General features: G+C 40.1%; 57 protein-coding genes (2 of these 57 only partly in view). 24 read left to right on the top strand and 33 right to left on the bottom strand.

Annotation, left to right across the window (positions count from 1 at the left end):
* The 6 genes from phnA to QWZ08_RS27070 all read left to right on the top strand — a co-directional run.
* Positions 1–81, top strand: the 3' portion of a protein-coding gene (gene phnA, locus QWZ08_RS27095; RefSeq protein WP_290340890.1) for a phosphonoacetate hydrolase. It extends 1158 nt beyond the left edge of the window; 81 of the gene's 1239 nt are visible here — the last part of the coding sequence; its start codon lies beyond the left edge, outside the window; the stop codon is at positions 79–81.
* An 11-nt stretch (positions 82–92) separates the two neighbouring features.
* The gene (gene phnY / locus QWZ08_RS27090; protein ID WP_290340888.1) at positions 93–1571 is read left to right on the top strand and encodes a phosphonoacetaldehyde dehydrogenase; all 1479 of its coding nucleotides are present in this window, start codon (positions 93–95) and stop codon (positions 1569–1571) included.
* A 63-nt stretch (positions 1572–1634) separates the two neighbouring features.
* Positions 1635–2720 carry a 2-aminoethylphosphonate--pyruvate transaminase gene (locus QWZ08_RS27085; protein ID WP_290340884.1) on the top strand — a complete coding sequence of 362 codons (1086 nt, stop codon included), beginning with the start codon at positions 1635–1637 and terminating at the stop codon, positions 2718–2720.
* 28 nt (positions 2721–2748) lie between these two features.
* Positions 2749–3984 (top strand): NAD(P)/FAD-dependent oxidoreductase, encoded by a 1236-nt coding sequence (locus tag QWZ08_RS27080; protein WP_290340882.1) that lies wholly within the window; start codon positions 2749–2751, stop codon positions 3982–3984.
* Positions 3985–4146: 162 nt separating this feature from the next.
* A complete protein-coding gene (locus tag QWZ08_RS27075; protein WP_290340881.1) occupies positions 4147–5472 on the top strand; it encodes a DUF5690 family protein in 1326 nt (441 codons plus the stop codon).
* 217 nt (positions 5473–5689) lie between these two features.
* The gene (locus tag QWZ08_RS27070; RefSeq protein ID WP_290340880.1) at positions 5690–7006 is read left to right on the top strand and encodes a DUF5690 family protein; all 1317 of its coding nucleotides are present in this window, start codon (positions 5690–5692) and stop codon (positions 7004–7006) included.
* A 9-nt stretch (positions 7007–7015) separates the two neighbouring features.
* Here the strand turns inward: QWZ08_RS27070 and QWZ08_RS27065 are convergent, their stop codons facing one another.
* The 4 genes from QWZ08_RS27065 to trmB are packed head-to-tail and all read right to left on the bottom strand — an operon-like array spanning position 7016 to position 9126.
* Positions 7016–7744, bottom strand: a complete 729-nt coding sequence (locus QWZ08_RS27065) for a hypothetical protein (RefSeq protein ID WP_290340879.1) — start codon at positions 7742–7744, stop codon at positions 7016–7018.
* A gap of 57 nt (positions 7745–7801) precedes the next feature.
* Complete coding sequence (locus QWZ08_RS27060) at positions 7802–8194, bottom strand: MGMT family protein (RefSeq protein WP_290340878.1); 393 nt, start codon at positions 8192–8194, stop codon at positions 7802–7804.
* 19 nt (positions 8195–8213) lie between these two features.
* Positions 8214–8420 (bottom strand): C1orf53 family protein, encoded by a 207-nt coding sequence (locus QWZ08_RS27055; RefSeq protein WP_290340877.1) that lies wholly within the window; start codon positions 8418–8420, stop codon positions 8214–8216.
* A gap of 7 nt (positions 8421–8427) precedes the next feature.
* Complete coding sequence (trmB, locus tag QWZ08_RS27050; RefSeq protein ID WP_290340876.1) at positions 8428–9126, bottom strand: tRNA (guanosine(46)-N7)-methyltransferase TrmB; 699 nt, start codon at positions 9124–9126, stop codon at positions 8428–8430.
* 196 nt (positions 9127–9322) lie between these two features.
* Between trmB and QWZ08_RS27045 the strand changes: the two genes are divergently transcribed.
* From QWZ08_RS27045 to QWZ08_RS27035, 3 genes are all read left to right on the top strand, one after another.
* Positions 9323–9793: a hypothetical protein gene (locus QWZ08_RS27045; RefSeq protein ID WP_290340874.1), complete on the top strand. Its 471-nt coding sequence runs from the start codon at positions 9323–9325 to the stop codon at positions 9791–9793.
* A gap of 133 nt (positions 9794–9926) precedes the next feature.
* Positions 9927–10382, top strand: a complete 456-nt coding sequence (locus QWZ08_RS27040) for a protein kinase family protein (protein WP_290340873.1) — start codon at positions 9927–9929, stop codon at positions 10380–10382.
* A 170-nt stretch (positions 10383–10552) separates the two neighbouring features.
* A complete protein-coding gene (locus QWZ08_RS27035; protein ID WP_290340872.1) occupies positions 10553–10789 on the top strand; it encodes a hypothetical protein in 237 nt (78 codons plus the stop codon).
* 39 nt (positions 10790–10828) lie between these two features.
* Here the strand turns inward: QWZ08_RS27035 and meaB are convergent, their stop codons facing one another.
* Positions 10829–11719 carry a methylmalonyl Co-A mutase-associated GTPase MeaB gene (meaB, locus tag QWZ08_RS27030; RefSeq protein WP_290340871.1) on the bottom strand — a complete coding sequence of 297 codons (891 nt, stop codon included), beginning with the start codon at positions 11717–11719 and terminating at the stop codon, positions 10829–10831.
* Positions 11720–11887: 168 nt separating this feature from the next.
* Here meaB and QWZ08_RS27025 point away from each other — a divergent pair, with 168 nt between their 5' ends.
* The 6 genes from QWZ08_RS27025 (at position 11888) to QWZ08_RS27000 (ending at position 16250) form a co-directional block, all read left to right on the top strand.
* Positions 11888–12523 (top strand): LON peptidase substrate-binding domain-containing protein, encoded by a 636-nt coding sequence (locus QWZ08_RS27025; protein WP_290340870.1) that lies wholly within the window; start codon positions 11888–11890, stop codon positions 12521–12523.
* 141 nt (positions 12524–12664) lie between these two features.
* Positions 12665–13396 carry a type III pantothenate kinase gene (locus QWZ08_RS27020; protein WP_290340869.1) on the top strand — a complete coding sequence of 244 codons (732 nt, stop codon included), beginning with the start codon at positions 12665–12667 and terminating at the stop codon, positions 13394–13396.
* On the top strand, positions 13396–14748 hold the full coding sequence (bamG, locus tag QWZ08_RS27015; RefSeq protein WP_290340868.1) for a BamG family beta-barrel-assembly machinery protein: 1353 nt from the start codon (positions 13396–13398) through the stop codon (positions 14746–14748). Before QWZ08_RS27020 ends, bamG begins: the two co-directional genes overlap by 1 nt.
* Positions 14749–14762: 14 nt before the next feature.
* Positions 14763–15335, top strand: a complete 573-nt coding sequence (gene lptC, locus QWZ08_RS27010; protein ID WP_290340867.1) for an LPS export ABC transporter periplasmic protein LptC — start codon at positions 14763–14765, stop codon at positions 15333–15335.
* A 140-nt stretch (positions 15336–15475) separates the two neighbouring features.
* The gene (locus tag QWZ08_RS27005; RefSeq protein WP_290340866.1) at positions 15476–15823 is read left to right on the top strand and encodes a Spx/MgsR family RNA polymerase-binding regulatory protein; all 348 of its coding nucleotides are present in this window, start codon (positions 15476–15478) and stop codon (positions 15821–15823) included.
* Positions 15824–15833: 10 nt separating this feature from the next.
* Positions 15834–16250 (top strand): OsmC family protein, encoded by a 417-nt coding sequence (locus QWZ08_RS27000; RefSeq protein ID WP_290340865.1) that lies wholly within the window; start codon positions 15834–15836, stop codon positions 16248–16250.
* A 167-nt stretch (positions 16251–16417) separates the two neighbouring features.
* Here the strand turns inward: QWZ08_RS27000 and QWZ08_RS26995 are convergent, their stop codons facing one another.
* From QWZ08_RS26995 to QWZ08_RS26980, 4 genes are all read right to left on the bottom strand, one after another.
* On the bottom strand, positions 16418–18001 hold the full coding sequence (locus QWZ08_RS26995; protein WP_290340864.1) for a DHA2 family efflux MFS transporter permease subunit: 1584 nt from the start codon (positions 17999–18001) through the stop codon (positions 16418–16420).
* 227 nt (positions 18002–18228) lie between these two features.
* Entirely contained in the window at positions 18229–19323 is a 1095-nt protein-coding gene (locus QWZ08_RS26990) for an HlyD family secretion protein (RefSeq protein WP_290340863.1), read from the bottom strand.
* Positions 19324–19353: 30 nt separating this feature from the next.
* Positions 19354–20673, bottom strand: coding sequence for a TolC family protein (locus QWZ08_RS26985; protein ID WP_290340862.1), 1320 nt, complete (start codon positions 20671–20673; stop codon positions 19354–19356).
* A complete protein-coding gene (locus QWZ08_RS26980; protein WP_290340861.1) occupies positions 20663–21343 on the bottom strand; it encodes a TetR/AcrR family transcriptional regulator in 681 nt (226 codons plus the stop codon). The genes QWZ08_RS26985 and QWZ08_RS26980 overlap by 11 nt, the downstream gene beginning before the upstream one ends.
* A 59-nt stretch (positions 21344–21402) precedes the next feature.
* Here QWZ08_RS26980 and QWZ08_RS26975 point away from each other — a divergent pair, with 59 nt between their 5' ends.
* Both QWZ08_RS26975 and QWZ08_RS26970 read left to right on the top strand, forming a co-directional pair.
* The gene (locus QWZ08_RS26975; protein ID WP_290340860.1) at positions 21403–22281 is read left to right on the top strand and encodes an SDR family oxidoreductase; all 879 of its coding nucleotides are present in this window, start codon (positions 21403–21405) and stop codon (positions 22279–22281) included.
* A gap of 223 nt (positions 22282–22504) precedes the next feature.
* Positions 22505–25003, top strand: a complete 2499-nt coding sequence (locus tag QWZ08_RS26970; RefSeq protein WP_290340859.1) for a DUF5916 domain-containing protein — start codon at positions 22505–22507, stop codon at positions 25001–25003.
* 39 nt (positions 25004–25042) lie between these two features.
* Here the strand turns inward: QWZ08_RS26970 and QWZ08_RS26965 are convergent, their stop codons facing one another.
* Both QWZ08_RS26965 and lysS read right to left on the bottom strand, forming a co-directional pair.
* Positions 25043–27190, bottom strand: coding sequence for a S9 family peptidase (locus tag QWZ08_RS26965; RefSeq protein ID WP_290340858.1), 2148 nt, complete (start codon positions 27188–27190; stop codon positions 25043–25045).
* A gap of 161 nt (positions 27191–27351) precedes the next feature.
* A complete protein-coding gene (lysS, locus tag QWZ08_RS26960; RefSeq protein WP_290340857.1) occupies positions 27352–28878 on the bottom strand; it encodes a lysine--tRNA ligase in 1527 nt (508 codons plus the stop codon).
* Between the two features lie 149 nt (positions 28879–29027).
* Between lysS and QWZ08_RS26955 the strand changes: the two genes are divergently transcribed.
* Entirely contained in the window at positions 29028–29735 is a 708-nt protein-coding gene (locus QWZ08_RS26955; protein ID WP_290340856.1) for a DUF4197 domain-containing protein, read from the top strand.
* Positions 29736–29805: 70 nt separating this feature from the next.
* Here the strand turns inward: QWZ08_RS26955 and QWZ08_RS26950 are convergent, their stop codons facing one another.
* A complete protein-coding gene (locus QWZ08_RS26950; protein WP_290340855.1) occupies positions 29806–30300 on the bottom strand; it encodes a hypothetical protein in 495 nt (164 codons plus the stop codon).
* A 199-nt stretch (positions 30301–30499) separates the two neighbouring features.
* Between QWZ08_RS26950 and QWZ08_RS26945 the strand changes: the two genes are divergently transcribed.
* Complete coding sequence (locus QWZ08_RS26945) at positions 30500–30697, top strand: hypothetical protein (RefSeq protein ID WP_290340854.1); 198 nt, start codon at positions 30500–30502, stop codon at positions 30695–30697.
* Positions 30698–30736: 39 nt separating this feature from the next.
* Here QWZ08_RS26945 and QWZ08_RS26940 read toward each other — a convergent pair whose 3' ends face one another.
* The 5 genes from QWZ08_RS26940 to QWZ08_RS26920 all read right to left on the bottom strand — a co-directional run bounded on the left by QWZ08_RS26940 (position 30737) and on the right by QWZ08_RS26920 (position 36583).
* Positions 30737–31963: a radical SAM protein gene (locus QWZ08_RS26940; protein WP_290340853.1), complete on the bottom strand. Its 1227-nt coding sequence runs from the start codon at positions 31961–31963 to the stop codon at positions 30737–30739.
* Between the two features lie 53 nt (positions 31964–32016).
* Positions 32017–33603 (bottom strand): hypothetical protein, encoded by a 1587-nt coding sequence (locus QWZ08_RS26935; protein ID WP_290340852.1) that lies wholly within the window; start codon positions 33601–33603, stop codon positions 32017–32019.
* A 210-nt stretch (positions 33604–33813) separates the two neighbouring features.
* Positions 33814–34977 (bottom strand): parallel beta-helix domain-containing protein, encoded by a 1164-nt coding sequence (locus QWZ08_RS26930; protein WP_290340851.1) that lies wholly within the window; start codon positions 34975–34977, stop codon positions 33814–33816.
* Between the two features lie 202 nt (positions 34978–35179).
* A complete protein-coding gene (locus QWZ08_RS26925; RefSeq protein ID WP_290340850.1) occupies positions 35180–35776 on the bottom strand; it encodes an outer membrane beta-barrel protein in 597 nt (198 codons plus the stop codon).
* 204 nt (positions 35777–35980) lie between these two features.
* Positions 35981–36583: a hypothetical protein gene (locus QWZ08_RS26920; protein ID WP_290340849.1), complete on the bottom strand. Its 603-nt coding sequence runs from the start codon at positions 36581–36583 to the stop codon at positions 35981–35983.
* A gap of 240 nt (positions 36584–36823) precedes the next feature.
* On the opposite strand from QWZ08_RS26920, the gene QWZ08_RS26915 reads away from it, so the two are divergent.
* On the top strand, positions 36824–37819 hold the full coding sequence (locus QWZ08_RS26915; RefSeq protein WP_290340848.1) for a hypothetical protein: 996 nt from the start codon (positions 36824–36826) through the stop codon (positions 37817–37819).
* Positions 37820–37848: 29 nt separating this feature from the next.
* Here the strand turns inward: QWZ08_RS26915 and QWZ08_RS26910 are convergent, their stop codons facing one another.
* The 5 genes from QWZ08_RS26910 to QWZ08_RS26890 all read right to left on the bottom strand — a co-directional run bounded on the left by QWZ08_RS26910 (position 37849) and on the right by QWZ08_RS26890 (position 41414).
* On the bottom strand, positions 37849–38889 hold the full coding sequence (locus QWZ08_RS26910; RefSeq protein WP_290340847.1) for a patatin-like phospholipase family protein: 1041 nt from the start codon (positions 38887–38889) through the stop codon (positions 37849–37851).
* A 68-nt stretch (positions 38890–38957) separates the two neighbouring features.
* Positions 38958–39107, bottom strand: a complete 150-nt coding sequence (locus tag QWZ08_RS26905) for a hypothetical protein (protein ID WP_290340846.1) — start codon at positions 39105–39107, stop codon at positions 38958–38960.
* Between the two features lie 2 nt (positions 39108–39109).
* Entirely contained in the window at positions 39110–39505 is a 396-nt protein-coding gene (locus QWZ08_RS26900) for a Uma2 family endonuclease (RefSeq protein WP_290340845.1), read from the bottom strand.
* A 20-nt stretch (positions 39506–39525) separates the two neighbouring features.
* Entirely contained in the window at positions 39526–40410 is an 885-nt protein-coding gene (locus QWZ08_RS26895) for a flavin reductase family protein (RefSeq protein WP_290340843.1), read from the bottom strand.
* Positions 40407–41414: a fumarylacetoacetate hydrolase family protein gene (locus tag QWZ08_RS26890; RefSeq protein ID WP_290340842.1), complete on the bottom strand. Its 1008-nt coding sequence runs from the start codon at positions 41412–41414 to the stop codon at positions 40407–40409. The genes QWZ08_RS26895 and QWZ08_RS26890 overlap by 4 nt, the downstream gene beginning before the upstream one ends.
* Before the next feature lie 105 nt (positions 41415–41519).
* Here QWZ08_RS26890 and QWZ08_RS26885 point away from each other — a divergent pair, with 105 nt between their 5' ends.
* A complete protein-coding gene (locus tag QWZ08_RS26885) occupies positions 41520–42194 on the top strand; it encodes a sterol desaturase family protein (protein ID WP_290340841.1) in 675 nt (224 codons plus the stop codon).
* 18 nt (positions 42195–42212) lie between these two features.
* Here the strand turns inward: QWZ08_RS26885 and QWZ08_RS26880 are convergent, their stop codons facing one another.
* The 6 genes from QWZ08_RS26880 to QWZ08_RS26855 form a co-directional block, all read right to left on the bottom strand.
* The gene (locus QWZ08_RS26880) at positions 42213–42530 is read right to left on the bottom strand and encodes a hypothetical protein (RefSeq protein ID WP_290340840.1); all 318 of its coding nucleotides are present in this window, start codon (positions 42528–42530) and stop codon (positions 42213–42215) included.
* 37 nt (positions 42531–42567) lie between these two features.
* Entirely contained in the window at positions 42568–43338 is a 771-nt protein-coding gene (locus QWZ08_RS26875) for a TIGR02757 family protein (RefSeq protein ID WP_290340839.1), read from the bottom strand.
* A gap of 102 nt (positions 43339–43440) precedes the next feature.
* Positions 43441–44580: a cystathionine gamma-synthase gene (locus QWZ08_RS26870; protein ID WP_290340838.1), complete on the bottom strand. Its 1140-nt coding sequence runs from the start codon at positions 44578–44580 to the stop codon at positions 43441–43443.
* 128 nt (positions 44581–44708) lie between these two features.
* A complete protein-coding gene (asnB, locus tag QWZ08_RS26865; protein WP_290340837.1) occupies positions 44709–46586 on the bottom strand; it encodes an asparagine synthase (glutamine-hydrolyzing) in 1878 nt (625 codons plus the stop codon).
* Between the two features lie 66 nt (positions 46587–46652).
* Complete coding sequence (locus QWZ08_RS26860; RefSeq protein WP_290340836.1) at positions 46653–47216, bottom strand: DUF2911 domain-containing protein; 564 nt, start codon at positions 47214–47216, stop codon at positions 46653–46655.
* A gap of 38 nt (positions 47217–47254) precedes the next feature.
* Positions 47255–47851 (bottom strand): acyl carrier protein phosphodiesterase, encoded by a 597-nt coding sequence (locus QWZ08_RS26855; protein WP_290340835.1) that lies wholly within the window; start codon positions 47849–47851, stop codon positions 47255–47257.
* A 306-nt stretch (positions 47852–48157) separates the two neighbouring features.
* Between QWZ08_RS26855 and QWZ08_RS26850 the strand changes: the two genes are divergently transcribed.
* Complete coding sequence (locus tag QWZ08_RS26850) at positions 48158–48607, top strand: hypothetical protein (protein ID WP_290340834.1); 450 nt, start codon at positions 48158–48160, stop codon at positions 48605–48607.
* 249 nt (positions 48608–48856) lie between these two features.
* Positions 48857–49831: a deoxyhypusine synthase family protein gene (locus QWZ08_RS26845; protein WP_290340833.1), complete on the top strand. Its 975-nt coding sequence runs from the start codon at positions 48857–48859 to the stop codon at positions 49829–49831.
* Between the two features lie 50 nt (positions 49832–49881).
* Here the strand turns inward: QWZ08_RS26845 and QWZ08_RS26840 are convergent, their stop codons facing one another.
* The 5 genes from QWZ08_RS26840 to QWZ08_RS26820 all read right to left on the bottom strand — a co-directional run bounded on the left by QWZ08_RS26840 (position 49882) and on the right by QWZ08_RS26820 (position 57415).
* Complete coding sequence (locus tag QWZ08_RS26840; RefSeq protein ID WP_290340832.1) at positions 49882–50313, bottom strand: hypothetical protein; 432 nt, start codon at positions 50311–50313, stop codon at positions 49882–49884.
* A 139-nt stretch (positions 50314–50452) separates the two neighbouring features.
* Positions 50453–52036, bottom strand: a complete 1584-nt coding sequence (locus tag QWZ08_RS26835; protein ID WP_290340831.1) for a M28 family peptidase — start codon at positions 52034–52036, stop codon at positions 50453–50455.
* 263 nt (positions 52037–52299) lie between these two features.
* On the bottom strand, positions 52300–52749 hold the full coding sequence (gene rpiB, locus QWZ08_RS26830) for a ribose 5-phosphate isomerase B (RefSeq protein ID WP_290340830.1): 450 nt from the start codon (positions 52747–52749) through the stop codon (positions 52300–52302).
* Between the two features lie 99 nt (positions 52750–52848).
* Positions 52849–53736 carry a twin-arginine translocase subunit TatC gene (gene tatC / locus QWZ08_RS26825; protein ID WP_290340829.1) on the bottom strand — a complete coding sequence of 296 codons (888 nt, stop codon included), beginning with the start codon at positions 53734–53736 and terminating at the stop codon, positions 52849–52851.
* 151 nt (positions 53737–53887) lie between these two features.
* Complete coding sequence (locus QWZ08_RS26820; protein WP_290340827.1) at positions 53888–57415, bottom strand: trifunctional glycoside hydrolase family 18/polysaccharide deacetylase/glycosyltransferase family 2 protein; 3528 nt, start codon at positions 57413–57415, stop codon at positions 53888–53890.
* A gap of 221 nt (positions 57416–57636) precedes the next feature.
* Between QWZ08_RS26820 and QWZ08_RS26815 the strand changes: the two genes are divergently transcribed.
* On the top strand, positions 57637–57671 hold the beginning of the coding sequence (locus QWZ08_RS26815; RefSeq protein WP_290340826.1) for a sensor histidine kinase. 1252 nt of this gene lie beyond the right edge of the window; the window shows 35 of its 1287 coding nt (coding positions 1–35); its start codon is at positions 57637–57639; its stop codon lies beyond the right edge, outside the window.

Below are 57671 nucleotides of genomic sequence, written 5' to 3'. Positions count from 1 at the left end.
AATAATACCTACAGAATGAAAGCTGCAGGTGATCCCCGCAATTTTGACATTTTTGATTTTACTGTAAATGGAACAAACTAAAATTGAGTACTATGAATGAAGACGCAACCGTTGTTGAAAATAAAAGCCAACAAAAAAACATCAATCATCTTCCTGTCATCAATGCGAGCAGTTATGTTGCCGGAAAAAAACTGGTATCAGATAAACTGCTGGAAGTAAAAAGCCCTTACGATAACAGGCTGGTCGGCACTGTCACACTTGCCAATGCCAGCGATGCAGAGGAAGCGATCCAGGTGGCTTTAAAAGGAGGAAAAAAATTAACCCGTTATGACCGTTTTAGTATCCTGGATAAAGCCAGGCAATTATTAATTGAACGAAAAGACGAGTTCGCAAGAGTAATTTCTTCGGAAGCTGGTCTCGCCATGCGGGAAGCTATTTATGAAACAGGCCGTGCACACGATGTATTGATGTTTGCTGCCATGGAAAGCCTGAAGGATGACGGGCAAATTTATTCCTGTGATATTTCTCCGCAGGGAAAGGCCCGCAAAATATTTACCACGCGGGAACCCTTGTCGCTGGCGCTTTGCATCACTCCGTTTAATCATCCGCTCAATCAGGTAGCGCATAAAATTGCACCAGCTATTGCGGTGGGTACGCCCGTTATTTTAAAGCCATCTGAAAAAACACCTTTAACCGCCATCAAGTTTACAGAACTGTTATACGATGCAGGGTTGCCGCATTATATGTTGAGCACATTGCTCGGCCCAACTGACCAGATTGCTGAACCGTTGGTGAAAGATCCAAGAGTTGAAATTGTCTCCTTTACAGGAAGTGTTGCTGTAGGTAAAAGAATTTCATCCATCGCGGGATATAAAAAGGTGATACTGGAATTGGGGGGAAACGACCCCATTATTATCCTGGAAGACGCTGATATGAATACAGCAGTGCAACTTGCGGCCGAAGGCTCTTACCGCAACAGTGGCCAGCGTTGCACCGCAGTAAAAAGAATATTGGTGCACGAAAAAATAAAGGCGGAGTTCACCGAGAAATTTGTTGAAAAATCGAAGACTTATATCTGTGGCGATCCTGCAGATGCTGCAACAATTGTAGGTACGGTGATTGATGAGGCATCTGCGATTTATCTTGAATCGGTAGTTAACAAAGCGGTTGAACAGGGCGCAGTTATTTTATTGGGAGGCAAACGCACCGGAGCATTACTGGAACCAACTGTGATTGACAACGTGCCCCGCGACTGCGATATGGTAATGAAAGAATCATTCGGGCCGTTGGCACCTATCCTTGGGTTTAAAGACATTGACGATGCCATTGCGTTGAGCAATTCAACGGCCTACGGTTTATCCAGCGGAATTATCACCAATAACATGCAACATGCCATTCGTTTTATAAAAGAGTTGAAAGTAGGAACGGTAAACATCAACGAAGTGCCAGGTTACAGAATTGAAAGCTCGCCTTTTGGCGGAATAAAAGATTCCGGGCTTGGTATTAAAGAAGGAGTTATTGAAGCAATGAAATGTTTCACTTTCGTAAAAACATTTTCAATGCCCTGGTAAGAAGTAACCATTCCTTATCAGAATAATTTTATCAATACAGTTTAATTTATTAAAATATCTCAGATGAAAAAATTATTGTTTACCCCAGGGCCGCTTTCCACTTCCGCGACCGTTAAGGAAGCCATGCTGGAAGATATGGGATCAAGAGACCATGCATTTATTGAAGCCGTTAAAGAAATAAGAACCGGTTTATTAACCCTCGCAGGCGTTTCAAAAGAAGGAGGCTATGAATGTGTAATTGTACAGGGTTCAGGAACTTTTGGTGTGGAAAGTGTTATCGGTAGCGTAACAGGGGAGAATGATACACTGGCTGTTTTAGTGAATGGAGCTTACGGAGAGCGTATTGTAAAAATGGCCAAAATCAATCGCATAAAACATGTTGTGTTAAGGTTTGATGAAGATGAAATTGTTACGCCGGAAGCCACTGAAAAATTCTTAACAGAAAATCCCGGCATTACGCATGTAGCCTGCATCCACAGCGAAACCACCACCGGTCTTTTTAACCCGGTTAAAGCCATCGGCGCTGTTTGCAAGGCGCGCAATAAAGTTTTTATTGTTGATGCCATGAGCAGCTTCGGCGGTGTGGAAATGAACATGCAGCAAATGCACATCGACTTCCTGGTTTCATCTTCTAACAAATGTATTGAGGGTGTGCCTGGTTTTTCTTTTGCCTTGTGCAAACGCAGTGAATTGGAAAAGGCAAAAGGCCAGGGCAGAAGCCTTAGCCTTGATCTATATGATCAGTGGAACGGACTGGAAACAAGCGGCCAATTTCGCTTTACACCGCCTACCCTCAGCATCATGGCCTTTCGACAGGCGATGAAGGAGTTGGAGGCAGAAGGTGGAGTTGCAGCAAGGGCTAATCGTTATAAAACGAATAAGCGGTTACTGGATGAGGGCATGGCAGCACTTGGATTTAAACAATATTTAAAACCCGAAATTCAGGGGCATATCATTTCATCGTTCCTGTACCCTTCAGATACTTCATTCAATTTCGAGTCTTTTTATAACAAGTTAAATGAGCGGGGCTTCGTTATCTATCCTGGTAAATTAAGTAAGGCAGATGCATTTCGCATCGGTAATATCGGCCAAATTTTTCCAGCCGATATCAGGGCGCTTGTAGCGGCTGTGAAAGAAGTATTATTATAATTATCCAGGAAATTATTTTTAATTCATTATGCTGATTGATTCTTCTGAAAAGGTGGATGCCATTGTTATTGGCGGCGGCATATTTGGGTGTGCCATTGCGTATTATTATACAAAAAATAATCCGGGTAAAAAGATAGTAGTATTGGAGCGAAATGAAATTTGCCACGCGGCCACAAGCAGGGCTGCAGCCTTGGTTACGCGAATCAGAAGCAAGCAACATTTTATTCCGCTTTCTTTAGAAACTTACCGTGCAGTTGCCGAAATGGAAAAGCAATTGAATGAAAGCATGGACATGAAAAGGGTGGGCGTACTGCATGTGGCGGCGAGCGAATCAGCTGTGGCAGATTTGGATGACATGATGCGCATTGCAGATTCATTTAACGAGCCTTCAGAATACCTCACGCATGAAACAGTAAAAGCAAAAGTACCTTGGTTAAAAACGGATGAAGTATTAAAGTTTGGTTTTATACCAGATGAAAGTTATTGTGATCCTTATTTGCTGGGAACCTTTTTTGCAAGGTGCGCAAAAATGAACGGTGCGGATATAAGGCAAGGTGTTGAGGTAAATGACCTGTTAATGGAAGGTAACACTGCTATTGGGGTAAGCACTACTGCCGGCAATATATATGCCAATGCGGTTGTAATTGCCGCCGGTGCATGGTCGCCAGTGTTGGCTATGCAGGCAGGTGTTGGTCTGCCGATGGCACCGGTGAGAAGTCAATACTGGATCACTGAACGAAATGACATTTTTCCTGTTGATTCTCCTATTGTTTTATTACCTGATGTGCAGGCGTATGCAAGACCCGAAGGCGGCGGTTTACTTTTTGGTATCAGGGAAGCCAAATCATTCACCACATCCCCGTTGGATATTCCAAAAGATATCAGCGATTTCTCTTTTAGTCCTGATCGTGGCGTGAGTGACTTGTCGGAAGTAATTGATAAGCTTGGCTGCTTTTTTCCGGCCGTATATGATATAGGCCTAAAGTATTACATCGCAGGATTTTCTGGCTATACACCCGACAATAATTTAAGTATGGGCATTGTGCCGGGTATTAAAAATTTGTTTGCTGCAACAGGTTGCGCAGGTGCAGGTATTTCTGTTTCAGGTGGTGTTGGGCTTGCGTTTGCTGAGCTGATTGCAGGCAGGCCAAACCCCTACGATTTTGCAAAATTCAGCATTGAACGTTTTGGTAAAATAGATCCGTTTAGTAAAGTGTGGCTGGATAAATGCGCTTTGGCAAGGTCACAAAAAAGAAGTGGTTAATTAATAAATATTATTTAAACAAAGCCTTTAAAAAGGGCATTATAAATTTTGTATTGGTGTATAAATGCCAATCGCTACTATGCATTTTATTTGAAAGTGTAGCCAATCAAGGACCTTAATTTATCAATCATTCTTTTTGAAACTTTGAACAACATGGCAACAATGATGGCATTTAGATTACAGCAGCGGTTATCGCAATCCAAAGGGTTTTTTATTGTATGGTGTATGATTGCTGCATTTGGTACCTACTTCTGCATGTATGCATTCAGGAAGCCTTTTGCTGCCGGCACTTACAGCGAATACAAACTTTGGGGGCTCGATTATAAAGCGGTGTTGATCATTGCCCAGGTTTTTGGCTACATGCTGTCAAAATTTGCAGGTATTAAAGTGATATCCGAGCTGGAAGCAGCGAGTCGCAGAAAGCTGATTATCGGACTGATAATTTTTGCTGAACTATCACTGCTGTTATTTGGTGTGGTACCTTACCCATACAATTTTATTTTTCTTTTTGCAAATGGCCTGCCGCTCGGAATGGTATGGGGCGTTGTTTTTAGTTACCTGGAAGGCCGCAGGTTTACCGAAGTTTTGGGAACAGGTTTAAGTATCAGCCTGATTGTTTCTTCCGGGATTCTAAAAACATTTTATTTTTTTCTGCATGAATTGTTGCCATCCGTTACTGAGTTTTGGTTGCCCGCTGTTATTGGACTGATCTTTCTTCCTTTGTTTATGTTTTTTGTGTGGATGCTTGCTGTAATACCTGCGCCTTCCCAAGAGGATATTGCTTCTCGTTCAGCCAGAACCCCTATGAGTACAGATGATAAAAGAAAAGTGTTACGCGACTACGGCCTGGGGCTACTCGGCTTTATTGTCATTTATGCGATGCTAGCAACCATGCGTGATTTCAGGGATAATTTTTCTGTAGAAATATGGAAAGAAATTGAAGTGAAATGGAACAAAGCCGTATTTGCACAAACAGAAACTATTTCTGGTTTTATTGTGCTGATGGTATTGGCCAGTTTGTCGCTCATTAAAAGTAACGTAAAGGGATTTTGGGTTACCACCGGGTTAATAGGTTTTGGCCTGCTGCTGGGTGGGCTTTCAACAGCGCTGTTTCAACTGCACATACTGTCACCTTTCTGGTGGATGGTGTTACTGGGAATGGGGCTGTTTCTGGCTTATATACCGATGCAGGTTGCTTTATTTGAAAGAACCATCGCCCTGTTTAGGATGAGGGCTAACGCCGGTTTTTTTGTTTATATCTGTGATGCTACCGGTTATCTTGGAAGCGTGGGATTAACATTGTACAAAGAATTTTTTATGAAGGATCTTAACTGGAGCAGGTTGCTGATCAACTTCTCCTACATACAATCTGCTGTTTCTTTGGGGATATTGTTATTTACCACCCTGTTTTTTTACAGGCGGAAAAGAGCACTGCCTTTGTTGCAGGTTTCGGTTGATCCCCTGGTAGTTGTTCCGCAACCCGCCTGAATCTGCTGCTATTTGTATACCCGCAACTTTCATTATTTTTATTTGAATATGCATTTGGAAGTACAACAGAATTATTTCCTGATGACGGTAACTCCGTTTCCGCTTTATTAAAATAATTCTACTGATAAAAAAGTGCCGTGTTATTTGTAACAAGGCTTTTTGGATGAATAATGCTATTTTGTACAACTTTTAAGATTGCATTGTAAACCTGATACACATGTACACCTCTGCGCTGCTCCGGGATCAACTAAAAAAAATGCCGTTATGGGCACTCTCTCTTTATGCGGCCCTCAGCGCATTTTGTGTGTACTTCTGCATGTATGCTTTTCGCAAACCTTTTGTTGCAGCTGGCTTTGCCGGTATGGAATTTCTTGGTTTCGATTACAAAGTTTGGCTGGTTACAGCGCAGGTAATAGGCTACATGCTGAGCAAATTTTATGGAATAAAATTCATTTCGGCCATGCAGGGCGAAAAGCGGGCAATCACCATTGTAAAACTGATACTGCTCGCCTGGCTGGCATTACTGCTGTTTGCCGTTACACCAGCACCCTACAATATCATCTTTCTTTTTTTAAATGGATTTCCGCTGGGAATGGTCTGGGGACTGGTATTCAGTTTTCTCGAAGGCCGCAAGTCTACGGAGTTTATGGGTGCAGTACTTGCCATCAGTTTTATATTTTCTTCCGGTGTTGTAAAAAGTGTGGGTAAATCAATTGTACTGTACTGGCATGTAAGCGAAATGTGGATGCCTTTTATTGCCGGGTCATTTTTTGTTATTCCGATGATTGTATTTACCTGGCTGCTCAATCATATTCCGCATCCTTCGCCGGCAGATATTATTTTACGGAGTGCACGAAAGCCTATGACAGGCGTGGAGCGAAAAGCTTTCATTGGCACTTTTCTACCAGGTATCATCATCATTGTGTTTACGTATGTATTGCTGACTATTCTGAGGGATTTTCGTGATAATTTTTCAAACGAATTATGGAAAGAATTGGGGTATGGAAATAACGCCGCGATTTTTACTGAAACGGAGACTTATGTATCGCTGATTGTTTTATTGTGCATGAGTTTGCTGATACTGGTAAAAAACAATATCAGCGCCTTTATGATCAATCATTTTATCATCATTGGTGGGTATGCTCTGGCATTTATTTCAACACTGTTGTTCATGGCAAGGGAGATTAATCCGGTAATTTGGATGACCATGATTGGTACGGGTTTGTACCTGAGTTATGTTCCTTTTAATGCGTTGTATTTTGAAAGGATGATAGCCACTTACAGGGTAAAAAGCAACATTGGGTTTATCATGTATGTGGCAGACGCGTTTGGCTACCTGGGAAGTGTGCTGGTATTATTTTTAAAAGAATTTATCGGCGTAAAGTTATCCTGGACGAATTTTTTTATAGATGCCGTGTTGATTATTTCTGTAGTTGGTATAATAGGAACTTTTATTGCAGCATTTTATTTTAAGAGAAAATATACCAATATAAATAGCGAAAAAATAAGTGGGGAGCCGGCCCTAACAAAATAAACTGTTTTACTACACTCTTTCTACAATAATTTTTGAAGTGCCAAGGTAAGTAATACGCACTTGTACAATGTCTCCAATTTGCGCAACCGGCAACTGGTCACTTTTATGAACGGCAATCTTTGCCTGTATTTTCTTATCTACCACATTTACAAAAACACCGTGGGGTGTTACTTTAAAAACAGTTGCATCAATTACAGTTTTGTTTTTAAAGCATTGCATAGCGTACATATATTCCGGAATGTATTCACTTTTAAATAATGCGGCTGTGGCCTTGTCGGGCTTGTCTGTATTTTCCAGCTTAAAAAATACGGGTTCATTTAAATTGTCTTCTTTTGGCCTTTTTTCCCAGGGGGATAAAATCAACGGAAAAAATATATAACTACCGGTTTCTTTAACAAAATAATCGTCATCCACTTTTTTTAAATAACCAACAAACCGGTTTTCTACATATGATTTGTTAATAAGATTATCAAGTGCGTTGTTAAAATGAAACTGCAAACAATCAGCAATCATCTTATCGCCCCTGGCTGATAAAGCGATCACAAAACTCACTTCATCCCCCACATGGAACTGGTGAATTTTTTTTATTATTTTTTCTTTCTTTAATTTCAACTGCTCCTTTTCACTAATATTACCGCTGATACTTTTCTTTTTGCCATTGAGTTCATATTCAATAGTGGCATACTCTTTATCATGATTGATAAAAGTTATTTTGCCCATGATGGTCTTTGTATCCATTGCAGTAATATTAATGTTGTAGCAGGCAAAAGTAAGTTTAATTGAACAAGGCGTCGCTTATAACACCAGCTCTGTTGCAGGATCCCAGAAAATGTTTTTGAAGTCAATTATTTTGTCGTCTTTCACCTGCACCTTTTCTTTCTTTAATAACTCTTCCATTAAAGTAGGTGTTGCAAAATGATGTCTGCCGGTAAGCATTCCGTTTCTGTTAACTACACGGTGTGCCGGAATTGTTGGTTTCGCGGTATGTGCCGCATTCATTGCCCAGCCGACCATCCGGGCAGAAAGTTTGGTGCCTAAATAAACAGCAATGGCACCATAAGACGTAACCCTGCCCTTTGGTATTTGTCTCACTATATCATATACGTCAGCAAAAAAGCTATATTCTCTTACAGTGCTTTTGGCAGTTTCTTTAACAGGATCTTTTTTAACGGCTGAGTTCTTTTTCATAGTTTAAAAGTTACAGAATTTACGGAGTTATATTACTCTCTATCCTCTTTAAAACCGGACGGCATTGTTTTTTTACAATCTCATCTTCTACATTGCAGTGGTTAAACGGGCAATGCCTGCAACCATTACCACAACAGCTGCCTCTTTGCAAATGATAGTTTGCGGTAAATACAACATTCCTTTCCTCGTTGTAATAAAAGTCTTTTCCTTCAGTTAGCCGGCGCATACAACTTTTAAATGTTTTCTGTTAATTTAAGTTCTTCCTGCAGAGCGTCATCCAAATCACCAATGGTTGCAGGCAGGCTAAATTTCAGGTAATGAATTTTTTTACTTTGTGCTATATCAAGCGCTTCGTAATGTGTTTTTATCTGCAGTTCTGGTGAAGGGTTGGCTGCATAAATATCAGCACTATCTTCGTGCAGGTGTAAGCCATACAATCCGATTACCCGTTTTGTAAAACGGTACAGGTCCGGCGAATCGGTTTTTAAGTGCAGGTAACCGCCACTTACCAATACCTGTTGGTACAAGCGCAAAAATTGTGGATGGGTTAATCTCTTTCTAGCCTTGGAGGTCCTTAGCTGAGGATCGGGAAATGTGATCCATATTTCACTTACTTCGCCGGCTGAGAAATAGTTGGGCAGCATGGCAATCTGTGTTCTTAAAAAAGCGGCATTGGTAAGTTGTTCATCCAGGCATTTTTTTGCCCCTATGTAAATGCGGTTGCCCTTTACATCGACCCCTATAAAATTTTTTCCGGCAAATAATCTTGATAAACCAACTGTATACTCTCCACGGCCACAGGCAAGTTCCAGCACTACAGGCCCGGTGTTTTTAAAGAAGGCATGCCATTGCCCCTGCATATTTTCCGGATATTCCAGCACATTGGCAAAGGTCTTAATGTCTGCAAAGCGTTGTAATTTTTTTTGTGCCATAAAACGCAAATATAACTATACATAGCGCAGTTACACCCAACCCTTTTTTGTAATATAAAAATATTCCAGCTTACACTATTTAGACAAAATCGACGTTGATATATTCTAACCGGTGATTTAAACGTAAACTGTTGTAATAAAAAGGGGGCGGCCAAGTAGCTTTATAAGCCCAACATCAAAAAATACCAGCAAAAAAATGAAAAACCTGTATAAAGCGTTAACCGTTTTTTATATCGTATTTCCATTAATAATTGTGCTACTAATGCGACAAGCCTATTCGCAATCCATTTTTGGAAACTGGTCTTTTTTGTTTGGTATTGTGTTGTATTACCTGTCTATCCTGATGGTTGTTGCCAGGCAAAAAATAATCTTAATGATTCCTGTACTATTTTTCAGCTGGTTTTGGCTTACCTACGGTTTTGATTTGCATGGCTTTACTTTTTTCTTGTTCATTTGTATATTTTCAGGCGCTTTTTTTTATCAACTTGCTCAAAATGTAAAACATTTTATTAAAAAGGTTTTGCCAGAAAACAAACTTGCTGAAGAATACGAATTGAAAATTGAAAAAATGTATGCCAGGCTGAACTTATACAAACAAAAACACCCGACTGCAACTATAACGCCTGACGTAATTGATAGTATAAGAAACGACATTTTCTTTGCATAACACATTGCTAAGCACGGGCAATTCCAATCCCGGGCTAACTCCCTGAACCAAACAGCAGATTAAAGGGCATGATAACGGATAGTCAATAAACATTGCTAATTTTACTCCTAATTAAGTCAAACTTACCGGTACCATGAAGGGGATGTTTAAAATACTTACCATTTTCTATATTATATTTCCACTTGTTGTAATTCCTTTTATGGCGTCGAGAGCAGGTAACTGGTTTTATTTATTCGGGTTAGTGTGTTATTATACGGGGGTTATGCTGGTGGCCATTAAGCAAAAGATAATTTTTATGATCCCACTGTTTTTTTGCGGCTGGTTTTGGTACACCTATGGCTTCAGTTTACACGATTATGTTTTTTTCCTGTTTGTCTGCATGTTTGCAGGTGCCCTGTTTTACCATCTAGCCCAAAACGCAAAATATTTTAGCCAAAACGTATTGCCCGAAAACAAGGAGGCCCGGGAATACGAACTGAAGATTGAAGAAATGAATGCAAGGCTAAAACAATATAAACAAACCCACCCAACGGAGATTATTACACCCGAAATAATTGATGGTATAAGAAATGAAGTTTTTTTTAAATAAAGCAGCCTTTTCACTTTTCGTTTTGTTGGCAAAGGCATCGCCCCTACAGTGGAAATGTGCTGTTGAGAATAATTTGTAGAGTAATTCAACAAGACAATATTGTGGTAATGATTGCCGCGGTTAAACAGGGTAGCAATTGGAATATTTTTATGCTTTATCTTTGTATTGCAATGAAAAAAATGCTCTCTTTATTTTTAGTGTTTTTGATATCCGCGGCTTTTGCGGAAACTGTACAGGCGCAATGTTCTATTTGCACTAAAACTGCCCAGCAATTGGGCGAAGGGCCCGCCCAGGGCTTAAACAGTGGTATTATGTATTTAATGTTTACTCCCTTTATCATAGTAGGCTTTATCGGCTACCGTTGGTGGAAAACCAATAAAGAAGCTGATGAAATGCCGGACGCCTGACATAGGTTGTTGCTCTGCCGGCAACATGCTGACACTCCCCTAAAATTGTTGTATAAACCGGTATAGGTTAAAGTCTTTCCCAGCCTTTTCAATCTGGGTTTTCAAAAAAGATTTTTTAACACCCGCCATTTTTTTTTGTGTGATTAGATAGTACGCTTTTTCTGCTAACAGCCAGTATTTTTTATCCCTGTTTTTTTGTTGAGCAAGGCTTTCTGCTATGGCTTCCATCAGTTCGCTAATACCCGTTTTTTGCGATGCCACTGTTTTGATAACCGGAACAGGAATCCGCCTGGTATTAAATGCGGGGGCAAGCATTCCGTGTAGATTTTTCATAAAAGCAGCGGCGTCTGGACGGTCGGCTTTGTTTACAACAAAAATGTCAGCAATCTCCATCAGCCCGGCTTTCATAGTTTGTACATCATCACCCGATTCAGGCACCAATACCACAACTGTACAGTCTGCCAGCCCGGCAATTTCAATTTCACTTTGTCCTACGCCGACTGTTTCAACAATTACATAATCAAAGGTGGCGGCTTTCAGCAAATCGCTGATCTCAATTATTTTGGGGTGCAGCCCTCCCAGCGAGCCCCTGGAGGCCAGCGAGCGGATATATACATTGGGATTGGTATACCACTCACTCATCCGGATACGATCGCCTAAAAGTGCTCCTAAATTAAAAGGAGAAGATGGATCCACACAAAGTACACCTGCCTTTTTTCCTTCACCGGTAATATGACCAATCAATGCATCCACCAGTGTGCTTTTTCCTGCCCCGGGAGGGCCTGTAATTCCAATAACGGGCGTGGTTGAAGGAGGTAAAAGCTGCAACAAACGCTCATGCCCTTCTACCTGGTTTTCTACCAGCGAAATGCACCTGGCCAGAGCTTTAATATCGCCGTGCTGAATTTGTTGCAGGTATTGTTGCCACATGCAACAAAATTCACTGTAAATAAATCAAATTCCAAATAATTGAAACCTTGGGGAACTGGCGCAAACAATGCCGTTACCCCGATTGCTTATAGCGATTATAATACCAGGACGGCACGGTTTTATCATGGCTGTTTGTTATTAACTTCGGTTAAAAATTCAGGGCGTATTATGACCAACTTTATAAATATTTTTCCGCTGGCCATTGTGGTATATCCTGGCGAAGAACTCAATCTGCACATTTTTGAACCCCGTTACAAACAGCTGATTAATGATTGCAAGGAAAATCAAAAGCCTTTTGGCATACCGGCAGTTATTGATGATAAAATTGGTGAGCTGGGAACGCTGGTAGAACTGGTTGAAATAACGGAAGTGTATGATAACGGCGAAATGGATATTAAAACAAAGGGCCTGGAAGTATTTCGTATTTTAGAAATTGTAAAAGATGTGCCCGGGAAATTATACAATGGTGCCATTGTCAATTATCCTGAAAATTCAGAAAAGAGTAATCAGCTATTAATGCAAAAAGTGGTGGAAATTATAGGCCAGCTGCATACCATTTTAAAAGTAAAGAAAACCTTTTCAAAAACGGAAGCATTGTTACGCAGTTATGATGTAGCCCACCACGCCGGTCTTTCGCTGAAGGAAGAATATGAATTGCTTGGCCTGTTTCATGAAATGCAGCGGCAGGAATATTTAAAGCAACACCTGCTAAAAGTATTGCCCATAGTGGCTGAAATGGAAACACTAAAAAAGCGGATAAAATTAAACGGGCATTTTAAAAACCTGGAAGGGTTTAATTTGTAACAATCATCTTTTTTACCAGGTTGTTTTTTTAGCAATCCGTCTTTGTAAGCAGATTCAAAAGAGCGATTTATCTTTCCTTTTACAATTATCAATCTGCTGCGATTGCTACTCTTGCTAAAGTTTATCTAGAAAAATACATACATGAAAAAAACACTTTGCTTCGATTTTGGCAATACCCGTAAAAAATGCGGCTTCTTTGAAAATGATGTATTTAAAAATGACATTGCGGTGGCAGACGACAGCCTGGAAACCATTGAAAAACTGCTGGAACAATACCAACCTGACAACACTATTCTGGCATCCGTTATAGAACACAACAGTGCTATTGAAACACTATTGGGTGAAAAAACAAACTTTCATAAACTATCCCATATTAGTAAAGTAAATTTCACTACGGCTGTGGGAAAACCCCAAACCATTGGTGCAGACCGGCTGGCGTTGATTGCCGCCGCCGTGCATTTTTATCCAGACAAAAATAACCTGGTGATTGGTTTGGGCAGTTGTATCACCTATAATTTCATTACCCAAAACAACGAGTTTATTGGTGGCGCCATTTCGCCGGGTATGGAAATGCGGTTTAAATCAATGCATGATCATACCGCATTTTTACCGCTGGTTCAAAAAGACTGGAATTTTCCGGTAATTGCCTACGACACAAAAACGAATCTTCAAAGCGGGGTAATAGCCGGAATTACCTTTGAAATTGATGGGTTCATCGATTATTATGCAGGTAAATACGGCAACTTTAACGTGGTTTTAACCGGGGGTGATTCGGCCTATTTTGCCGGTCAACTTAAAAACAGGATATTTGCAGACTTAAATTTTTTATTCAAAGGACTTTACGCAATCAGCGAAGTTAACAACTGCAAATAATGATGAGACTGACAGGCCTGGTTTTAACCGTACTTTTTTACACATCTGTCTCTGCGCAGGAAAACTCTCCTTATTCCCGTTATGGCTTGGGAGATCTTACCCCCAATCACAATATCATCACCAGGGCTATGGGTGGAATAACTGCAGGCTATTCAGATTTTCAAAGTGTGAATTTTACCAATCCCGCCAGCTATGGCAACCTTGGCTATGTAGACCCTGCAGTAGTAAAAGGCAATCCAAATTATCAGCGCAGCACCATATTTGATTTTGGTGCTGAAATAGACACACGTATTTTAAGAAGTACAACCCCCCTTACAAAGTTTACCTCCAATAACGTCAGCATGTCTTACGTGCAGCTGGGCTTTCCTATAAAAATGAAGCAGGCAAATAAAAAAGGCGTGTTTTTAGGCGCCAACTTTGGCCTTAAACCGGTTTCAAAAATAAATTATAAAATCGCAAAGTTTGAGCGGTTACAGGGTATTGATAGTTTAGCTACAGTTTACGAAGGCAACGGTGGCTTAAATGAAGTGGCTGGTGGCCTTGGTATTCGTATCAAAGGCCTTAGTCTGGGATTTAATGCAGGGTATGCATTTGGCAATAAGGACTACAGTACCAGGCTTAGTTTTTTAAATGACACTGTCCATTACTATTCCTCCAACTCATCTGAAAGAACCCATTTTGGCGGCGGATTTTTTAATGTGGGTATGCAGTATGAAATCAAACTGAAAAGCAAGGCGATATTAAGATTAGGCGCCTATGGCAACCTGAAACAAACATACAAAGGAACACAAAGTACGTTGAGAGAGACATTCGCAACCGACGCAAATGGTACGAATTCACGAATTGACAGTATTTATGAAAATGAAATAAAAGGAAATATCGTACGTCCATCTGCTTATGCCGTTGGTTTTACCTACCGCGATAGCGCAGGCCATTGGAGCTTTGGCGCTGATTATGAAGTTACCAAGTGGCAGGAATATAGCTTTTACGGCAAGCCGGACCTGGTTAACAATAACTGGAAAATAAGAGCCGGCGTGGAATATTTCCCGGCATCTTACAACACACCTATCAACAAGTATTTCAATTTTGTACATTATCGCATTGGCTTTAATTACGGTCCCGACTACATCAATATCAACAGCAAGTTGCCAGAGTATGGCTTTACATTTGGCGCAGGGTTTCCGCTAAAATTGAGAAGAGGTTATTTTGAGACACAATCTTCTATGTTGAACACCGCCATTGAAATCGGCAGCAGGGGAGATAAAAAATCGAACGTAAGAGAAAATACCGTGCGACTCAGTATTGGTTTATCTTTGGGCGACCTGTGGTTTAGAAGATATAAATACGATTAAACCGATACCAGTTAATGAACTATAAAGATTTGTATATACCCATTTTGGCAGCCGTATTTGCAGGCTGCTTTTTTTTATGCAGTTGCGAAAATACTCAGGAAGAGCTTGACAAATTCAATCATAAAGACATTGCTGTTGAAGAGGGAAAAAATGTGGTGATTAAATATTCTGTTGGCGGAAGGAAGAAAGCCATTTTAACGGGGCCGGTAATGTACCGGGTGCAGGACACCATTCCCTACATTGAGTTTCCCAAAAGCATCCATGTAGATTTTTTTGATATTCGTGACAGTCTTGACAGTAAGCTGGATGCAAAATATGCACAGTACAAGGAAACCCAGAGCAGGGTGTTTTTAAAAGACAGTGTACGGGTGATTAATGTAAAAGGAGACACATTGTATTGTAACGAATTGTATTGGGACAGGGCCCGCACCGGAACAGAATTTTATACTGATAAACCGGTACGCATCAGAACGAGGAAAGAGACTTTGGACGGTATTGGGATGGAAGCCAGCCAGGATTTCAAAGAATATCATATTATCAAACCTACCGGCATTGTTTCGGTACCTGCAGCGCAGTTTCCTAATTAAGGAAATTCACCAGCAACAATAATACAATTTTAATTGTTGTTGTATTTTTAACTTAAAAGAGAAGCGGAGACTTTGCCTGTTTCTAAAAATAAGCACGCGAAATAAGTTATCGCTATCAAAGCAGCATTTACCTCTTAACCATGAATAAAATTATTGTTTACGGAATACCCAATTGTGATACGATTAAAAAAACATTGGATTGGTACAAAAAGAAAAATATTACTGTTGAATTTGTAGACTATAAAAAGACGGGGATTACAAAAGACAAACTGGCGGCCTGGAGTAAAAAAGTGGGGTATGAAATACTCTTAAATAAAAAAAGTACTACCTGGAGAAGTTTGTCGCCGGAAACCCAACAAAGAATTACAAGCGAACAAGCGGCTATACAACTGATGCAGGAGTATACCAGCCTTATCAAAAGGCCAGTGATTGAAATAAATGGCAATATTTTGGTAGGGTTCAATGAAACAAATTTTTCCAAACAATAAAAACAACACAATGAAACGCAATGCAACCGCCGTATGGAACGGCACTGGTAAAGAAGGTACAGGTAACCTAACTACACAAAGCACCACTTTAAACAAAACTCAATATTCGTATAACTCACGTTTTGCAGAAGGAGTAGGTACTAACCCTGAAGAGCTCGTGGCTGCAGCGCACGCCGGTTGCTTTAGTATGAAACTGAGCTTTGTGTTGAATGCAGCCGGTTTTACCGCAGATGAGATCAATACAAAGTGTGACATTACGTTGGACCCGGCAGCTGGTTCCATTACTGAATCTCACTTAACCGTGTCAGCAAAAATTCCGGGTATCAGTAAAGAACAGTTTGATACAGCGGTTACAGATGCAAAAACAAATTGCCCGATTTCAAAATTATTGAATACAAATATTACACACGAAGCAACATTGTTGTAAGAGGATACAAAGTAAAAAATCAAAAGTAAAAATTAAAAAGCCGCCGGGATAGAGTGACAACTCCGTATTCGGCGGCTTTCAATTTATAATTTGTACAAAGTAAAATAATTCTTCCAAATTAGGAGATTATTGGATTTTACTGCTTCAACTTATAACTCATAACTCCATTAGTGCATCGCTTCGCCCAAATCTACCTTCTGACCCTTATTGCCTTTAACCATTAACACAAATGGTACGCAAATTAAGAACATGATGCCGAGGTACATAAATACATCCATGTAGGAGAGTACAGCGGCTTGTTTGGTTACCATATGATCCAGTGTGGCATAACTTGTTTTAAGTGCTTCGTCTGTATTCATCCCTTTATTGATAAAGGTATGCTGCAGGCCCTGTACGCGCTGTTGCACGGCAGCATTATTTATATCCAGTTTACTTACCAGGTCATTCCGGTGAATCATATTTTTGCGGGCCATGAAAGTGGTAATCAGTGCCACCCCAAATGAACCGCCCAGCTGGCGCATCATGCCCGTAAAGGCAGCACCCTGGCCTATTTGCTGGCCTTTTAATGTTGACAATGACAAGGCTGTGATTGGGATAAATAACATCCCCATGCCAAGGCCACGCACAATCAGCATCCAGAAAAATGCATCCGAGTTGGTATCAGGTGTTAAGATAAAATATCCCCATATGGTAAAGATGGCAAACAATACCATCCCTCCGGCAACAAGATATTGCTGTGGTACGCCTTTGCTTAATAACTTGCCTATGATGGGCATCATAAACGCTGTTGTTAATGCGGCTGGTACCATTAGCATACCGGCCTGTTGAGCCGTCCAGCCCAGTATAGATTGCGTATATAGTGGAATGATAAAAGTAGATCCATACAATCCAAAACCCATTATAAAGGAAAGAATAGTCCCTACCCGCAGATTACCGTTTTTTAATACACGCAATTCTACAATAGGGTTTTTAAAACTCGTTTCACGCCAGATAAAAAAGAATAAACCCAAAAAGGCGGCCACCATAAGATATATAATCACGCTGCTGTTAAACCAGTCATCATCCTGACCTTTTTCCAGCACATATTGTAAAGAACCAACCGTAAGCGCCAGCAATCCAATACCCAGCCAGTCAATATCACTTCCGGTACTTTTTTCGCCGTACTTGGGACTGCGGACAAACTGCAGTGTAAGTAAAGTTGCAATAACGCCGATGGGAATATTGATGTAGAAAATATAAGGCCATGAGGCATGATCAACAATGTAGCCACCTAAAGGCGGTCCCAACGTTGGACCAATGATAACACCCAATCCATAAATGGCCTGGGCCATACTTCTTTTTTCGGCTGGATAACTTTCGGTAATAATGGTTTGAGAAGTTACGAGTAAAGCGCCGCCGCCGATACCCTGTAAAAAACGAAAAATTACCAGCTCCCAAATACCGGTTGCGTTACCACATAAAAACGAACAAACCGTGAAGAGAATAATTGAAGCGGCGAAATAATTACGCCTGCCAAACTGCACGGAAAGCCAGCTGGTCATAGGTACAATAATTACGTTTCCAATTGCGTACGCTGTGATCACCCAGGCAACTTCTGTCAAGGTTGCTCCCAGTGACCCGCGCATATCATTCAATGCCACGTTTACAATGGTGGTGTCCACAATTTCAAGCAGGGCGCAAAATATGGCCGTAATGGTAATAATTACCCTTCTTGAGCCATATTCAATTAAAGAATCCATTTGTTGTTGCATACAATATTTTTTATTTCCTCAAAGAGGCCTAAGGCGCTTGATTAGGAAACCGGTTTTACTGACAGTCATGGTCTATAATGTTCATCCATGGCATGTTGTACAAGAGCCGATATCTACCGGCTGCGACGCCAATGAAGCTTAATAGTAGTACTATGCCTGGTTCAAATGTTTTACGGTTTCATTTACAAGAAAAAGCAAGAGAGCTTTTTCTCTAAAATGTGGGCTGATTATAAATTTACATCCACATCCACATTCATACCGGGCCTTAACTGTTTTACGAGCGAATCCGAAGGATTTGCAAATTCAATTTTCACAGGCAGCCGTTGCACTACTTTTACAAAATTACCGCTTGCATTATCCGGAGGTAGTAAGGCAAAACGTGAGCCGGTAGCGGGTGAAAAGGATGTCAGTTTTGCTTCAAATTCGTGCCCGGGAAAAGCGTCTGCACGTAAAACTACCCGTTGACCAATCCTCATTTTTTCAAACTGCGTTTCTTTAAAATTGGCCACTACCCAGATATCGTTGTTTAATACAATGCTGAAAACTGATTGGCCGGGCTGTAAAAACTGACCTTCCTGCACATTTACTTTTGATACCATGCCGCTTTCCTGTGCAGTTATTACTGCATAAGATAAATTCAGTTTGGCTTCTGCAACATCTACCTGTTTTTGCTTGATGATGGCATCTGCCACGCCAATTTGAGATGAGGTTGCATTGCTTTGAGAACTAACGGCACTGGTTTGCTGAGCTACCTGGTTTTTTTGCTGTACCAATATTTGTAACTGGCGTTCTGCGGTTTGTTTGGCAGCTTCTGCCTGGTCAAATTGTTGCTGGGTTATTGAATGATCTTTAATCAGGTTTGAGTAACGATCATAATCCTGTGACGCTCTGCGCAGGTTTATTTTGGCAGCTTCTATTTGTGCATCTGCGGTGGATATGCCGGCCCTTGTAGTAGCAATATTTGCCCTTGAAGCATTTGTATTGGCTTTTGCTGCGCCAAGATTAGATTGGGCGGTAGCCAATGCTGCTTCGGCCTGCTGCACTTTTACAGCCAGGTCCCGGTCGTCAAGAATTAACAGGGTGTCGCCTTTTTTAATAATCTGGTTGTCTTTTACACGTACCTCTTTAACATAACCGGCCACCCTTGGTATTACCGGGCTTATGTTGGCTTCTATCTGCGCATTATCAGTTTCTTCGTGATGTTGCCCGTGCAGGTATTTGGTAATGCCAAACCAGCCGCCGGCAATTACCAGCGCTATTAGTACAATTAAAAAAACTTTGCTTTTTTTAGGTGCTGCTTTAGCGGTTGTATCGTTTTGCATAAAAATGTATTGTATGTTTTGGTGTTGATATTAATTGTTTAAAATGCCTGCTGTTTGTAATAATTTATTGTAGGCTACCACAGCATCTGCTGTCGCGTTGCTTACATTTAATTTCGACTGCAACTGCGCCACATCCGCATCCAGTAAATCAGTAGTGGTGGCCAGCGCATTATCATATTTATTTTTTGTGATGCGGTAATTTTCGGCCGCCTGTTCAACCGCCTGCTGGTACACTTCTATTTTTTTACGGCTCAGTAAATAAGCCTGGTAGGCCTGGTTTATCTGTAACCTGATGTTATCATTCAGCATATCCTGGCTGGCGGTAATCTGCTGTATTCTTGCATCAGCCTGTTCTATTTTTGATTTTGTTTTCCATAAAGAAGAAAGCGAATATTTTACGCCAAGCCCTACCGTTACCGCATTGGTGACGGTTAAAAATTTAGGGATGTCGGCTGCAATGTACCCGGTAGTTAATGCAATGTTGGGGTAATAATCGGCTTTTGTCGATTTGATGCCCAATTCTGCCGATTTTTTGCGCAAGGCCAGGGCACTGATATCATTGCGAGACTGAAGCGCCAGCTGTTCATATGCTTCAATGCTTTTTACATCGCCGGGTTGTTGCAGGCTGGCCGAATCGGCCACCAGCAGGGTTTGTTCCGGTAATCCCAGCATCAGCGCCATATTTACGCTGGCAATTTTATAGTTGCTTTGTGCATCGAGCAGTGTTAACTCAATGTTGGAAGATTGCAGTTTCACTTTCAGTAAATCATTTCTTGCTATCAGCCCGTTTTGTTCCAGGTTGGTAAAATCCTTTACCCGCTGGTTAGATTGTTCCAGGTTTTCCTTAACCAGTGTTACCGCCTTTAATGATTTATACAAATTGCTATAAGCGTTGATGGTATTAATAATCACAGCTTCTTTATTATCAGCGGCATCCAGTTTGGCGGCTTCCTGAAGGTATTTAGCGGATTCTATACCATACTTTAGCTTACCGCCGGTATAAAGTGGCAGTGATACATTCAAACTGCCGTATGCAACCTGGGAAACTTTCGGTCCCCCAAAGCCCTTTCCGGAAGTATCAGATAACAGGTGAATGTTAGGAGAAGTTGGCAGGTACATATAGGTGCCGCTCACGTTTACATCAGGTAGCAGCCGCTCTTTTGCTTCCTGGATAGCAGCCGTAGCCTCACTTATTTTTGCTTTGTTGTTTTTTAGCAGGTGACTGTTAGTTACACTCAGGTCAACTGCTTCTTTTAAGGTAATTGTTCTTGTACTGTCCTGCGCCTGTAATGCCTGTATATTTACCAGGCACAGCAACACGATCAATCCTGCTGTTAGTTTATGCTTCATTGGTTAATATTACTTTGAATAAAGTTTTTATGTGTATGCTTAGTCTTCTTTTGAAAATATTTTTAAATTCTTCATCAGGTAAATCCTGCTGGTTATTAAATTCCCTGTAATACTCCATGCTCATCAGGCTTTGTGATGCGGTGCCTACCATGGTGTTCAGCATCAATACCACGTCAATCTTCTTTTTAAAAACACCTTTTTTCTGCCCGTCTTTTATCAGTTCAGCCACTACCGCAATGCTGCGTAGTTTTACATTGTTGGCAGCTTTTAATATGGCCGGGTTTTTATTGGTCACCAACACACCCTGCATTACTTTTTGAAAACAGGGCTTTAGCATTACTCTTTCAATGTGTTCATCAATCAGCATATTCACTTTTTCAATGGGACTAAGGCTGTCGTCTTTTATGAGATTTTCCATTCTTAGTTTTACTGAACCCACCCTTAATTCAAACAAAGCTTCCATCAGTTTTTCTTTGGACCCGAAGTAGTAAGAGATCATCGCCACATTGATACCGGCTTCATCCGCTATGTCGCGAACAGAAGTTCCGTCGAAGCCTCTTTCCGCAAAAAGCCGCTCGGCGGTTTCTATTATCTGTATTTGTTTGTCATTAAATTCCATGCCATTGACTAATTGAAATGCAAAGTTAAACAAACGTTTAATTAAAATCAAACAAATGTTTAATTAATTTATTGTTAACGACTCCCCGGATGGCAAAAAACAATGTTCAAATGAACTACGCAAACAGTTTGTGCAACGGCTTTTTGATTAGATTTGAAAAAATATTCGCCATGCCATTTACAAATAAAACGGTTGTAATTACCGGCGCCAGCCGGGGAATAGGAAAAGCCATTGGCCTTAGATTGGCAAAAGACGGAGCCAATATTGTCATCGCCTCAAAAAGTGTGGAAGAAAATCCCAAACTGGGTGGTACTATTTATTCTGCCGCGGCAGAAATGGAAGCAGCAGGTGGAAGGGCCCTTGCTGTGCAATGTGATATCCGCTTTGAAGAACAGGTGCAGCAAATGGTAGAAAAAGCTGTAGCACATTTTGGCGGTATTGATATTTTGGTTAACAATGCCAGCGCCATCAACCTTACAAATACGGAACAAACAGAACCTAAACGTTTTGATTTAATGTACGATATCAACGTGAGGGGAACGTTTATGGTAAGCCGTGCCTGTATTCCGCATTTGAAAAAAAGTACGAATGCGCATATTTTAAATTTGTCTCCCCCTATCAATATGGATATGAAATGGTTTGCCAACCACCTGGCTTACACCATCAGCAAATATGATATGAGTATGATTGCCCTCGGACTGGCAGCAGAATTAAAACAGTTCAACATTGCTGCCAACACTTTGTGGCCGCGTACAACCATTGCTACCGCTGCGGTAAACAATTTACTGGGTGGCCAAATGCTGATGAATATGAGCCGTACCGTGGATATTATCGCCGACGCGGCCTGGTATATTTTATCAAAGCCGGCAGCAGAATGTACGGGCAATACTTTTATTGATGAAGCTGTTTTGGCAAAAGAAGGTATAACGGATTTGGAAAAATATTCCGTTGTGCCGGGTGCACAATTATACACTGACCTTTTTCTATAAAAAAATAATTAGAACTTATATATCAGTTTGCATCTAACAATTGCAAGGCTTTTTAAAGCAGGTAATAAAAAGTATCCCCTTCTTTTTGGTGTGAGATGCTGTTAAAGAAATCCTAATCCCAATTTTATTTTGATAAGCGGTAACCTTCTGCCGGGCTTGTACGTCTAATTTCGTAGCGCTTTAATTGTTGTAATTAAAGCCACTCAACCGAAAAAAAATTACCATGACGACCAAATTTGCAGGGATGCTTATCGCATTGCTTGGAGGCCATTTTGTTGCCTGCGCTCAAACTGAAATTAGAAAGATAACTGCTACTAAAACGAATGCTGTTTTTAAAATAGATGGAATGCTGAATGAGCCTGCCTGGAAGACGGCTCCGGTGGTTGGCAAATTTATTGAGTTAAGGCCTGTCCCTTTTAGAAAAGAAGATTCTGCCAACCGAACTGAAATGTATATTCTGTATAATAACCAGGGCGTTTATTTTGGAGGATACTGTTACGAAAAAAATAAAGACAGCATTGCAACTGAATTAATAGGCAGAGATAATTTTGGCAACAACGATTTTATAGGTGTTGTGCTGGACACTTATCTTGATAAAATTAACGGCTTTGAATATTTTGTTACGCCGCTCGGCGAACAAATGGATGCCAAGGCAATACCGCAGGATAACAACGGCAACTCTGAAGATTTTTCCTGGAACAGTGTTTGGCAAAGTGCCTGTAAAATGCAACCGGATGGGTGGAGTTTTGAAATGTTTCTCCCTTATTCAGCCTTGCGTTTTAGCAAAAAAGATATACAGTCATGGGGTTTAAATATTGTGCGGAGAAGAAATAAAAGCGGTCAGCAATTATTCTGGAACCCGATAGATCCTAAAGTAAACGGTTTCCTTACACAGGAAGGACTCTTAACGATTCCTGATAAAATATCTCCGCCAGTCAGGTTATCCTTTTCACCCTATTTCTCCAGTTATGTAAATAACTATCCTTACAATACCGCAGGGGTAAAAAACACTACCAATGCATTTAATGGAGGTATGGATATCAAGTACGGCATCAACGAAAGCTTTACGCTGGATGCCACGCTGGTGCCTGATTTTGGACAAACGCAGAGTGACAACCATATATTGAACCTGACGCCGTTTGAAGTAAAGTACAATGAAAACAGGACTTTTTTTACAGAAGGTACGGAGCTCTTTAACAAAGGTAATTTGTTTTATAGCAGGCGTATCGGGGCTCCACCAATTCATTTAAATGATATAAGTGGAAAACTGGATAGTACCCAGCATATCGTTAATAATCCATCGGAAACAAAGCTGTTAAACGCAACCAAGATCTCAGGGCGCAATAAAAATAAATTAGGGATAGGCTTTTTTAACGCCGTCACTGAAACCATGTATGCTACTATAGAGAATGATAAAGGCCAGAAACAAAAAATTGAAACCAATCCACTGACCAATTATAATATCCTGGTGCTTGATCAAAGCCTTAAAAATAATTCATCCGTAACCCTGGTAAACTCTAATGTGTTGCGCAATGGCAAAGATTACGACGCTAACGTAACCGCCTTGCTGTTTAATTTATACGATAAAAAAAATAAATGGAATCTGTATGGCAATGGCTATTCAAGTACCATTTTCAGCAATACAAAAAGTACAGGCTATAAATATGGCGCAGGCTTTGGTAAGGTAAGCGGTAGCTTTGTTTTTTCAACAACGGTGCAGGCGATAGATGATAAATTTAATCCCAACGACCTTGGTATACAGTTCTACAACAATAATATCAACACATATATTTACGCTGGCTATTATTTTACCAAGCCCACTAAATGGTATAACCGCTGGTTCAATAATTTTAATTTTAATTACGACCAGTTGTATGTTCCGCGGTCTTTTCAGAGTGTTAAGTTTAACTACAATACCAATCTGCAATTTAAAAACCTTTGGTGGATAGGGTTGTTTGCAAACGCATCACCAAAAGGAAATGATTTTTACGAACCCAGGGTTGCCGGCAGGTTTTTCCGAACTCCTTCTTATTTTACAATCGGCACATTTGGACAGAGCAATAATGCAAAAAAATACAGTGTAGTTCTTACTGCTATGTTTGGAAACACCAATCTTTTTAATCAACACGAATGGTATTTCGACTTTACACAAATAATGCGTTTCAACAACAAAATTTCCATATCGCATTACATCAATTTAGATCCCATCCGCAATAATATTGGTTTCCCTACAAGTAACAGTGATAACGGCGCTGATGGCATTTATAATAACAGTACATTATTGTTTGGACGCAGAAACCGCATGACAGTTGAAAATCGTTTGAATTTTAAGTATAGCTTTAATAATAAAAGTTACATCACCATGCGGCTAAGGCATTACATGGGCACTGTGACTTATAAAGAATTTTTTACGCTGAATGCGTCAGGGAATCTTGATGCAATACCTGCCGGCAACAATGGTATCAAACAGTATATCAGTAATAACCACAACTTCGATAACAACTATAATACATTTAACATTGATATGGTGTATAGCTGGCGCTTTGCACCAGGCAGCGAATTTAACGTGGTATGGAAAAACGGCATCAATACTTTTGAGCGGGATGTGGTAAATGGGTACTTTAAAAATTTTAACAATACCATCGTAGCACCACAAAACAACAGTGTTTCGGTAAAAGTGTTGTACTATATCGACTACCTTCAGCTGCGCAAAAAGAAATAAAAAGCTGCCTTTTTTTTGGCAGCTTTTTATAAAAATTTCTTATTTCAACATCAATTTATTTACCGGTTTTTCCAACAGGTATTTGTAAATAAATTCCGTTTTCAAATTCATGTAATGAAGCCATTTATTACCACCCCAGCCATGCCGGCCGCCACTGTATTCCATAAATTCAAATTTCTTTTTGGCATCCTGTAATTTGCTGATGAGGTTGATGCTGTTTTGAATGTGTACATTGTCATCAATAACACCGTGCACAATTTGTAACATGCCCTTGTATTTGTCAACATAACTCAACACCGAACTTGTTTTATATCCTTCCGGATTTTCCGCCGGTGTATCCATGTAACGTTCTGTATAGTGCGTATCATAAAAACTCCAGTCGGTCACACTGCCACCAGCCATACCATGGGTAAATACATCGCTGCCATAGGTTAAAGCATAGCAGGTCATGTAGCCACCGTAACTAAACCCGGTAATGCAAATTCTTGTGGGGTCTGCGCTGCCATTTGCAATCAACCATTTTACCATCGTGCTGTAATCTTTCATTTCCCAATAGCCAAGGTTACGGTACATGTAGTTTACACCTTCCTTGCCAAAGTGCCCGCTGGCACGATGGTCCATCACAACCTGTATCAAACCTTCTTTGGCATAAAACTGCTGGTTGCCATTTAAGCCCCAGCTATCCCAGCAGCTGCCTGCATTAGGACCTCCGTAAATAGAAATCAATACCGGGTATTTTTTACTCTTATCCATGTTCACCGGCCAGGTTACTTTCATTGGAAGATCATATAAGTCGTCATCACTTTTTACCCTGAGCAATTCAGTTGTAGCCAGGTTGTATTCAGCAAATTCTGCAGCTTTTGAATCGCCGATTTCTTTAATGATTTTCCCCTTGTTATTAACCAGGGTTAATTTGGTTGGTGTGCCGGAGTTGGAAGAGGTTGTTATAAAATAACTGCCGTTTGGTGAAAGATTAATGTTGGTATTATTGTAGTCTCCGGAAGTTAAACGCAACAGATTTTTACCATTCAAACCAATGCAGTAAAAGTCAATGCGGGCGCTGTTTTCCCTGCTTCTTGCAGTAAAATAAACTATCCCTTTTTTTTCATCTACTTTGGTAAGATTCAATACCGTAAATTTTCCGGAAGTGATTGGGTTAATTAATTTCCCGGTCATGTCGTACAGGTACAAATGATTCCATCCTGTTTGGTCACTTTCTAAAATAACATTTTTACCACTGCTTAAAAAATGCAACCTTTCGTAGCCATCCTCCAGCTGTATCCATGTTTTTTGTTTTTCATCATAGATTTCTTTTTTATCACCTGTGGCTGGATTTACGCTCCAGATCTTTAAATTATTCTGTCCCCTGTTTATCCATTGCACCCATAAGGCACTTCCATCAGGCGTCCAGTAAGGTGCTCCGAAATACTGGTCATCTTTATCATCAAAATCAGCGAAGACAATGTTGCCACCTTCCGGTGCCACAAGGCCAATTTTTACCTGCGGATTGGCGTCACCTACTTTGGGGTAGCGCTCCTTCTCCACATAGCCATGCTGGCCGTTTCCGTCGGTAATGATATATACCGGAACGGGCGAATCATCTGTTCGGAAAAATGCAAGGTGTTTGCTGTCAGGGCTCCACCAAAAAGTACGGTATAGACTTGCCCTTCCTAAAATTTCTTCCGTATACACCCAGCTGGCATATCCATTTAAAATAACATCGCTGCCATCTGTTGTTAAACGGTTTTCTTTTTTTGTGGCAATATTGATGGTGTACAAATCATTGTATCTTGTAAAAGCAACATAATTATTATCTGGGCTGATGATGGGATTTATTTTTTTTGTCGTATCACTGGTAAGCTGTGTTTCAACACCATTCACTTTTACAAAAATATTACCGCTTTTAAGATAAGCACCGGACTTTGCCACATCGCTTTTTGCATCGGTTGCCGCGGCTTCTTTTTCAATACCTGTCTTGCAATCCAGCACAAACTCTTTGCCTGTCCTGGTGATACTAACGTGGCTATCATCTATCCATTTATTAATAACCGGCAAAGGTTGAATAATACCCTTAAAATCATTTTTAAAATACTGATCATCGGTGAGCTCTTTTTTTTGAGCCATCGTACACAGCGACACCAGCGCCAATGCAGCAACTGCAGTTAATTTCTTTACAAAGAATAGCATAGTTTACCTTTTTAAAATTTGGCAGACAAGATAGTTTTTTTGAAGGAGATTGAAAAGTGAGGTTGATGAATGGAACATGCAGTTTTATTTGATGATATATCTGCAAACAAAACGACCAATCAAATTTTTGATTGGTCGTTATTACTATCGCCGATAATTTATTATTGTTCAAAATTTTCCGGGCGCATCATAGGGAAAAATAACACATCCTGTATTGAATGCTGGTTGGTCAGCAACATGGCGATTCTGTCAATACCAAAACCAATACCACTTGTTGGCGGCATGCCATATTCCAACGCACGTAAAAAATCATAGTCAATAAACATAGCTTCATCATCTCCACGTTCCATCAGTTTGGTTTGTTCTTCAAAGCGGGCTCTCTGTTCCAGCGGATCATTCAGCTCGCTGTAGGCATTGGCAATTTCCTTTCCATTACACATCAGCTCAAAGCGCTCTACCAGTCCAGGTTTACTGCGATGCTTTTTTGTAAGCGGGCTCATCTCAACGGGGTAATCTGTAATAAAGGTGGGTTGTATGTAATTGCTTTCGCATTTGCTGCCAAAAATTTCATCAATCAGTTTGCCCTTACCCCATTTGGCATCTGCATGAATCCCTAGTTGTTGGCACACAGTGCGGATGCCGTCTTCATCCATTTCGCTGATATCAAAACCTGTAAATTCTTTGATAGAATCATACATAGTGATTCTTTTATAAGGTGCTTTAAAATCAATTTCTTTATCGCCCACCGTTACTTTAGAATTGCCGTTGGTAGCCAGTGCCGCCTTCTCCAGTAGTTGCTCAGTAGTTTCCATCATCCATTCGTAATCCTTATAGGCTACGTAAAATTCAAGCACTGTAAATTCAGGATTATGGGTTCTGTCCATTCCTTCGTTTCGGAAGTTGCGGCTGAATTCATACACCCATTCAAAGCCACCCACAATCAATCTTTTTAAATACAATTCATTGGCGATACGCATGTACATAGGCACATCCAGTGCATTATGATGTGTAGTAAAAGGCCTTGCAGCAGCGCCGCCGGGGATGGATTGCAATACAGGTGTATCAACCTCCAGTGCACCACGGTCGTTTAAAAACTCACGGATGGCATTCATCATTTTGGTGCGCTTGATGAATGTTTCTTTTACACCTGGGTTTACAATCAAATCAGCATACCGCTGGCGGTACCTGAATTCCGGATCGGTTACTTCATCAAAAGCTTCTCCGTCTTTTTCTTTAACGATTGGGAGTGGCCGCAAAGATTTTGTAAGAATTGAAAATTCTTTTACGTGTATAGAAGTTTCGCCGGTTTTTGTGATGAATACATACCCTTTAATACCAATAATATCACCTATATCAATTAATTTTTTCCAAACAGTTTGGTACAGGCTTTTATCCTCGCCAGGGCAAATATCATCCTGTTTGATATAAAACTGAATCTTACCCACCGCATCCTGCAACACAGCAAAATTGGCCTTTCCCATATCCCGAACACTCATTATTCTGCCGGCGATGCATACATCTGCAAACTGATCTTTATTTTCTTCTCCCTTAAAATTTTCTTTTATAAAAACCGAGGTGGTATTTACCGGGTACAATGCCGCAGGATAAGCGTCAATGCCCATGCTTGTTAATGTAGCTAATTTTTCCCTTCTGATAACTTCTTGTTCTGACAAATGTGCAATGCTCATGAAATAATAATAGTTGAATATTTTTAAATATTGGTAATCACGCTATAATTTTGCGAAGATACCGCATGAAACTGATTTGTCCACTTACATTGCGGCCTGCCCGATAGTGGCAGGATACTTGTCTATATTTGTCTTATAAAAACTTATCTATGAAACAACTTGTTTTGTTATTAACGATTGCTTTTACATTTTGCGGTTGCGACGTTTTGCAGCAATTGCCACAAGCTGCAGGGGTAGGAGGAGTTACAGAAAGCGAGGCTGCCACAGGAATTAAAGAAGCTTTAAGCCAGGGATTGGCAAAGGCAGTTTTACAATTAAATAAGGAGGACGGTTTTTACAAAGATGCGGTATACAAAGTGCTGCTGCCGCCAGATGCAAAGAAGATAGAAAATGCGCTGCGCACAGTTGGCCTGGGAAGTATGGTAGACAAAGCCATTTTACAGATCAACCGCGGCGCTGAAGATGCTGCAGGATACGCCAAACCTATTTTTGTGGACGCTATCAAAAATATGACACTGACGGATGCCATTGGCCTCGTGAAAAATGGCGACACAAGTGCTACCCACTTTTTCAGGGAAAAAACTACGGCGCAATTGATTGCCGCGTTCATGCCGGTGATAAAATCATCTCTTGATAAAGTAGAAGCCACCAAATATTATGGCGACATTGTAAACAAGTACAATAGTTTTCCGACCACGTTTACCAAAATAAATCCCGACCTGGCGGGTTATGTTACACAAAAAGCAACCAACGCTTTATTTGACCAGGTGGCGCTGGAAGAAAAAAATATACGTACCAACTTTGCCGCACGAACAACGGACATTTTAAAGAAAGTATTTGGAGGACAGTTGAAATAGCGACAGACTTACGTTTTTCAATTAGCCATCCACAATAATCGCTTTAATTTTTGATCTATATTAAGGCAGATCAAAAATTAAAACTTGATGCAAAAATTGCACTAGAAATCGCCAGTATTCCTATTGTAAAAAGAACGCCACCGAGGATATGGCTTCCGGTTGTACGATTTTTATCGTTTTCAATAATTTCTATTTTTTGAATTCTATCTAAGCGAAGTGTATAGACACCAAAAGCCGCCGCATTATCTTGTGGTGTAAAAAAATGCACTTCATTTAATACCATTGAATTTAATGGATCGCTTTTTTTATATTTTTTACTTCTATCTGCACCCTTTACCAATTGCAGCTGATGATAAAATGGAACGGAATCCAATATGCACACCATCGTTTTTCTATCAGCATTTAATACTGGATTTACCATTGAAAAGGCATCACTGCCACTTCGTAAAATAAAATACTTTTCAGATAGCCTAAGGCTATCAATTACAGAACTCTTGTTGGCCGGTGGCACTAAATGAACCTGGATCGCTTTGTAATAGTTTTGGCAGGATGTAAGGAATAACATTAGTGCGACAAACGAAACTGAAAAACTTCTTTTTGATTTAATGTTGTGCGACATAAAAAATGTTTTAAAATGTAAACAAATAAACGTTTGGTTAACTAACTGTGATGATAAGACCGATAACGCTATATTTTTAATAACAGACAGTGCAGGAGCTAATAAAAAATTTGTATACCAAAACTACTTTTGATAAAATGAGGGTATGATTGAATTAATTATGCGCTTCCAAAAATCAACTATTGCCTGCCTGCCGTTGTTAAAAAGCATTTCTTTCCCGCTGGTTTCATTTTGCGGATCCTTGGCTGAGCGTTCTGTAACTAACATATATAGTCCTAGTTTTTCATTTTTCCTGTCAGGATACTTTTGGTTCAGTGTTTCTACCAAAGGATGGTTTGAATGATTATCTTCATTGTTATTATTTATCCCGCTTAAATAATTATCACGCTATCTTTTCAAACAGCGGGCATTTGTTTTCCTTAACCGGCAGGGTTTTTTGAATGCCACGCACAAGCTCTATTATATTATAAGATTTGGTATGGCAGAAGGGACACGCATGCACATCGCCGGCTGAATCAACATACACACTTCTGCTGCCCGAAAAACAACCAACTCTTCTTTGATGATAACCATGGTATAACATCGTAGGATAATCGCTGTAAGCGGGCGAATGATTGATTCGTTTAAAAGTAAGCTCCAGTTCAACAATGTGCTTTTCATCAAGCAGTACATTTTTGCCTTCATAGTGGCCTACGCTCCTGGGTTCCAGCACCTGCACAAATTGTACACCCAGTTTTTTTGCAAAGTCCATATAAGGCATTAAGTGATTGCCATCAATAAATTGTTTGGTGGCACATACGCTTACAGAAGTTACCATGCGTGCCTGCTGCGCATTGGAAATGGCATTTACAGCCTGTTCAAAGGCAGAGCTGTTTCCTCTAAACATGTTGTGTAATTCGGCTATGTAATGATCAATACTTACTACGATCCCCTTGCAACCCGCTTCCCTTAATAATAGTGCGTTGTGTGCGGTAAAATTAAAGCCGGACGTAAGTACCCAGCATTCACTTTTTTTGCTTGCGTATTTTATCAACGGCAGTAAATCTTTAAATCTTACCATTGGTTCTCCTCCGCTAAAATGAAGCTGTAATACACCTTCGTTTTGATAAAGGTCAACTACCTTAAATAAATCTTCTCTTGAAAAAGATTCTTTTTGATTCAGGTTATCCCATTCAAAACAATGCTCGCAACGCATGGGGCATTTTCTTGTAATGGCCAGAAATACAAAGGATAATTTTTCAGTAACGGTCAATGGTGATGCATGCCTCCGCAGCTCGCTTTTGATGAGTAAATCGTATGCCCCGGAAGGCCAACCGGGTGTGTATTGATTGAAATAATATTTGCCGTCAATTTTATACATCTTTTTTAAATCACCGCCCCATACATTGTTTCTTAAACGAAGCATTGTTTTAAAAGTGGAAATTATTTTATCGGGGCGTTTTAAAATAATACAGGCAAAATAAAAGATGCGAAGTTTAATAAACATCCAGGTAAAATATTTCTCAATGCTGCCCGGCCTACTTAAATTGTTTGCCTGGTAAGGCTTACTGGTAGCGGCTGTTATGGGTGTATGAGTTGCTGCAACTGGAAGTGTGATGGCTGTTTGCATATAAATAATTTAATTGCTGAGTAATTTTTTTGCAGGCATGCTATTGCTCTTTTTTAATGTGATGCGGTTAGGGACAGGTTATTTTGTGCGGCCATTTTTTTATACAGGCTAACACCAAACATGGGAAATGCATTGGCTTTTTTAAACTGGTTTAAAAAGGCAACATTTGGCGGATTTTTAAAATCTCTTATGTGTTCGTAATACCCCTTGCTATGTAAAATGTAGGTCCTGCTTTTAGTTGCGTCAGTAAGCGGACTTGCTTTGTATACAATAGTAGCCACATTGCCGATGGCGGGTTGGGAAAGATAAATTGCATCTTCTTTCGCCAGGTACGGCAACACGTTTTTGTCCAGCTCATCGGTAGCTTCTGAAGGTGCTAATTTTTGCACCGTAAAATTATTATCCTCTGTAAAGTCCATAGCCGCATAATCAATTTCCCAAAACATAAAACCACTTGATAGTTTTATGGCTGTAAACGTTTCGATGTTTTCGGATAAATCAACAGGCACTACAATTTGCCTGGTAGCCAATGGGCCAATGGTTGTAATATCAGTGATTTTTTTCCAGCCACTGATCGTTTTTACTGAAACTTCCAATGGTATTTGCTGATCTTTTGTCCATTGCAATAATTCTGCTACGGGCTTCTTTCGCTGTTGTATAATATAGGTACTGTAGTAGCTGCCAAATCCTTTTGCCAGTTCACCATACAAGAGATCCAGGAAGTATGAATTTTTTAAACTTAAAATGAGCTTGCCTTTTTTTGCAGCTGCAGGTTTATTAAAATGTAGTGTAGCCTCATTGGTTGCATTTAAGGCAGTGCTGTCATCCATATACATCAGGTAATTATCGTCTGCGTTTGTCAATGCAGCAGTCATATCTTTCTTTCTGTTCAGCAGGCAACTGGTTGCTGGCTTTGGGTCGGAAACATTGTAGAGATTTCCTTTTTCGTCTGCTAAAACCTTACTGTTTTTATCGTGGGTAACTATCCACAGTTCCGCCATGTCTGTATATTGTTTCTCGTGTAGTTCATTGCTTATTTTTACCTGTAACGAGCCATCGTTTAGTGGCTGCATTTTTAGCGGCATATAATCATGCCTTGCCATTTGCGGGTAAATAGCACCGCCGTAAATTTCCCCCTGTAGCGAAAACGAACCATTGGTATAAGCACTTACAAACGGACAGGAGCTTTTTGTTGCAGCAACAATGATGGTTACTACAGCCAGTACCCCCAGGGTGTATCCAAGAGCACCAATCACATAGCTGCTGGTAGTGCGTTTTCGGTCTTTTTCAATGACTTCAATTTTTTGAACCTGGTCTAACTGTAATTTATAAGGGCCTGGTAGGGCTGTTTTATCAGGTGGTATATGAAAATGAACTTCGTTTAATACCGATGATTCCAGCACATTACTTTGGCTGTATTTTTTATTTCCGGTTGTGCCTTTTTGAAGGTAAACCTGGTGATAAAACGGTACTGTATCTAACGTGCATTCAATACTTGTCTGGTCGCTACTCAGCACAGGATTTTTCATATAATAAGCATCACCGCCATTTCGAAGAATAAAATATCTTTCGGCAAGCCGGAGGCTGTCGATTGCTGAACCGGTTGTTGAGGTGCTGTTTCTCTTTAGCTGGCTTGCCATATAATAACTGTGACAGCCTGTAAACAACAGTATTGTTGTAATAGAAAGTACTAAGCATCGGGTTAATTTTAGTTGAGTAAACATGCTGATATTATTTAAAGATGATTGAATAATAAAAAAGGCAAGGCTATTCCTGCGAGCTAAAATGTGCCCCGGGCAAGGTTTAAATTGCCGGGGACTTTCCTGAATGCCGCGTATACTACCACCATGTTAATTACATGTGGGCAATGCTGCCGGAAAAGAGCTAGAATAGACATTATCCTTCCAGCAGTTATTTGTGCCTGACCCATCCCACAAAAAATCAGCAGGAGGTAAGGGCAATCCTGCAGGAGCAACCGAACCATTTTGAGTAAGCATATTTCCAATAATCCTTACTCTGTCAGGGTTTGGTTCAATGTCGGCAAATGCTTCCGGTGGCAGACCAGAAAGGCTGCCGATAATTAAGGTACTAACGGTTGCAACTCCAACAAAATTATTATGGCTGATTCTGTTTTTTTGTATGGCGGTATTATCGGCGCCAACAACGAGTATGCCGGAACCAGTGGGCACAAAAAATTCAAATCCTCCTTCCGCGGTGGAAAAATTTGGCCGGTTATTATCATGAATATAATTTTTTGTTACAGTTATATTGGCCGTTGTTTTAATTGTAAGGCCTGGCAATAAAAAGACCAGCAAGCCGCCTGTGTTATCATAAGCTTCATTGAAGGAGGCTGTAACATTGGTACAGTTTTCAATTTCGAAACCGCTGACGTTTGCAAAAGCTGTATTATTTTCCACGTTGATATCTGTAGACTGACCGACATAAATACCAGTATCCGAACTGCCAGTGGCTGAACAATAAGTAATAGAACCATTGTGACAAAACACAGGGAATAAGCCATATTCTTTATTGTTGATGGCTTTAACATGGTCTAAAACAAAATGATCCACACCGGTTAACAGCACGCCGTTTTCTTCAAAATTTTGTACGGTTACATTTTTTAAAACAAAGCCGGCTGCGGTTGAAGTAACTTCAATACCATTTTCTTCGTCGCCGGGATTTTGTATTATGATTGCTTTATTGCCCTCAATCATACCGACGAGTTGAATACCGGCTTTATCTACGTGAATGGATTCATTGTAAGTGCCCGGTTGAATAAAGATGATAGTACCTGCGCCGGCTACATCAATTGCCGCCTGTATAGAAGCGCCGGACTTTACCACAACATGTGGCAGTCCGTTAGCGGATTTTTCGGATGCGGTAAGTTGCTTGTCACTACCGCCAGATTCTGTTTCTTTTTTACAGCCGGTAATGCTAACTGTAATAACAGTTAGGAGTAAAAGGATTTGCCTGCAGGTGACAGGCGGTGTTGTTTTTGACAGAAACTTTTTCATAATTACCTTCGTTTTAAATTAGTGATTGATTTATTTGGATGGTTTATTGTAACCGCCTTCAGCGATGATTTTGCAGAATAATTCAAGTGCTGGAAGTCACTGAAATTTGTTGACTCTAAGTATTGAAATTCGGGTTTTAACCCGGATAGACGATTTTTTTACTGATGTACAACTTTAAATATTTCCAGTAGATTGCGCTGCTTCAAAATTCATATCCAAGGGCAATACTGAAATATTTATTCTGTATTTTTTTTATGTAGTTTTTAAAATCACTTACGTTTAGCATCCCATATGTGTAACCGAGGTTAATTGAAAAACCCATTTGGGATTTATAACCGACCAGCACATCTATCCCCAGGTCAAAACTTTTTAATTCATCTCCATATAAATAATCGCTGAGCTTTATAGCAGGCGACAGGCCCCCACCAATAAAATAATTTCCTGTTTTTACATAGGATGCGTAAAGTATATTCAACGGAAGTTCCATGTAATTAAAAGCCATTTTTGTTCCATAGAAATACTGGCTTGATTGCATAATTTCTTTTACTCCTTTACGCACGTACAATATCGCAGGTTGAAAACTGACCGTCTTATTAATTGCGATATCAATATACCCTCCGGCAATCAGTCCTGTCTTTGCCCGGTATTTGAAAGTGGAAGTGTTGTCATCGTTGTATTCAACTCTGCTTTTTGCTACAGCGGTTCCTAATTTTATTCCAAATTTTACTTTACCCGGAGATTGACCGAATAAATTAATTGCAAGGAACAGGAAGGCGGTACAGCATAATTTCTTTTCCATAAAAAATATTTGCCGGTAAATGATATAATATTTTGCGGGCAGGAAAGATAAAATCACAGAGGGATTGGATATACAATTACAAAGTAAATCAGGGAGTAGAAGACGCTGCAGAAATCAGGGAGATTGGACGTTAAAGTACAACCTGTTTTTTTTAAATACAATAGCAAGCTGTATAATAGTTTCAGATAATGCAAATTACTTTCATTACAAAACCAGCCGTTGCATCAGTTTACTGTGTTGATCATGATAAACTTCCTTTTTTCCACCTATAAAAAATTTCTTCTTTATCAAAGCCCCAAGTATTGCCCCGGTTAAAGCGCCTGTAAGTCCACCAAGCAATCCTGCGGCAACGGCCTTTTGTCCTGCTGTCATTGTAAACGCATTGTTTATCCCAATAAAAAGGTCGTCAAATGTATTGGTGTATGGAGTTACCGGATCATTGCCACTGGCTAATCCGATAATAGCGCCGGTAACAACTCCTGCTCCAAGGCCAATCAGCGCACTCTTTAGTCCGCCATTCTTTTTCTTAAAGGCTATTATATTTATTTGCTGCGCATCAATGCGAATGCTTTCATTATACGCATCTCCACTATTCATGTTCATGTGCTTCGGGTTCTTAATTCCGGCATTTAACAGATACACATGGTCATTGTCCATTTGGTAAAACCAGCCTTTTATGATTCTGCCATCCAGAAGATGAACAGTGGCGACGCTGGCGGTTTTGTTTTTGTTGGGAGTAACGCTGTTTGTTTGAGCAACGGCTGTTGCTGCAGAAAATAAGAAACTCATGAGTAATAATTTTTTCATGGCAACTGGTTTAGGTAAAGATGAGTTGATATTGTAAAACTAATTCTGAGCAAAGCCGTTTCAAAATGGCAAAATGAAACGAATGAACGGGCCGTAGTAAATAATCATTTTCTGCAAAAGGATAGTAGCAGGTGGCTGCAAAATTCACTATATTTAAAATGCCAAATATCTGGTTAGTATTTTTTGCAAATAACAAAGGCTCCCGGTTGCATTAATTCCTAAACTTTTTAAAAACGTTACATGGACGCCAATCAAACTCAGCAATTATTCTTTAATCACATTAAATCCAAATTACCACTGCATTTATCTTTTGTAGATGAGGTTGCAGAATTATTAAACATCAGCAATGACAGTGCCTACAGGCGCATAAGGGGAGAGAAACCAATCGGGCTGGATGAAGTACAGATGTTGTGCAATAAATACCAGATTTCTCTTGATCAGCTATTGCAGATACAATCGAATACCGTTATTTTTTCGGGTAATAAATTTGATAATAATTTTGGCCTTTATCAATACCTGCAGGATATATGCAACAACCTGGAATTGTTTAAAAAGATGGAGCAGCCTCATATTTTTTACTATAATAAAGACGTTCCGGTTTTTCACTATATGCAATTTCCTGAATTGAGTGCGTTTAAATTTTTCTTCTGGAAACGCACATTGATTGGTTATCCTGAACTGGCGAAACAGCAGTTTACAGGAGAAGAATCCAGCATAGATATTTTGGAAACAGCGAAAAAAATTATTGAACACTATATAGAAATTCCCTCAACGGAAATATGGAACGAAGAAAGTGTGCATGTTACTATCAGGCAGATTGAGTGGTACCGGCAGTCGAATATTTTTGCCAGCAAGCACATACTGCTAAAGGTATATTTACAATTGGAAGAATTGCTAAACCACATAGAGCTGCAGGCGGAAACCGGAAAGAAGTTTTTGTATAATCAATCCGTTTCGTCTGTCAGTGCACCTTATGATGTCTACATCAACGAATGCCTGATTGGCGACAATACCATTTTTGTAAAAGCCGGGGAAAGGCAGATTACTTTTCTAAACCATAATGGCCTTAATTTTATTGGTACACAGGATAAAAACTTTTGCGATTATACCTTTAAAAATATACACAATATTATCAGGAAATCTTCCCATATCAGTGTGATAGGTGAGAAAGAACGCAGCATGTTTTTCAACACGCTTCGGGGAAAAATCTATGAGTGTAAAAAAAATCTTCAATAAAAAATACGAAAATTACGAGTTTGTTTTAATCAATTGTGCGCCTCTAAAAAATCAACCGTTGCCTGCATACCGTTATTGAAAAGCATTTCCTTTTCTGCCGGTTTCATTTTGCGGATTCTTGCGCTGAGCGATCCGTAACTCACATATATCGTTCTGTTTTTTTCATTTTCCCTTTCGGGGTACTTTTGGTTCAACGTTTCTATAATAAGGTTATTAAACGCATGAATGTATTCTTTGAAGGAGCGAATCTTATATGGAGGAATACCACTACTGTTTCTTTTGAGTGAATCAATTTGTGCAGGACGCTCCAGTTTAATCCCCAGTGTTTGCGGGTTAAAAGAGAGTTTATCTGATTGCAACGGGTTTAAATTGTTTTCGCTGCTGTCAAAAATACTGATAGGGTAATTGGCAAGCATGCCGCCATCTACATAATAGTTTTTAAAAGAAATGGTATCGGCTTCGTCAACTTTTTGATACTGGTCATCCAAAATAACGGGCTCAAAATACATAGGTATGGCGCCACTGATTCTTACTGCAATTGCGATGGGCATATCAGGTGTATGCTCATAGCTAAAAATATCCAGCTGCTGTTTGCTCAGGTTGGTACCGGTGCAATAAAAATCCTTATACAGCTTATTTTGCAAATGCAGTGCATGCAGCTGGGCAAAAGTAAGATTACTATTGCCTGTTTTAAATTGAATCAGTTGTTGTACCCACAACTCAAATTTATGTCCTTTATACAGGCCGTATTTGTTTCTTACCCTGCGGTATTTACCAACGATGCCGCCTTTACCGTCGTTGAATTTTTCAACAGGTAAAAAGCGCATGATGCTGTCCACCTCTTTGGCGCTGTATCCAACGCTGATCATTACTCCGGCAATGGCTCCGGCGGATGTGCCTGCTACTTTATCTATTTGTTGTAAAATATGTTTTTCCTCCAGTACTTTAAATGCGCCTGCATAAGCCAATCCGCGTACACCACCGCCTTCCAGCACCAGATTTTTGTATGGGTATTGTTGCTGGGCCAGGCCGATGCAGGGAAACAGCAAGGCAAGAAGAAGTGTCTTCATACAGTGAAAATAAAAAATAGCATGGGTTGAAAAAGTTAAATACTGATTAAAATTTATTGGAGCCATTTTTATTCCCATATTCCTGTCATCAGCACATCGGCCTGGCAGCCGTCATCCATATTGAATGTATAATTGCCGGTGGATGCTATTTTATCCAACTGGTATTTACCTTCTCCATCAAGGTGATAAATTTCTATTTCGTTTTTATCAACATCCACAATTATGTTATAAGGAATTTTTGTGACTGGTAAATGTAAAATTTATTGTTTCGGTCTTTCATCACTGTAGGTGGTGAAAGAATTTCGACTACGATGGTGGCTGCAAAATCAAGAAAAGGTTTGTTTACTTCCTTACAAATTACCGCAGCATCCGGTTGTACAACCGTGTCGTCAGAAACTTTTATATCAATAAAATTGTACACCCTGCGATTGTCACAACCAGATTTTTTGATGCCATCCTTAAGTTGATAGAGCATATTCGCGCTAACCCATTGGTGCCTTAATGACGGCGCCGGACTCATAGCATAGGGGATACCCTCAATGATTTCCCAACGGCCTTCCCACTGCCAGTAGTCTTCGTATGTATAGTGAGGTAATATTTTTACTGCTGATGACATGGAAACAAATTTACAAAAAATTAATTTAAGGCCAGCAACACCTGCCATGCCTCGTCAACCTTACCTTCATTCAATAAGCGGGCGGCATAAATATGCAGTTCTTTTTCCATCTCATCGGGATTGATAGAGTAATATTGAATAATGTTTTTAAGCGTGTCATCATAAAAAGCCGGATCAACCAGGGGCTGCAGGCTTACATTTGCTAATTGCCCTAAATGGTTTCCTGTGAGTATATCACTGTTTTTTATTGAATCCGGCAATGCATCTATACCAATGCCCAGCTTGGTGTTGGGCTTTTCTACTGTAAACAAATTGCTTTCATCAACTTTACAATACCAGTCGCCTCCAAGTCTCGCCACCAGTTGTAATTTTGTCTGATCTATTTTTCCATCACCGGTTAAAATATCATCTGCGATATGTATTATCTGTACTTGTGCAATAATTAAATTTCCTGCGCCACCTTGATCACCTAATGGTTTTATTTCAGTAACAGTACACTCTAATTTGATTTTACTTTGTTTAACCATCGGCGGTTTAACCTTCGTTGCGGTTTCCATTGTAAAACCTGCCTTCTCAAATTCATTAACACCTTTTGCAAATTCGCAACTGGCTAATGACATTTGTTGCACCATGTCATAGGTCACAATATTGATCACCACTTCAGGCACTTCCATTATGTTTTCCAATGTATGTTTGGTGGTATTATTTCTTCCTCTCCGTACCGGTGAAAAAACTACAACAGGTGGGTTATAGGAGAATAAATTAAAAAAACTAAAAGGGCTTAAATTAACGTTACCTGATTTGTCGATAGTAGAAGCAAAGCAAATAGGCCTGGGAGCAACTGCAGTTTGCAGGTAATGCTGCACTTCAGCCATACTGCTATCTTTCAGGTATACTGTTTTCATAATTTCTTGAGATCCAATATAGAGAAATCACTTTCATCCTTTACAATTGTATTGGTCAGTTTACCAAGACCTTCAATTTCCATTTCCACCACATCACCTTCTTTTAGCCACTGTTGTTCATAGTTAGGATCACTTAATTTTCCGGTGCCATTTAATTCTAAAAAACAGCCCGTGCCAACTGTTCCGCTACCAATGATATCTCCTGCAAATAGCTGCACACCATAACTGCAGCGTTCAATTATTTCTGCAAATGTCCACGCCATATCTTTTAAATTGCCTTTACTAATGCGCACTCCGTTCACTGAACAGGTCATATCCAGGTTCCATGACTTGCCTGTGTGGTTTTCGGGGCACGCCACTTCAAATGTTTCCAATTCATCCAGCGTAACCAGCATGGGGCCGGTTACGGTTGCAAAGTCTTTTCCTTTGGCGGGTCCGAGGTTTAAACGCATTTCTTCCATTTGCAGTGTCCTGGCACTGATGTCATTCATTATCATTAATCCGCCGACATATTCATCGGCTTCCGCTGCTGCTATATTTTTACCAGCTTTGCAAATTACAATTGCCGCCTCCAGTTCAAAATCAAGTTGTTTTAAATGATCCGGCATACATACCACGTCTCCGGGGCCTTGTATGCAGCTGTGATTAGTAAAATAAAAAACCGGGAACTGGTCAAACTCAGGGATCATTTCCAGGCCCCTGTTTCGCCGCGCCGCCTCAACATGCTGGCGAAAAGCATATGCATCGCGACAGCTGGTAGGGTAGGGCACCGGCGCCAGGATGGTCGCATCTTCCATCGCGGTGGTATACACATTGCTTTTTAAGCCGCTTTTAATACGTTCCAGGGCATTTTGTGCTATGGGAAAATAATCATCCCAATAATTTAAAAACATCGCTATACTGGTTGGCAATTCGGGATGTATCGAATCCATGTCGTATAGTACATTCTCTATACACATTGCCAAATGATCCTGGCCGTCTTTTAAATAAGTAACTAATTTCATAGTAATAAATCAGGTACGAAAATAGCGTATAAATATTGATATGTAACGCCAATAAGAATAGCTTTTTAATTACATAATAAGTAATTTTACACCAGATTTATTACTATGAAATTCGAAAAAATTCATAACAAAGGGCAGGCGCGGCTATTTAAAAATGAATATATAGAATACCTTACCAAAACTCATCCGCTGGTAATATGGGGCATCTATTTGCCGGTGATTGTCTTTATGTGTTACTACAGTCGCATTGTACTTGGCCTGAAACCAGAGCATATTTTTCTGGCATTTTTTTCTGGCATTTTTTTCTGGACTTTTTTTGAATACATGCTGCACCGTTTTGTTTTTCATTTTATTGCAGCGAACGAGCAGACGATGAAAATTGTGTACATCATACACGGAAACCATCATGAGTATCCAAGAGACAGGGAGCGTTTATTTATGCCGCCGGTTCCAAGCCTGATTCTTTCTTCTACTATTTTCAGCCTGATGTATTTTATTGCCAGCCTGATGGGCACAACGGAAAATATTTTTGCTTTTTTTCCAGGTTTTATGCTTGGTTACCTGATTTACGGATCAATGCATTACGCCATACATGCCTGGAACCCACCTTATAAATGGATGAAGCCACTCTGGCGCAATCATCACCTGCACCATTATAAAAATGAAAACCGTGGTTTTGGCGTAAGCACTACATTATGGGACCGGTTGTTTGGCACTATGTTCGATCTTTCGAAGGAAAAAGAAGACAAGGAAAAAGTAAAAGATCTGATGTTTAAATAAACTGCTTTACAAAACTGCTCACCATTTTTCTTCTTCGTTTGTACCATCTTCCTTTTTTGTAAATTGTTTACGCAACGTAATTTTTTGCAGTTGCCTTTCTATTAAAAGGCGGGCAATTATTTTACCGGCATCCTGCTGAGGGTTTTCTTTTAGTACGGTTTTTAATCTGGCTTCATCTACATCCACCCTGTAGAGCAGGTATACCAGTTGATCAAAATTATTTTTTATGAGGCTGTTAATTTTTTCTGCCAGGTAATTCTCAACTTGTTCCATTTCATTTATCGTGGCAGGTAGTTGAAATGTTTGTTGCAGGTAAATGTGTAGTTCCTGGTTCATGAAAATTATTTTATAACAGCAGGTTGCATAAATGTACTTAGTATTTTTCAACAACGCCTGTACCAAATAAGGCAAAATCATATTTTACCGGATCGGTTTTATCCAGCCTTCTTAAATGTGAGGTCAATTCCAGCGCCGCTTTCCAGTCTGTATGGTTGCCTTGCAGTAAATTAAATCTTTTTGATACCCTGGCTACATGTACGTCTATGGGACAAATCAATTGTGCCGGAGAAATGTTTTTCCAGATGCCAAAATCTACTCCCGCCTGATCGTTCCGTACCATCCAGCGCAAAAACATATTCAGCCGTTTGCAGCCTGAATTTTTGTCGGGCGAAGCAATGTGCTTTTTTGTTCTTTGTGGTATATCGGGCAACGAAAAGAAATAGTTATAAAATTCTTTCAAACCATTTTCGACTGTTATATCTTTTTTACCCATGCCTTTTGTAAAAGCAATTTCCAGGGATGGATACTGCGAATAATGAAATTTAAAAAATTCAACAAAGTACAGCAAGTCGGTAGCGTTAAAAGTCCGGTGTTTAAATTGCTCCAGCCTTTTTAAATCTGCCGGGGTATGCTGCAAACAAAAATCATGCGGTGCATTGTCCATCAGTTGCAGCAGTTCTTTGCTTTTATTGATGATGGTAGTGCGGTTGCCCCAGGAAAAGATGGCCGCGAAAAAACCGGCTATTTCAATATCCTGTTTTTTTGAAAACAGATGCGGTATTGAAATCGGGTCATCTTTTATAAAATCTGGCCGGTTATAAAAAATGACTTTTTCATCTAATTCCTTTTTTAAATTCGTTTTCACTTTATCAGGCTGTCCTTATGTTTTAGTGTTTTTAAAATATTTCAACAATGGCGATGATCACCCAATTTGCATTTAGAATTATTGAAGAGTACGCACCGCAGCTTATCCTATTGCCTGGTTTAAATCGGCTACAAGGTCGCCGGCATCTTCAATGCCAACACTCAGCCGGATTAACCCGTCTGATAAACCATTTTTTATTCTTTCTTCTCTTGGTATGGATGCATGTGTCATGCTTGCCGGATGGTTGATGAGCGACTCAACGCCACCAAGACTTTCAGCCAGGGCAAATATTTTAGTAGAGGATAACACTTTGTTGGCAGCTGAAATGCTGTCGTCCTTTAATTCAAAACTGATCATGCCGCCAAAATCACGCATTTGTTTTTTAGCTATGGCATACCCTGTGTTATCTTCAAAACCAGGCCAGTACACTTTTGCTACAGCAGGATGCCGGCTTAAATGATGAGCGATGATGGCACCGTTTTCACAATGCTGCTTCATTCGTACGTGCAAAGTTTTTATACCTCTTAAAACTAAAAAGCAATCCATTGGTCCTGGTACGGCCCCACAACTTTTTTGTATAAAATACAGTTTTTCCCTAAGTGCAGCGTCATTCATCATCAGGCATCCTTGTATAACATCACTGTGGCCACCTAAATATTTTGTAGCGCTGTGCATAACAAGATCAGCTCCCGAATCCATCGGGTTTTGCAGGTACGGAGATGCAAAAGTATTATCAACACAAAGCAAAGCACCGGCCTTTTTGGCTATGGCTGCAATAGCTTCAATATCGGTAATGTTCATCAATGGGTTGGTTGGCGTTTCAACCCAAATCAGCTTTGTATTGGCAGTAATGGCAGCCTGTACATTGGCAGGGTTTGTTGTATCAACATAAATAAATTTGATGTTGTAGCGCTCCCACACCTTGGTAAATAACCGGTAGCTGCCGCCATACATATCACTGGCGGCTATCACTTCATCGCCTGGATTAAGCAATTTAATAACACTGTCTGTTGCGGCAACGCCGCTGCTGAAAGCAAGACCATATTTTGCATTTTCAAGAATGGCGTATGCTTCTTCCAGCGCTTTTCGGGTGGGGTTCTGGCTGCGGGCGTATTCGTAACCTTTGTTTACGCCGGGCGCTTCCTGCACATAGGTAGAAGTTTGATAAATAGGAGTCATTATTGCACCTGTGCTGGGATCGGGTTCGGCACCGGCATGTATTATTTTTGTAGCAAGTTTCATGGTATTAATTTTTTAGTTATTGCGCAATGCAAAGTAAATGCTTTTGCTGCTACGCTTGTGTTATAGCAATTGTTAACTACTAATAAGTTGGCTATTAAAAGTTGAGTGCAGTTTATTAAATGTAGTTTTTATAAATCGCCGGCAATCATCTGCGCTGCACACAAATAGCGCCAGTCGAAATTGTTGCTCTCATGCGCCGCTTTGGGGGTTATTTTTTTGTTTAATGAGGTCGCTTTTAAAACGCCTTTATTAACCAATTTCCTTTTTGCTTCCTGTATATAATCCTGTAAAATTTCGTTGTGCATCCACTGAAACTGCGGTGGTTCATAGCCTACCTTCTCTTTGCGCCATACAACCTCATCCGGTAATTTCGTATCCATCGTTTTCCGCAGCAACCATTTTGTCCATCCATCATGGATTTTAAAACCCGCGGGCAGGGTGAAAATAAACTGAACCAGTTCATGTTGTAAAAACGGTAACCGTACTTCGGTACTATGTGCCATGCTGTTGCGGTCGGCAAAGCGCAGTAGTTCTTCCAAACCCATTGTTTGGGTATTGAAATATAAAATGTCGTTTAGTTTGGTGATGATTGGTTTGCGGATGCCTTCCCATTCCCGTCCCTGTAATCCTAACACAAAATCCTTATTGATGTCCGGCTGTCTTGCACTTTTCAGGTATTCATTTTGTTCCAACTGTATAGCCGCATGAGAAGGAAGATAAGCAGCCAGGTAATTGCTGATACCCCACCTGAAGGGTAGTTTATTTTTCAACAACATCTTTCTTTCCCTGTAGGCTGCAAGAAACCTGCTTTTGCCCGCCAGTTGCTGCAGGTACCAGTGTATATATTTATTGTACCCGGCGAGTGTTTCATCGGCCCCCTGGCCATCCAGTAAAACTTTTACCTGGTTTTGATGCGCCAGTTCAAACACTTTATACTGAGCATAAATGCTGCTGGATGGAAAAGGTTCTTCCTGGTGATAGCACAGTGTTTTAAAGTCTTTTATAAGGCCCAACGCTGAAGGCTCAATAAAATGTTGTTCTATAGGTCCGTTAGCAATTGAGTTGGAAAGATGTTGTGTAACAGCTTTGATATAACCGGACTCATCTTTTGCAAAACCGGGAAAAATAGCGGAGAAAGTATGAAATGGCTGCCCGGGATGATTGATTGCTGCAAGTATGGAAGAGCTATCCAAACCGCCGCTCAAACTGGTGCCGACAGGTACATCACTGCGCAACCTTCGGTTAACTGACATTGAAAAAAGTTCCCGGAATTTTTCTATTGCGGCATCTGCAACTATCGGTTGTGCATTGTCTTTATCAAGCTCCCAATAGATATGGGTGCGGTACTGCAAAGTGTTGGTATTAAGCTGCAAAAAGCTTCCCGGCGCAAGCGAATAAATGTCCTGAAAAAATGTTTGCTCTTTATCATTGGCATTTTGTACATATCCAAGGGCAAGGTAATTCAGCAGCATTTTGTCATCGGTATTTTTTTCGATACCGATAGCCCAAAGCGATTTCATTTCGCTTGCAAATGCAAACATATTATTTGTAGTAGTGTAATAAAAAGGCTTCTCTCCAAAGCGGTCTCTTGCTGCAAATAAAGTCCGTTCTTTCTTATCCAGTATGGCAAAAGCAAACATGCCGTCAAACTGTTCAAGACAATCTTCTTTCCAGCAGTCATAGGCCGCCAGGATAACTTCTGTATCGCTTTTGTTTTGAAAGCGGTAGCCCATTTTCATGAGCCCTTCCTTTATCTCAATGTAATTGTAAATTTCTCCATTGTAAACAATCGTATACCGGTTTTGGTAATGCATTGGCTGGGCTGCGGCAGGCGATAAATCAAGAATAGATAATCTTCTGTGCCCAAGCCCGACGTTTCCCCGTTGGTTGATCCATTGGGCTTCACCGTCAGGTCCACGGTGAGCAATGGCATCCGTCATTTTTTTCAACCGCTCCCTGGTGACGGCATTCGCATCAGAGCTTATTATTCCCGCTATTCCACACATAGTTGTAAATATCCCAAAAAAATCCCGGCTGCCAGCCGGGATGTGCTATTTTATTCAGTATCATTTTTAAAAACCTATCGGTAAATCTACCCGGCTGTCATCCCACCCCATAGACAAGATTACACCAGCGGCAGACTTGTCAAATGACATAGAGAAAGATTCCAGAACATCTGATTGTTTTTGAACCGGTAAATCAATTCTCGCAACATCTTTGGATGCATCGTATTTAAAAGATCCCCAGGTGTCGGTTTCCCTATTGAGGATAATGGTCCATTTATCCTGGTTGGGAATGCTGTATAAGGTGTAGCGGCCTTTCTTTATTTTGGCAGTACCAATGCGGGCCGGACGATAAAATTCAATCTCTGTTGCTTCATTGGCGCCCAGCCGCCATACCTGGCCGAAGGGTATTAAGTCGCCAAATATAACACGGCCATTTTTCTGCGGCCTGCTGTAAATTACCCTTACAGCAACAGGTTCTGTTGCCTTATCCTGAATTTTTAAAACCGGGTAGCCGGACGGATAATAAGCCATATCCATTGGAGATTTATCTACCGGTGCAAACTTTGACTGTGCCTGTAATGCAGTGTTTAAGCAACAAACAGCGATCGCAAAAATTACTATTTTTTTCATATTAATGTACAAGTGATTTAGTTACAAATATAAAAGATTCAGGTGTTATTCAATTTGTTGAGTGTTTCAGCGGCAAATTGCTTTAATTCCGGAAAAAATTCGTTGTAGCAGTTTTGCAATTCCTCGTACTGTTCGTTAAAAATAGCAAAGGCGATGGCTGATTCAGATAAATAGGCAGCCCGCCTTGACAAGCCGATAAAGCTCTTTTCGATGCCTTCTTTGAAGCGGTAATTGTATAACCAGTTGTGCAGTTGCATGTGTGGCAATACCTGCTGAAATTTTAAAGGAAGCAAATCAACGTCTGCCTGCAGGCTGGTATAGGTAAGCTGGCAAAATGAATTCAATGCTTCTTCTGTTGAAAATTCCCTGGTATCATTGGCTAAAAAATGATCGTACAATACATCTACAAAAGCACCTGCATAGAGCCGGTATTGAGGCCGGAAAAATTGTTTTGCCCGCACTGTCATTTTATGCTGATCTGTAAAGGTGTCAATTTCCCGGTGCAAGGACATTCCCTTTTGTATAACTAAAGGATAATCGAATTTTTTTTTCCCCTTAACATAATCATTGATCATGTTACCTGATAAAATACCGGGTTTGTTAAAAGAAAGATATGCATGGGCTAAAAAATTCATTCTAATAAAGGTATAACAATGCCCTTAGAGCAAATGTTATAAACCGCTTTTACTATTTAACAGATTCCTTTACAATTTTAGTATTTCATTATGAAATAATTTGTAATGATTGCTGGCATTGAGTTACAGCTGTTCTTTAAAGATTAAAAAAAGTTTGTTGGTGCCGTTTATACAAAAAGCAAATATTGGGCTGTTGCTCGTCAATAACTGATTGCATATGGACTGCAGCGTTTATAGATTTGTTTCATCAATCAAAAAAATCTGCTGTGAAGGCAGGATCACTAAAAATCAAAAAACTTTAAAAACATGAAAAAGGTAACCACCATTTTAACAGCAATTGTCTTGCTGTTTTCAGCTTCTGCTTTTGCCGCCAAAGGCGACACCGTTACAGAGCAGGTAAAAGGCGCATTTGAAAAAGATTTTGTTAAGGCAAAAAATGTAACCTGGCAAAAAAACGGAGATTTTTATTTTGCTTCATTCGTGATGAATGAGATGACGGTAAATGCTGCGTATGATGATAACGGGCAGCTGGTCGGCACGTCAAGAAAAATAGCTTTGGCACAAGTGCCATTAAGTGTTTCCCTGGCGCTGACTGAAAAATACAGTCAATACACAATACCCGACCAGGTAACTGAACTGACTTATGACGGCGAGACAAAATACCAGGTTTTTGTTAGCAACGAAAAGAAAACGCTTCAATTAAGAATTCGTGCCAACGGCGATATTACAGTTGAAAAGAAAATTAAAAAAAAATAATGCATGAGTAAATTTTATTAAGCCCTTCATCCTTTTGAAGGGCTTTTTTGTGGGCAACATGAAAGTAGTCTGCCAGGGTTTACGGATCTGGTAAAATTAAAAGTGGTCATTTTTTCATGTGAAGAAAATATAACAAACCGGAAGAACAGAAACACCCTTCCTTAATAAAAAAAACTATTTTTGCTGCCGTTCTTTTCTGCACGAAAAGGCGGCCAGTTAAAATAATCATCCAAAAAAATAAATAGTATTATGAGCAAGGGACCCGTTTCTGGTTTTATAGAGCATCACTACCGCCACTTTAATTCTGCCGCCTTAATGGATGCCGCCAAAGGCTATGTTACGCACCTGGAAGAAGGAGGAAAAATGATGATTACGCTGGCCGGTGCGATGAGCACGGCGGAGCTGGGATTAAGCCTGGCTGAAATGATCCGGCAGGATAAAGTAAGTATCATTAGTTGTACCGGGGCCAACCTGGAAGAGGATATAATGAATCTGGTTGCCCATAGTCATTATAAAAGAGTACCTAATTACAGGGATCTCAGCCCGCAGGAAGAATGGGATTTACTGGAAAACCATTACAACAGGGTAACAGATACCTGCATACCGGAGGAAGAGGCTTTCAGAAGATTGCAGCAACACATTCACAAAATATGGAAAGATGCAGAAGATAAGGGGGAACGTTATTTTCCGCATGAATACATGTACAAAATGTTGTTGAGTGGTGTGCTGGAACAGTACTACGAAATTGACCCCAAAAACAGCTGGATGCTGGCCGCCGCACAAAAAAATATTCCGATTGTTGTACCAGGGTGGGAAGACAGTACCATGGGAAACATCTTTGCCAGTTATGTAATTAAAAATCAATTGAAGGCTGGTACCATGAAAAGTGGTATTGAATACATGGTGTGGCTGGCAGATTGGTACAGGAATAATTCAGGCGGAAAAGGAGTTGGCTTTTTCCAGATTGGTGGTGGTATTGCCGGTGATTTTCCAATCTGTGTAGTGCCGATGATGTACCAGGATTTGGAGTGGCATGATGTTCCTTTCTGGAGCTACTTCTGCCAGGTAAGTGATTCAACTACTTCGTACGGGTCATATTCCGGAGCAGTACCCAACGAAAAAATTACCTGGGGAAAGCTGGATATCAAGACGCCGAAATTTATTGTAGAAAGTGATGCTACGATTGTTTGCCCACTGATTTTTGCGTGGATTCTGGGCTGGTAAAACTTTACGTTAATAATTCAATTTGAATTGTTATCAAATACGGCCGTCGCTCAGTTATTTTCTTTGTGAGAGGACTCGTATGTTTGAACCAGCCTTGCAGATTCAAGATAAATACAGACATAAATCATCATTGCTATTTCCATCACAACAGTAAAGTAGCGGGTATTTGAAATAAAAAAAATCTGTAACAATGAGTCAGTAATTAAAATGCAACAAATAATTACCAAAGCTGTAAAAGGTTTTGCTTTACTAAATACCGCAAGGCAAACGAAAATAATAATACTTACCAGGGGGAATAATAGATCAGTCAAGTTTAAAACCGCAATGTTTCCTACTTGAGTCAGTATGAGAAGCGTCAGTAGTATCAGAGAATATATGTAAATTGACCATCTTAATTTCCCCACTCTGTTTTTATGATTTCTAATTTGAGCGTATTTGTCATTTTCAATAAAGTTAGCAATGGGATTTTTTTCTAAGCTCATTTCGGGTTGATTTAGCCACTAATGTAAACAAACTGGCTAACTTCAGTTTAAAAAAAATATTATTTTCTGTTAGGTATTGCACCAAAAAAATAGAGGCATTTACAAAGTAAATGCCTCTATAATATAAATTGATTAGCCATTACCTGCTACCTTCCGGCAGTGGAATATCTCTCTTTAACATATCATCCCTGTTGGCAATTTCCCATGCCGTGTAAAATATCATCCGTACCCTTTTTTGGTACAATTCAAAATTAATTTTATCAACGGTATCAGTTGGTTTGTGATAATCTGCTTTTAGCATACCATCATAAAAAAATAAAACCGGAACACCTTTACGGGCAAAATTATAATGATCGCTGCGGTAGTAAATTCTTTCCTGGTCATTCGGGTCATCAAATTTATAATCTAGTGTGATGGCGCCGTTTCTAGTATTTGCCGCCTCATTTGTTACAGGTAAATCACTGCTTAATTTATCATGCCCAATCACGTAAACATAATTTAAGCTGTCAGCGCTTTTGCGTTCTGTATCTACTCTTCCCACCATATCTGTATTCAGATCAGCGGATGTTTTATTTAAATCAAAGAAAGGATGATCACTGTAATATTCACTCCCCCATAACCCTTTTTCTTCGCCGCTCACAGTCATAAAAATCATGGTTCGCCTTGGACCATTGCCTGCTTTTTTTGCTTTGGCAAATGCTTCTGCCATTTCAAGTACACCGCAGGTTCCGCTGCCATCATCATCAGCCCCGTAATAAATTTTTCCATCGTGTTTTCCCAGGTGATCATAATGTGCGGTGCAAAAAACATATTCATCTTTTTTATCGCTGCCCTCAACTACACCGGCAACATTGCTTGCATTTACCGTTGTACGAAAGCGATTATATTTAAGCTGAACCGAAAGTTTACTTTCAGTTAACCAACTGGTAGCGATTGGTTGAAAAGATTTTACCTGTTTCAGCAATGTGTCAAAAGTATTGGGCAGTATGGTTTTTGCATAAGTATGTGATAGCAACGCATAATTTACTGGCATGCCTGCCCCTTCACGCGGAAAATACAGCGTGCTTTTTTTGCTGTTATCAATCGCCCTTTGTGTAAAGCTTTCCTGAACCAGGCTTACGACAAATGCACCTAATGCACCTCTGGATTTGGCCATTGCTAATTTTATACTTAAGCCGGGGTAAGTCCACTTGCTTGGACGATTGGTACCGCTGATGATATACTTGCCTTCTTTTTTTGGTTCGCCCAAAAAGAAAACAACCACCTTTCCTTTTACATCAATGTTACTATAATCGCTGTAAGTAGAATCATCAATACCGTATCCGGCGAAAATAATGGAAGCAGTTGTATTGTTACCGGTTTCGTTATTTGAAGCAGGGCTGATGTAATCCTGGCCATATACAAGCGGTTGGTTGTTTACGGTGATTTCGCTGCTAAGGCTATCCTGGTACAACGGGTACAGTTGCTGATAACCGTTTAAAACGGCAACAGGAGCGAGGCCCATTTTTTTAAACTGGCTTTCAATATAGGCTGCAGCCTTACGCTGGCCTTCGGTACCAGTTTCACGGCCCTCCATTTCGTCGCTGGCAATAATTGTGAGTTGTTTTTTTAAATCACCGGCGGTGATGGTAGCTGCATATTTATCTGCCTTGTCTTTTTTTTGAGCGTTAGAAAAGTAGAAACAGCAAAGAGCAAGGGGCAACAGGTAAATTGTTTTTTTCATGCATGAAATTTATGTCAAAATAAACTGATAGCGATCAGTTGTAAATTTTTTATTGATGAATGGAAAATTATCTAATGTATAATTTGCGATGTACGGCTTCTATGTTGTAATGTGCAGGAACATTTATTTGGAATGACTTATTGCATTATTGCATCCGGGTTATACAAAGTAAGTAATGCAGCAAATAGATTGTTTAGATAAACAACCTGCCGCATTGCCAAACGATAATGGCATGTACCTTTTTTAAAATCAAAACTTCAAAATCAGCAGGCCATTTTATTAATCCTCAGCTGGTGTCTTTCACCTTCAAAAGCTGTGTTCATAAAAATATCCAGCATTTTTTCCGCATCTCCATCCCGTACAAAACGGGCAGGTATGCAAAGGATATTTGCATTGTTATGTTTGCGTGCAAGTTCCGCGAGTTCTTCACCCCAGCAAATAGCCGCCCTTATGCCCTGGTGTTTATTGGCCGTGATGGCAACACCGTTGGCGCTTCCGCATAATAAAATTCCAAATGCGGCTTCTCCCTTTTCAACGGCAAAGGCTACAGGATGAGCAAAGTCAGGATAATCTACCGAATCTTTGTTGTAAGTGCCAAAATCATGGAATGCTACACCTTCTCCTTCTAAAAAAGAAATAAGGTCTTCTTTGCAGTCGAAACCCGCATGGTCGCAACCAATGGCGACTGGTAGTGTTAAATTGAATGTAGACATGGCGCTGATTGTTGATTGTTGACTGATAATTTTATTATTAATTGAACGCTACAAATTTAGCATATTATCAACTATCCATTATTTAATTATCTATTAAACTTAGCTCCATTCTTTTTCCTCATCCTTTGCTCTTTTCTTGTCTACACTGCTGGCAAGTAAAATACTGATCCAGTATAATAATACCAATGGGATGGCCACAATAAACTGGCTTGTCCAGTCAGGCGAAGGGGTAATTACAGCCGCCACTACCAGTATAATAACAAAGGCAAACTTGAAATATTTTTTCAGCATTGCCCCCGTGATAATACCAATTTTGGCCAGCACAAAAGCAAGCACAGGTAACTCAAATGCAATACCGCAACCAAGGATAAGATTGGTCAGACTATCAACATAATCATTTACGGAGGGGCGGTACTGAATAACTTCCGATTTACCGAGGGTAAATCCTGCCAGGAAATTAAAGGTAAAGGGCGCCAGCAGATAATAGCCGAAAGCAGCGCCGGTAAAGAAACAAAGCCATACAAAGAAGATGCTTCTCTGGCCATATTTTTTTTCTTTTGGCGAAAGGGCAGGTTTTACAAAGCGCCAAAGCTCCCAGAAAATATAAGGGAAAGCGGCCACCAGTCCACCAATCATGGCAATATTGATTGCAGAGGTAAAAGTGCCATTTACTTCAGTAACCTGTAAATTAATCTTGATAATCGGCATGCAGAAACTATCTCCCAAATGCAGCCAGTGGCCCAGTTTACACAATGCGCCGTAAGTAAAGAAAGTTGAAAACGTAGGCGCCAGAATGATGTGATCATAAATCCAGTCGATGTAAATAAAAATAAGTACAACTGCTGTAAGCCAAACAGCCACGCTGCGAATAAGGTGCCAGCGCAGTTCTTCAATGTGATCAAAGAACGTCATTTCTGCCGGTTCTTCCTTGTCTTTACCGCCAATACGTTTAAAAAATGTTTTTCTTTCGGATGCGTTTGTTGCCAATTTATTTAGTTGTTGAGTATTTTAATATGGTTGTGTCGCAATTATATTTAGCTGGCAAAAGTAAAACAGTTTTACCATTGCTGATACTGACAGTTAATTATTGAGATGTTACCGGTTGCGATAGCTGAAAAGAAAACACTGCATAAAGCTTTTACATGTTTACATCCGCGTTAGACGAAGCAGAAAGCTGGTTAACATTGCCCGTGCGCTTTAGTACACCCCAACCCTGTAATTCACCTTTGATTGCTTTACTGAATGACTTGATAATGATATAATACATCAGTTGGCGGTACACCAGCCGCTGCGGAATCATCCAGATTAATTTTTTATAATCTTCTTTTTCAAAAGCAAAGGCCAGGGCTGCCCCTGCCACATCTACCAACGTAAATATTAAATAATAGATCACAATATGTGACATGCTACTTTGTATAATGCCAAAACCCGCAGCAACCAAACTCAGCACCAGTATAAGGTCGGCAAGCGGTGCCAAAAATGGCAATATCATCTGAAAGACGAGAATATTGGGCATGGCAACCATTCCATAATTTTTATATTTTGGATTGAACACCGCATCCCGGTGTTTCCAGAAACACTGCATTACACCAAAGCTCCAGCGAAAGCGCTGTTTCATAAACTGGCGCATGGTTTCCGGAGCCTCGGTATAGGAGATGGCATCATTGCAATTTCTCACCTCGTACCCTATGCGGTGCAAACGCATGGTAAGGTCGCAATCTTCTGCCAGCGTATCAGAGGTTAAACCGCCGGCTTCAATTACGGCGGCTTTTCTAAATGCACCAATGGCGCCCGGTACAACCGTAATACAATCCAGTAAATCAAATGCCCGGCGATCAAAATTTTGTGACGTAATGTATTCAATACTTTGCCACTTGGTAATCATGTTTACTTCGTTACCCACTTTTACATTACCTGCTACCGCAGCTACTTTTTCGCTGGTAAATTTCTGCATCAGTTTGGTTACGGCATCGGTTTTTAACTGGGTATCGGCATCTATGCAAACTACAAATTCGCTCTCCGCTTTTTCAATACCAACATTTAGTGCAGAAGCCTTACCGCCATTCACTTTGGTAAATACCTTTACATTGGCAATACCTTTAAAAGCCTCACTTACCCTGGTATAAGTAGCATCTTTACTGCCATCATCCACAAAAACAACCTGCAGGTTGGGGTAATCCTGCTTCAGCAAACTATTTACGGTTCTAACTGCATTTACTTCTTCGTTATAAGCCGGTACAACGATGCTCACCATTGGCATTCCGTGGGCAGGGAAAAAGGCTGGAAGAACTTGTTTAGCTTCCCTTTGCTTTTGAATGCCTGCAAGTATAGCCATAACTACCATTCTGCCAACAGAAAGAAAAATGCCCACTATAAACAAGGCAAACAAAATATGGCTTCCCCAATAAGCAGCTTCGGCAAAAAAGAAATTAAGTTTTCTCATCCAGCTGTCTTTGCTGGGTGGAAGCGGGGGCATAACATCATCTCTTTTTTTGCCCATTAAATCTGCCACCGTAGTAAATACACAGCCTCTCTTTTTAAAGTAGGCGATTATTTTTGGCAAGGCATCCACAGTGGCTTGTCTTGTTTCACCACCTGCATCATGCAACAATATAATATTGGCATTGGTTGATTCTGCCAGCCGGATAGTTCTTGCTACAATGCTGTCTGCGCTTACATTTGTTTGCCAGTCGTTCGGATCAATACTTTCTCCTACAGTGATATAATTATCTTTTTTGCTGCGGGCAATCGGCTCAATTTCTTCGTAGGTTTGAGGCTCACTATCCGCATTATACGGAGCCCGGAATAAAATGGTGGACCGTCCGGTAATACTTTCAATTAACAGCCGGGTGGATTTCATTTCCAGCTCGGCCCTTTGCGGACTCATTTTTGCAATATTGCCGTGTGTAAATGTATGATTGCCAATTTCGTAGCCGTCTTTATAAATCCTTTGAAATAATGGAATATTTTGTTCTGTATTTAAGCCAATAACAAAAAAGGTGGCTGGTACTTTTTCCCGTTCCAGGATGTCTAATATTTTAGGCGTAAACTCTGCACTGGGCCCATCATCAAAAGTTAAAATTATTTTATGCCCCGGCCGTCCGATATCTGTTTTATCTTCTGCAAATTTTTGATATACATAGCCTGAGGGTAATACTTTATAGTCTTGTTCGGTGATAAGTAATTCGGAGCTGTCCACTTGCAAATCAATCCTTCCTTCCTGCGGTGTATAAATGATCCGCAGTAATTCGCCCTCGCCTGTTGCTGTTGGTTTTTGGTTTACGTTATATGGAATGGTAGCAAGCTGGTTGAAATCGAACGGGGTTTTTTGGAGTGCAGCATTGCTTAAGTTGGTGCTGTAATAATTCCACATGCGGGGGTCTTCTCCGCCCATACGCCACAGGGCGGAACCTGCTGTTGCATACTCATCGCTGAATCGAAGCACATTGAATGTAGTAGCCGCATCAGTGCACCATATTTCGTGCTTTATTTTAATTACTTCTTTGGTAGTATCATCTGTATGTTCATCAGTATAACTAAAGTGAAGGTTATAACTGTCATTATCATAATCAATCGTAGCATTGGATATTTTAGCCCTGTTGATTGCTTCAGTGTAAGTAATTTCTTTTACGATTTTCTTGCCCTCATCGTCCGTTGTCCAGTCGTAACCGTAGCCTGCTACTCCTAAAATTATTTTGTTGCTTTCAATTTTAGAAGCAGTCCAGTCCAGAGCTTCTTCAATCCATTTCTGTCCGCTCACCGGGCCAGGACCGGATTCAACACTGTTATACTGGTCGTAGGCCATCAATATCAAATAGTCATTATAGTCTGATAATTTTTTATAGTCATAGTCATCGTTTTTTACAGCAACGTCCATGGTTACAATCATATTTTTTGCGTGTAAAGCAGTATATAATTGTTGCTGAAAAAGCGTGAGCGGTTCATTGGTAGGCTCAACCAGGTCTTCAAAATCTATGTTAATGCCTTGCAGGTTATAAAAAGATAAGGTATCAACTACCTGCTGAATGAATTTCTTTTGTCTGGCCGGGTTATTTAATATTCCATGGATTAGTCTTCCATCAAAATCCGGTTTAAGATGGCCTGCAGCATCTCTTAAAGTTGAATTGAAATTGTTCAGTATGGGCATTATGCGCAAACCCTTTGCCCGCATTGTTTTAAGGCCTGCACTGTCTATTCTGGTTTGTAACCTGAAATTATTAGCGGTATCAATAAAAAACCATTCAGGAAAAATGGTATTTAATTTATCTCCATATTTATCTAAATCAGGCAGTGATGTGGAAGCTGTCCAGGGCGTATAAAATGCGGCTCTTATGAAAGGTAATTTGTTGACAGGTTTGTTCTTTGCCTGACGAATGGCTTTTAGTGAATCCTCTTTTATTTTCCTGATTAAAAAATCTTTAAAGCCCTTGTATTTTTTGTTTTGGGTGTTGGCAAATGTCAACGGGTTGGAGGGATCCAGTTTGTTTTCGTATGATTTTGACAGGTTTTCAATATTAACCGGTGATGGATTTACCCCTCTTACCAGGGCAACCACCAACACCACAAAAAAGAAAAGAACGATCATCAGTAAAATTCTGAAAGACCATTTAAAACTACGCCAGCGTGCAGCGCTGCTGGTTTGAAATATTTGTGAATTATCACTCATGATGTAAAACTATACCCTTTATACGGCTTTATAAAATTAGTAAGGTTTTAAACTGTTAAGAGTGCAGTTTTGTCAAAATTTTATAAAAAATAGCAATTGGAATTGTGTGTTTTTAATTTTTTGCTGGATGCCCTATTGCACAAGAAAGAATACTAAAAATCAGCAAAAAGGCCGTTTAACATGCAATTAACCAGTATCAAAGGTTTATATTAACAGTATAGATGAACTTTGTAATGATGAAGTCAACCACACTCCG

This window comes from Ferruginibacter paludis, from assembly GCF_030409685.1.
GTDB lineage: Bacteria > Bacteroidota > Bacteroidia > Chitinophagales > Chitinophagaceae > Ferruginibacter > Ferruginibacter paludis.
This window is presented reverse-complemented; position numbering and strand designations above follow the sequence as displayed.

What these genes read in the sequence shown, in the direction of transcription:
- phnY (WP_290340888.1), top strand. Translation starts at nt 93, where the DNA reads ATGAATGAAGACGCAACCGTTGTTGAAAATAAAAGCCAACAAAAAAAC.
- QWZ08_RS27085 (WP_290340884.1), top strand. Translation starts at nt 1,635, where the DNA reads ATGAAAAAATTATTGTTTACCCCAGGGCCGCTTTCCACTTCCGCGACC.
- QWZ08_RS27080 (WP_290340882.1), top strand. Translation starts at nt 2,749, where the DNA reads ATGCTGATTGATTCTTCTGAAAAGGTGGATGCCATTGTTATTGGCGGC.
- QWZ08_RS27075 (WP_290340881.1), top strand. Translation starts at nt 4,147, where the DNA reads ATGATGGCATTTAGATTACAGCAGCGGTTATCGCAATCCAAAGGGTTT.
- QWZ08_RS27070 (WP_290340880.1), top strand. Translation starts at nt 5,690, where the DNA reads ATGTACACCTCTGCGCTGCTCCGGGATCAACTAAAAAAAATGCCGTTA.
- QWZ08_RS27065 (WP_290340879.1), bottom strand. Translation starts at nt 7,744, where the DNA reads ATGGATACAAAGACCATCATGGGCAAAATAACTTTTATCAATCATGAT.
- QWZ08_RS27060 (WP_290340878.1), bottom strand. Translation starts at nt 8,194, where the DNA reads ATGAAAAAGAACTCAGCCGTTAAAAAAGATCCTGTTAAAGAAACTGCC.
- QWZ08_RS27055 (WP_290340877.1), bottom strand. Translation starts at nt 8,420, where the DNA reads ATGCGCCGGCTAACTGAAGGAAAAGACTTTTATTACAACGAGGAAAGG.
- trmB (WP_290340876.1), bottom strand. Translation starts at nt 9,126, where the DNA reads ATGGCACAAAAAAAATTACAACGCTTTGCAGACATTAAGACCTTTGCC.
- QWZ08_RS27045 (WP_290340874.1), top strand. Translation starts at nt 9,323, where the DNA reads ATGAAAAACCTGTATAAAGCGTTAACCGTTTTTTATATCGTATTTCCA.
- QWZ08_RS27040 (WP_290340873.1), top strand. Translation starts at nt 9,927, where the DNA reads ATGAAGGGGATGTTTAAAATACTTACCATTTTCTATATTATATTTCCA.
- QWZ08_RS27035 (WP_290340872.1), top strand. Translation starts at nt 10,553, where the DNA reads ATGAAAAAAATGCTCTCTTTATTTTTAGTGTTTTTGATATCCGCGGCT.
- meaB (WP_290340871.1), bottom strand. Translation starts at nt 11,719, where the DNA reads ATGTGGCAACAATACCTGCAACAAATTCAGCACGGCGATATTAAAGCT.
- QWZ08_RS27025 (WP_290340870.1), top strand. Translation starts at nt 11,888, where the DNA reads ATGACCAACTTTATAAATATTTTTCCGCTGGCCATTGTGGTATATCCT.
- QWZ08_RS27020 (WP_290340869.1), top strand. Translation starts at nt 12,665, where the DNA reads ATGAAAAAAACACTTTGCTTCGATTTTGGCAATACCCGTAAAAAATGC.
- bamG (WP_290340868.1), top strand. Translation starts at nt 13,396, where the DNA reads ATGATGAGACTGACAGGCCTGGTTTTAACCGTACTTTTTTACACATCT.
- lptC (WP_290340867.1), top strand. Translation starts at nt 14,763, where the DNA reads ATGAACTATAAAGATTTGTATATACCCATTTTGGCAGCCGTATTTGCA.
- QWZ08_RS27005 (WP_290340866.1), top strand. Translation starts at nt 15,476, where the DNA reads ATGAATAAAATTATTGTTTACGGAATACCCAATTGTGATACGATTAAA.
- QWZ08_RS27000 (WP_290340865.1), top strand. Translation starts at nt 15,834, where the DNA reads ATGAAACGCAATGCAACCGCCGTATGGAACGGCACTGGTAAAGAAGGT.
- QWZ08_RS26995 (WP_290340864.1), bottom strand. Translation starts at nt 18,001, where the DNA reads ATGCAACAACAAATGGATTCTTTAATTGAATATGGCTCAAGAAGGGTA.
- QWZ08_RS26990 (WP_290340863.1), bottom strand. Translation starts at nt 19,323, where the DNA reads ATGCAAAACGATACAACCGCTAAAGCAGCACCTAAAAAAAGCAAAGTT.
- QWZ08_RS26985 (WP_290340862.1), bottom strand. Translation starts at nt 20,673, where the DNA reads ATGAAGCATAAACTAACAGCAGGATTGATCGTGTTGCTGTGCCTGGTA.
- QWZ08_RS26975 (WP_290340860.1), top strand. Translation starts at nt 21,403, where the DNA reads ATGAACTACGCAAACAGTTTGTGCAACGGCTTTTTGATTAGATTTGAA.
- QWZ08_RS26970 (WP_290340859.1), top strand. Translation starts at nt 22,505, where the DNA reads ATGACGACCAAATTTGCAGGGATGCTTATCGCATTGCTTGGAGGCCAT.
- QWZ08_RS26965 (WP_290340858.1), bottom strand. Translation starts at nt 27,190, where the DNA reads ATGCTATTCTTTGTAAAGAAATTAACTGCAGTTGCTGCATTGGCGCTG.
- lysS (WP_290340857.1), bottom strand. Translation starts at nt 28,878, where the DNA reads ATGAGCATTGCACATTTGTCAGAACAAGAAGTTATCAGAAGGGAAAAA.
- QWZ08_RS26955 (WP_290340856.1), top strand. Translation starts at nt 29,028, where the DNA reads ATGAAACAACTTGTTTTGTTATTAACGATTGCTTTTACATTTTGCGGT.
- QWZ08_RS26950 (WP_290340855.1), bottom strand. Translation starts at nt 30,300, where the DNA reads ATGTTATTCCTTACATCCTGCCAAAACTATTACAAAGCGATCCAGGTT.
- QWZ08_RS26945 (WP_290340854.1), top strand. Translation starts at nt 30,500, where the DNA reads ATGATTGAATTAATTATGCGCTTCCAAAAATCAACTATTGCCTGCCTG.
- QWZ08_RS26940 (WP_290340853.1), bottom strand. Translation starts at nt 31,963, where the DNA reads ATGCAAACAGCCATCACACTTCCAGTTGCAGCAACTCATACACCCATA.
- QWZ08_RS26935 (WP_290340852.1), bottom strand. Translation starts at nt 33,603, where the DNA reads ATGGCAAGCCAGCTAAAGAGAAACAGCACCTCAACAACCGGTTCAGCA.
- QWZ08_RS26930 (WP_290340851.1), bottom strand. Translation starts at nt 34,977, where the DNA reads ATGAAAAAGTTTCTGTCAAAAACAACACCGCCTGTCACCTGCAGGCAA.
- QWZ08_RS26925 (WP_290340850.1), bottom strand. Translation starts at nt 35,776, where the DNA reads ATGGAAAAGAAATTATGCTGTACCGCCTTCCTGTTCCTTGCAATTAAT.
- QWZ08_RS26920 (WP_290340849.1), bottom strand. Translation starts at nt 36,583, where the DNA reads ATGAAAAAATTATTACTCATGAGTTTCTTATTTTCTGCAGCAACAGCC.
- QWZ08_RS26915 (WP_290340848.1), top strand. Translation starts at nt 36,824, where the DNA reads ATGGACGCCAATCAAACTCAGCAATTATTCTTTAATCACATTAAATCC.
- QWZ08_RS26910 (WP_290340847.1), bottom strand. Translation starts at nt 38,889, where the DNA reads ATGAAGACACTTCTTCTTGCCTTGCTGTTTCCCTGCATCGGCCTGGCC.
- QWZ08_RS26900 (WP_290340845.1), bottom strand. Translation starts at nt 39,505, where the DNA reads ATGTCATCAGCAGTAAAAATATTACCTCACTATACATACGAAGACTAC.
- QWZ08_RS26895 (WP_290340843.1), bottom strand. Translation starts at nt 40,410, where the DNA reads ATGAAAACAGTATACCTGAAAGATAGCAGTATGGCTGAAGTGCAGCAT.
- QWZ08_RS26890 (WP_290340842.1), bottom strand. Translation starts at nt 41,414, where the DNA reads ATGAAATTAGTTACTTATTTAAAAGACGGCCAGGATCATTTGGCAATG.
- QWZ08_RS26885 (WP_290340841.1), top strand. Translation starts at nt 41,520, where the DNA reads ATGAAATTCGAAAAAATTCATAACAAAGGGCAGGCGCGGCTATTTAAA.
- QWZ08_RS26880 (WP_290340840.1), bottom strand. Translation starts at nt 42,530, where the DNA reads ATGAACCAGGAACTACACATTTACCTGCAACAAACATTTCAACTACCT.
- QWZ08_RS26870 (WP_290340838.1), bottom strand. Translation starts at nt 44,580, where the DNA reads ATGAAACTTGCTACAAAAATAATACATGCCGGTGCCGAACCCGATCCC.
- asnB (WP_290340837.1), bottom strand. Translation starts at nt 46,586, where the DNA reads ATGTGTGGAATAGCGGGAATAATAAGCTCTGATGCGAATGCCGTCACC.
- QWZ08_RS26860 (WP_290340836.1), bottom strand. Translation starts at nt 47,216, where the DNA reads ATGAAAAAAATAGTAATTTTTGCGATCGCTGTTTGTTGCTTAAACACT.
- QWZ08_RS26855 (WP_290340835.1), bottom strand. Translation starts at nt 47,851, where the DNA reads ATGAATTTTTTAGCCCATGCATATCTTTCTTTTAACAAACCCGGTATT.
- QWZ08_RS26850 (WP_290340834.1), top strand. Translation starts at nt 48,158, where the DNA reads ATGAAAAAGGTAACCACCATTTTAACAGCAATTGTCTTGCTGTTTTCA.
- QWZ08_RS26845 (WP_290340833.1), top strand. Translation starts at nt 48,857, where the DNA reads ATGAGCAAGGGACCCGTTTCTGGTTTTATAGAGCATCACTACCGCCAC.
- QWZ08_RS26840 (WP_290340832.1), bottom strand. Translation starts at nt 50,313, where the DNA reads ATGAGCTTAGAAAAAAATCCCATTGCTAACTTTATTGAAAATGACAAA.
- QWZ08_RS26835 (WP_290340831.1), bottom strand. Translation starts at nt 52,036, where the DNA reads ATGAAAAAAACAATTTACCTGTTGCCCCTTGCTCTTTGCTGTTTCTAC.
- rpiB (WP_290340830.1), bottom strand. Translation starts at nt 52,749, where the DNA reads ATGTCTACATTCAATTTAACACTACCAGTCGCCATTGGTTGCGACCAT.
- QWZ08_RS26820 (WP_290340827.1), bottom strand. Translation starts at nt 57,415, where the DNA reads ATGAGTGATAATTCACAAATATTTCAAACCAGCAGCGCTGCACGCTGG.